This window comes from Candidatus Nitrososphaera evergladensis SR1 (genome assembly GCF_000730285.1).
Taxonomy (GTDB): domain Archaea; phylum Thermoproteota; class Nitrososphaeria; order Nitrososphaerales; family Nitrososphaeraceae; genus Nitrososphaera; species Nitrososphaera evergladensis.
Genome location: NZ_CP007174.1, coordinates 2025140 through 2078878 on the forward strand (window position 1 = coordinate 2025140; position 53739 = coordinate 2078878).

The 53739-nt window shown below is 51.3% G+C and carries 68 protein-coding genes and 2 tRNA genes (2 of these 70 only partly in view); 31 read left to right on the plus strand and 39 right to left on the minus strand.

Translation table 11 applies throughout. The annotated features are described in order from the left end of the window. The 4 genes from NTE_RS11050 to NTE_RS11065 form a co-directional block, all read right to left on the minus strand. Positions 1-434, minus strand: the 5' end (the start) of a protein-coding gene (locus NTE_RS11050; protein ID WP_148701071.1) for a hypothetical protein. It extends 1318 nt beyond the left edge of the window; 434 of the gene's 1752 nt are visible here — the first part of the coding sequence; it begins with the start codon at positions 432-434; its stop codon lies beyond the left edge, outside the window. Between the two features lie 146 nt (positions 435-580). Beyond that, positions 581-658, minus strand: a tRNA-Val gene (locus NTE_RS11055). 51 nt (positions 659-709) lie between these two features. Further along, positions 710-1981, minus strand: coding sequence for an adenosylhomocysteinase (locus tag NTE_RS11060; RefSeq protein WP_148702138.1), 1272 nt, complete (start codon positions 1979-1981; stop codon positions 710-712). A gap of 38 nt (positions 1982-2019) precedes the next feature. After that, positions 2020-2661 carry a phosphoribosyltransferase gene (locus NTE_RS11065; protein WP_158385464.1) on the minus strand — a complete coding sequence of 214 codons (642 nt, stop codon included), beginning with the start codon at positions 2659-2661 and terminating at the stop codon, positions 2020-2022. 100 nt (positions 2662-2761) lie between these two features. Between NTE_RS11065 and NTE_RS11070 the strand changes: the two genes are divergently transcribed. Further along, positions 2762-3310: a TIGR00725 family protein gene (locus NTE_RS11070; protein ID WP_148701073.1), complete on the plus strand. Its 549-nt coding sequence runs from the start codon at positions 2762-2764 to the stop codon at positions 3308-3310. Positions 3311-3533: 223 nt separating this feature from the next. On the opposite strand, the gene NTE_RS11075 is transcribed toward NTE_RS11070, so the two are convergent. Continuing rightward, the gene (locus tag NTE_RS11075; protein ID WP_148701074.1) at positions 3534-4682 is read right to left on the minus strand and encodes a 3-hydroxyacyl-CoA dehydrogenase family protein; all 1149 of its coding nucleotides are present in this window, start codon (positions 4680-4682) and stop codon (positions 3534-3536) included. Positions 4683-4770: 88 nt separating this feature from the next. Here NTE_RS11075 and NTE_RS11080 point away from each other — a divergent pair, with 88 nt between their 5' ends. From NTE_RS11080 to NTE_RS16665, 3 genes are read left to right on the plus strand one after another with little or no spacing between them, the layout of a single operon-like run. Further along, positions 4771-4929 carry a 50S ribosomal protein L39e gene (locus NTE_RS11080; protein WP_075054354.1) on the plus strand — a complete coding sequence of 53 codons (159 nt, stop codon included), beginning with the start codon at positions 4771-4773 and terminating at the stop codon, positions 4927-4929. A gap of 14 nt (positions 4930-4943) precedes the next feature. Continuing rightward, complete coding sequence (locus NTE_RS11085; protein WP_148701075.1) at positions 4944-5324, plus strand: 50S ribosomal protein L31e; 381 nt, start codon at positions 4944-4946, stop codon at positions 5322-5324. Positions 5325-5329: 5 nt separating this feature from the next. Then, positions 5330-5473: a hypothetical protein gene (locus tag NTE_RS16665; protein ID WP_158385466.1), complete on the plus strand. Its 144-nt coding sequence runs from the start codon at positions 5330-5332 to the stop codon at positions 5471-5473. On the opposite strand, the gene NTE_RS11090 is transcribed toward NTE_RS16665, so the two are convergent. The 5 genes from NTE_RS11090 to NTE_RS11110 all read right to left on the minus strand — a co-directional run bounded on the left by NTE_RS11090 (position 5460) and on the right by NTE_RS11110 (position 9094). Next, positions 5460-5651: a hypothetical protein gene (locus NTE_RS11090; protein WP_226986970.1), complete on the minus strand. Its 192-nt coding sequence runs from the start codon at positions 5649-5651 to the stop codon at positions 5460-5462. The two genes, NTE_RS16665 and NTE_RS11090, sit on opposite strands and share 14 nt — an antisense overlap. Before the next feature lie 32 nt (positions 5652-5683). Then, on the minus strand, positions 5684-6655 hold the full coding sequence (locus NTE_RS11095) for an FtsZ/tubulin family protein (protein WP_148701076.1): 972 nt from the start codon (positions 6653-6655) through the stop codon (positions 5684-5686). A 95-nt stretch (positions 6656-6750) separates the two neighbouring features. Beyond that, positions 6751-8127 carry a tRNA (N(6)-L-threonylcarbamoyladenosine(37)-C(2))-methylthiotransferase gene (locus NTE_RS11100; RefSeq protein WP_148701077.1) on the minus strand — a complete coding sequence of 459 codons (1377 nt, stop codon included), beginning with the start codon at positions 8125-8127 and terminating at the stop codon, positions 6751-6753. 183 nt (positions 8128-8310) lie between these two features. Beyond that, positions 8311-8673 (minus strand): hypothetical protein, encoded by a 363-nt coding sequence (locus NTE_RS11105; RefSeq protein ID WP_148701078.1) that lies wholly within the window; start codon positions 8671-8673, stop codon positions 8311-8313. 31 nt (positions 8674-8704) lie between these two features. Continuing rightward, a complete protein-coding gene (locus tag NTE_RS11110; protein ID WP_148701079.1) occupies positions 8705-9094 on the minus strand; it encodes a hypothetical protein in 390 nt (129 codons plus the stop codon). Positions 9095-9368: 274 nt separating this feature from the next. Here NTE_RS11110 and NTE_RS16670 point away from each other — a divergent pair, with 274 nt between their 5' ends. After that, on the plus strand, positions 9369-9521 hold the full coding sequence (locus NTE_RS16670; RefSeq protein ID WP_158385468.1) for a hypothetical protein: 153 nt from the start codon (positions 9369-9371) through the stop codon (positions 9519-9521). A 63-nt stretch (positions 9522-9584) separates the two neighbouring features. On the opposite strand, the gene NTE_RS11115 is transcribed toward NTE_RS16670, so the two are convergent. Then, positions 9585-9881: a hypothetical protein gene (locus NTE_RS11115; protein ID WP_148701080.1), complete on the minus strand. Its 297-nt coding sequence runs from the start codon at positions 9879-9881 to the stop codon at positions 9585-9587. Positions 9882-9964: 83 nt separating this feature from the next. Between NTE_RS11115 and NTE_RS11120 the strand changes: the two genes are divergently transcribed. Next, a complete protein-coding gene (locus tag NTE_RS11120; protein ID WP_148701081.1) occupies positions 9965-10513 on the plus strand; it encodes a thioredoxin family protein in 549 nt (182 codons plus the stop codon). On the opposite strand, the gene NTE_RS11125 is transcribed toward NTE_RS11120, so the two are convergent. The 4 genes from NTE_RS11125 to NTE_RS11140 form a co-directional block, all read right to left on the minus strand. Beyond that, entirely contained in the window at positions 10510-12381 is a 1872-nt protein-coding gene (locus NTE_RS11125; RefSeq protein WP_148701082.1) for an electron transfer flavoprotein, read from the minus strand. The genes NTE_RS11120 and NTE_RS11125 overlap by 4 nt on opposite strands. A gap of 4 nt (positions 12382-12385) precedes the next feature. Further along, on the minus strand, positions 12386-13564 hold the full coding sequence (locus NTE_RS11130) for an electron transfer flavoprotein subunit alpha/FixB family protein (protein ID WP_148701083.1): 1179 nt from the start codon (positions 13562-13564) through the stop codon (positions 12386-12388). Next, on the minus strand, positions 13561-14439 hold the full coding sequence (locus NTE_RS11135; RefSeq protein ID WP_148701084.1) for an electron transfer flavoprotein subunit beta/FixA family protein: 879 nt from the start codon (positions 14437-14439) through the stop codon (positions 13561-13563). Before NTE_RS11135 ends, NTE_RS11130 begins: the two co-directional genes overlap by 4 nt. 62 nt (positions 14440-14501) lie before the next feature. Continuing rightward, positions 14502-15200 carry an HD domain-containing protein gene (locus NTE_RS11140; protein ID WP_148701085.1) on the minus strand — a complete coding sequence of 233 codons (699 nt, stop codon included), beginning with the start codon at positions 15198-15200 and terminating at the stop codon, positions 14502-14504. Positions 15201-15411: 211 nt separating this feature from the next. Here NTE_RS11140 and NTE_RS11145 point away from each other — a divergent pair, with 211 nt between their 5' ends. Further along, positions 15412-15774, plus strand: a complete 363-nt coding sequence (locus NTE_RS11145) for a phosphomannose isomerase type II C-terminal cupin domain (protein WP_226986971.1) — start codon at positions 15412-15414, stop codon at positions 15772-15774. A gap of 27 nt (positions 15775-15801) precedes the next feature. On the opposite strand, the gene NTE_RS11150 is transcribed toward NTE_RS11145, so the two are convergent. Beyond that, positions 15802-16116, minus strand: a complete 315-nt coding sequence (locus NTE_RS11150) for a hypothetical protein (RefSeq protein ID WP_148701086.1) — start codon at positions 16114-16116, stop codon at positions 15802-15804. A 106-nt stretch (positions 16117-16222) separates the two neighbouring features. On the opposite strand from NTE_RS11150, the gene NTE_RS11155 reads away from it, so the two are divergent. Further along, positions 16223-16780 carry an ArsR/SmtB family transcription factor gene (locus tag NTE_RS11155; RefSeq protein ID WP_148701087.1) on the plus strand — a complete coding sequence of 186 codons (558 nt, stop codon included), beginning with the start codon at positions 16223-16225 and terminating at the stop codon, positions 16778-16780. A 140-nt stretch (positions 16781-16920) separates the two neighbouring features. Here the strand turns inward: NTE_RS11155 and asnB are convergent, their stop codons facing one another. Together asnB and NTE_RS17165 are read right to left on the minus strand one after the other, a co-directional pair. Continuing rightward, on the minus strand, positions 16921-18561 hold the full coding sequence (gene asnB / locus NTE_RS11160; protein WP_148701088.1) for an asparagine synthase (glutamine-hydrolyzing): 1641 nt from the start codon (positions 18559-18561) through the stop codon (positions 16921-16923). Between the two features lie 117 nt (positions 18562-18678). Beyond that, positions 18679-18855, minus strand: a complete 177-nt coding sequence (locus tag NTE_RS17165; RefSeq protein ID WP_226986972.1) for a hypothetical protein — start codon at positions 18853-18855, stop codon at positions 18679-18681. 49 nt (positions 18856-18904) lie between these two features. Here NTE_RS17165 and uvrB point away from each other — a divergent pair, with 49 nt between their 5' ends. The 3 genes from uvrB to uvrC are packed head-to-tail and all read left to right on the plus strand — an operon-like array spanning position 18905 to position 25363. Next, entirely contained in the window at positions 18905-20887 is a 1983-nt protein-coding gene (gene uvrB / locus NTE_RS11165; protein ID WP_226986973.1) for an excinuclease ABC subunit UvrB, read from the plus strand. Positions 20888-20895: 8 nt separating this feature from the next. After that, the gene (uvrA, locus tag NTE_RS11170; protein ID WP_148701090.1) at positions 20896-23757 is read left to right on the plus strand and encodes an excinuclease ABC subunit UvrA; all 2862 of its coding nucleotides are present in this window, start codon (positions 20896-20898) and stop codon (positions 23755-23757) included. Between the two features lies 1 nt (position 23758). Beyond that, complete coding sequence (uvrC, locus tag NTE_RS11175; protein ID WP_148701091.1) at positions 23759-25363, plus strand: excinuclease ABC subunit UvrC; 1605 nt, start codon at positions 23759-23761, stop codon at positions 25361-25363. Here uvrC and NTE_RS11180 read toward each other — a convergent pair. Next, the gene (locus NTE_RS11180; RefSeq protein WP_148701092.1) at positions 25350-25574 is read right to left on the minus strand and encodes a hypothetical protein; all 225 of its coding nucleotides are present in this window, start codon (positions 25572-25574) and stop codon (positions 25350-25352) included. The two genes, uvrC and NTE_RS11180, sit on opposite strands and share 14 nt — an antisense overlap. Positions 25575-25856: 282 nt before the next feature. Here NTE_RS11180 and NTE_RS11185 point away from each other — a divergent pair, with 282 nt between their 5' ends. Together NTE_RS11185 and NTE_RS11190 are read left to right on the plus strand one after the other, a co-directional pair. Next, entirely contained in the window at positions 25857-26156 is a 300-nt protein-coding gene (locus tag NTE_RS11185) for a hypothetical protein (RefSeq protein WP_148701093.1), read from the plus strand. Between the two features lie 51 nt (positions 26157-26207). Beyond that, a complete protein-coding gene (locus NTE_RS11190; protein WP_226987276.1) occupies positions 26208-27407 on the plus strand; it encodes an NAD(P)-dependent oxidoreductase in 1200 nt (399 codons plus the stop codon). 160 nt (positions 27408-27567) lie between these two features. Here the strand turns inward: NTE_RS11190 and NTE_RS11195 are convergent, their stop codons facing one another. Then, positions 27568-28059: a cupredoxin domain-containing protein gene (locus NTE_RS11195; protein ID WP_148701095.1), complete on the minus strand. Its 492-nt coding sequence runs from the start codon at positions 28057-28059 to the stop codon at positions 27568-27570. A gap of 136 nt (positions 28060-28195) precedes the next feature. On the opposite strand from NTE_RS11195, the gene NTE_RS11200 reads away from it, so the two are divergent. Beyond that, positions 28196-28942 carry a hypothetical protein gene (locus NTE_RS11200; protein ID WP_148701096.1) on the plus strand — a complete coding sequence of 249 codons (747 nt, stop codon included), beginning with the start codon at positions 28196-28198 and terminating at the stop codon, positions 28940-28942. A gap of 436 nt (positions 28943-29378) precedes the next feature. On the opposite strand, the gene NTE_RS11205 is transcribed toward NTE_RS11200, so the two are convergent. Continuing rightward, positions 29379-29819 carry a cupredoxin domain-containing protein gene (locus NTE_RS11205; protein ID WP_148701097.1) on the minus strand — a complete coding sequence of 147 codons (441 nt, stop codon included), beginning with the start codon at positions 29817-29819 and terminating at the stop codon, positions 29379-29381. Between the two features lie 235 nt (positions 29820-30054). Here NTE_RS11205 and NTE_RS11210 point away from each other — a divergent pair, with 235 nt between their 5' ends. Further along, on the plus strand, positions 30055-30312 hold the full coding sequence (locus NTE_RS11210) for a hypothetical protein (protein ID WP_420835296.1): 258 nt from the start codon (positions 30055-30057) through the stop codon (positions 30310-30312). Positions 30313-30378: 66 nt separating this feature from the next. After that, positions 30379-30756 carry a hypothetical protein gene (locus NTE_RS11215; RefSeq protein ID WP_148701099.1) on the plus strand — a complete coding sequence of 126 codons (378 nt, stop codon included), beginning with the start codon at positions 30379-30381 and terminating at the stop codon, positions 30754-30756. 195 nt (positions 30757-30951) lie between these two features. Here the strand turns inward: NTE_RS11215 and NTE_RS11220 are convergent, their stop codons facing one another. Next, entirely contained in the window at positions 30952-31338 is a 387-nt protein-coding gene (locus tag NTE_RS11220; RefSeq protein ID WP_226986974.1) for a hypothetical protein, read from the minus strand. Between the two features lie 159 nt (positions 31339-31497). On the opposite strand from NTE_RS11220, the gene NTE_RS11225 reads away from it, so the two are divergent. Further along, on the plus strand, positions 31498-31818 hold the full coding sequence (locus tag NTE_RS11225; protein ID WP_226986975.1) for a hypothetical protein: 321 nt from the start codon (positions 31498-31500) through the stop codon (positions 31816-31818). 221 nt (positions 31819-32039) lie between these two features. Next, positions 32040-32384 carry a hypothetical protein gene (locus NTE_RS11230; protein ID WP_148701100.1) on the plus strand — a complete coding sequence of 115 codons (345 nt, stop codon included), beginning with the start codon at positions 32040-32042 and terminating at the stop codon, positions 32382-32384. A 36-nt stretch (positions 32385-32420) separates the two neighbouring features. On the opposite strand, the gene NTE_RS11235 is transcribed toward NTE_RS11230, so the two are convergent. Together NTE_RS11235 and NTE_RS11240 are read right to left on the minus strand one after the other, a co-directional pair. Further along, a complete protein-coding gene (locus NTE_RS11235; RefSeq protein ID WP_148701101.1) occupies positions 32421-32612 on the minus strand; it encodes a hypothetical protein in 192 nt (63 codons plus the stop codon). A 747-nt stretch (positions 32613-33359) separates the two neighbouring features. Beyond that, a complete protein-coding gene (locus NTE_RS11240) occupies positions 33360-33539 on the minus strand; it encodes a hypothetical protein (RefSeq protein ID WP_148701102.1) in 180 nt (59 codons plus the stop codon). 271 nt (positions 33540-33810) lie between these two features. Here NTE_RS11240 and NTE_RS11245 point away from each other — a divergent pair, with 271 nt between their 5' ends. Next, the gene (locus NTE_RS11245; RefSeq protein ID WP_148701103.1) at positions 33811-34164 is read left to right on the plus strand and encodes a hypothetical protein; all 354 of its coding nucleotides are present in this window, start codon (positions 33811-33813) and stop codon (positions 34162-34164) included. A 1441-nt stretch (positions 34165-35605) separates the two neighbouring features. Here NTE_RS11245 and NTE_RS11250 read toward each other — a convergent pair. Beyond that, a tRNA-Trp gene (locus NTE_RS11250) sits at positions 35606-35743 on the minus strand. Between the two features lie 198 nt (positions 35744-35941). On the opposite strand from NTE_RS11250, the gene NTE_RS11255 reads away from it, so the two are divergent. Beyond that, positions 35942-36247, plus strand: coding sequence for a hypothetical protein (locus tag NTE_RS11255; RefSeq protein WP_148701104.1), 306 nt, complete (start codon positions 35942-35944; stop codon positions 36245-36247). Positions 36248-36365: 118 nt separating this feature from the next. Here the strand turns inward: NTE_RS11255 and cofH are convergent, their stop codons facing one another. The 8 genes from cofH to NTE_RS11295 all read right to left on the minus strand — a co-directional run bounded on the left by cofH (position 36366) and on the right by NTE_RS11295 (position 43280). Further along, on the minus strand, positions 36366-37631 hold the full coding sequence (gene cofH / locus NTE_RS11260; RefSeq protein ID WP_148701105.1) for a 5-amino-6-(D-ribitylamino)uracil--L-tyrosine 4-hydroxyphenyl transferase CofH: 1266 nt from the start codon (positions 37629-37631) through the stop codon (positions 36366-36368). Further along, positions 37621-38796: a 7,8-didemethyl-8-hydroxy-5-deazariboflavin synthase CofG gene (cofG, locus tag NTE_RS11265; protein WP_226986976.1), complete on the minus strand. Its 1176-nt coding sequence runs from the start codon at positions 38794-38796 to the stop codon at positions 37621-37623. The genes cofH and cofG overlap by 11 nt, the downstream gene beginning before the upstream one ends. Before the next feature lie 72 nt (positions 38797-38868). Then, positions 38869-40086, minus strand: a complete 1218-nt coding sequence (locus NTE_RS11270; protein ID WP_148701107.1) for a S1C family serine protease — start codon at positions 40084-40086, stop codon at positions 38869-38871. A gap of 45 nt (positions 40087-40131) precedes the next feature. After that, on the minus strand, positions 40132-40440 hold the full coding sequence (locus tag NTE_RS11275; RefSeq protein WP_148701108.1) for an Sso10a family chromatin protein: 309 nt from the start codon (positions 40438-40440) through the stop codon (positions 40132-40134). A gap of 85 nt (positions 40441-40525) precedes the next feature. After that, a complete protein-coding gene (locus NTE_RS11280; protein WP_148701109.1) occupies positions 40526-41794 on the minus strand; it encodes a glycosyltransferase in 1269 nt (422 codons plus the stop codon). Between the two features lie 38 nt (positions 41795-41832). Beyond that, positions 41833-42252 (minus strand): type II toxin-antitoxin system RatA family toxin, encoded by a 420-nt coding sequence (locus tag NTE_RS11285; protein WP_148701110.1) that lies wholly within the window; start codon positions 42250-42252, stop codon positions 41833-41835. Between the two features lie 43 nt (positions 42253-42295). After that, the gene (locus tag NTE_RS11290; RefSeq protein ID WP_148701111.1) at positions 42296-43027 is read right to left on the minus strand and encodes a CbtA family protein; all 732 of its coding nucleotides are present in this window, start codon (positions 43025-43027) and stop codon (positions 42296-42298) included. Positions 43028-43046: 19 nt separating this feature from the next. Further along, positions 43047-43280 (minus strand): CbtB domain-containing protein, encoded by a 234-nt coding sequence (locus NTE_RS11295; protein ID WP_148701112.1) that lies wholly within the window; start codon positions 43278-43280, stop codon positions 43047-43049. A 91-nt stretch (positions 43281-43371) separates the two neighbouring features. On the opposite strand from NTE_RS11295, the gene NTE_RS11300 reads away from it, so the two are divergent. Together NTE_RS11300 and NTE_RS11305 are read left to right on the plus strand one after the other, a co-directional pair. After that, on the plus strand, positions 43372-44043 hold the full coding sequence (locus tag NTE_RS11300; RefSeq protein WP_226986977.1) for a DUF4443 domain-containing protein: 672 nt from the start codon (positions 43372-43374) through the stop codon (positions 44041-44043). Between the two features lie 189 nt (positions 44044-44232). Then, positions 44233-44415: a hypothetical protein gene (locus NTE_RS11305; protein WP_148701113.1), complete on the plus strand. Its 183-nt coding sequence runs from the start codon at positions 44233-44235 to the stop codon at positions 44413-44415. A gap of 58 nt (positions 44416-44473) precedes the next feature. Here NTE_RS11305 and NTE_RS11310 read toward each other — a convergent pair whose 3' ends face one another. Continuing rightward, a complete protein-coding gene (locus NTE_RS11310; RefSeq protein ID WP_158385476.1) occupies positions 44474-45055 on the minus strand; it encodes a hypothetical protein in 582 nt (193 codons plus the stop codon). 106 nt (positions 45056-45161) lie between these two features. On the opposite strand from NTE_RS11310, the gene NTE_RS11315 reads away from it, so the two are divergent. From NTE_RS11315 to NTE_RS11330, 4 genes are all read left to right on the plus strand, one after another. Next, a complete protein-coding gene (locus NTE_RS11315; RefSeq protein ID WP_158385478.1) occupies positions 45162-45866 on the plus strand; it encodes an adenylate/guanylate cyclase domain-containing protein in 705 nt (234 codons plus the stop codon). A 56-nt stretch (positions 45867-45922) separates the two neighbouring features. Continuing rightward, positions 45923-46360, plus strand: coding sequence for a CBS domain-containing protein (locus NTE_RS11320; RefSeq protein WP_148701116.1), 438 nt, complete (start codon positions 45923-45925; stop codon positions 46358-46360). 126 nt (positions 46361-46486) lie between these two features. After that, positions 46487-46942 carry a universal stress protein gene (locus NTE_RS11325; protein WP_158385480.1) on the plus strand — a complete coding sequence of 152 codons (456 nt, stop codon included), beginning with the start codon at positions 46487-46489 and terminating at the stop codon, positions 46940-46942. 158 nt (positions 46943-47100) lie between these two features. Continuing rightward, on the plus strand, positions 47101-47607 hold the full coding sequence (locus NTE_RS11330) for an RDD family protein (protein ID WP_148701118.1): 507 nt from the start codon (positions 47101-47103) through the stop codon (positions 47605-47607). Positions 47608-47684: 77 nt separating this feature from the next. Here the strand turns inward: NTE_RS11330 and NTE_RS11335 are convergent, their stop codons facing one another. Continuing rightward, positions 47685-48095, minus strand: a complete 411-nt coding sequence (locus NTE_RS11335; protein WP_148701119.1) for a helix-turn-helix domain-containing protein — start codon at positions 48093-48095, stop codon at positions 47685-47687. Between the two features lie 31 nt (positions 48096-48126). After that, positions 48127-48285, minus strand: coding sequence for a hypothetical protein (locus NTE_RS16675; RefSeq protein ID WP_158385482.1), 159 nt, complete (start codon positions 48283-48285; stop codon positions 48127-48129). 112 nt (positions 48286-48397) lie between these two features. Between NTE_RS16675 and NTE_RS17370 the strand changes: the two genes are divergently transcribed. From NTE_RS17370 to NTE_RS16680, 5 genes are all read left to right on the plus strand, one after another. Further along, positions 48398-48529: a hypothetical protein gene (locus NTE_RS17370; RefSeq protein ID WP_264357909.1), complete on the plus strand. Its 132-nt coding sequence runs from the start codon at positions 48398-48400 to the stop codon at positions 48527-48529. A 53-nt stretch (positions 48530-48582) separates the two neighbouring features. After that, entirely contained in the window at positions 48583-48825 is a 243-nt protein-coding gene (locus tag NTE_RS11340) for a hypothetical protein (protein ID WP_148701120.1), read from the plus strand. A 93-nt stretch (positions 48826-48918) separates the two neighbouring features. Further along, a complete protein-coding gene (locus tag NTE_RS11345) occupies positions 48919-50298 on the plus strand; it encodes an Nramp family divalent metal transporter (protein WP_226986978.1) in 1380 nt (459 codons plus the stop codon). A gap of 276 nt (positions 50299-50574) precedes the next feature. Next, complete coding sequence (locus tag NTE_RS11350; protein WP_148701121.1) at positions 50575-50886, plus strand: hypothetical protein; 312 nt, start codon at positions 50575-50577, stop codon at positions 50884-50886. Positions 50887-51130: 244 nt separating this feature from the next. Continuing rightward, positions 51131-51304: a hypothetical protein gene (locus NTE_RS16680; RefSeq protein ID WP_158385484.1), complete on the plus strand. Its 174-nt coding sequence runs from the start codon at positions 51131-51133 to the stop codon at positions 51302-51304. 218 nt (positions 51305-51522) lie between these two features. Here NTE_RS16680 and NTE_RS17170 read toward each other — a convergent pair whose 3' ends face one another. The 3 genes from NTE_RS17170 to NTE_RS11360 form a co-directional block, all read right to left on the minus strand. Further along, positions 51523-51702: a hypothetical protein gene (locus tag NTE_RS17170; protein ID WP_226986979.1), complete on the minus strand. Its 180-nt coding sequence runs from the start codon at positions 51700-51702 to the stop codon at positions 51523-51525. Between the two features lie 754 nt (positions 51703-52456). Further along, positions 52457-52903 (minus strand): hypothetical protein, encoded by a 447-nt coding sequence (locus NTE_RS11355; RefSeq protein WP_148701122.1) that lies wholly within the window; start codon positions 52901-52903, stop codon positions 52457-52459. 30 nt (positions 52904-52933) lie between these two features. Then, positions 52934-53739 carry the 3' portion of a hypothetical protein gene (locus NTE_RS11360; protein WP_148701123.1) on the minus strand. Its footprint extends 64 nt past the window's final position, so only the last 806 of its 870 coding nucleotides appear in the window; the start codon falls outside the window, past its right edge — the gene reads right to left on this strand; it ends in the stop codon at positions 52934-52936.

The window sequence follows — 53739 nt, forward strand, 5'->3', positions numbered from 1 at the left end:
TCTGAATTCTCCTTGAGGAAATTCAAGACGAGCTGAGCCTTGCTTTTGCTGCCCCTGTTGCCACGCTTGTCCGAGTATTCGGAGCTGAATTGAACAAATCTGTGGCCGTCTATGACGAAAGGCGTATCTTCTGTGCGTGCCCTTTCTCCTTCCACTTCCCCTTGCCCTCTTTGACCGTTGATAACATACAAGTGAAACATTCTCGTATTGCTCCTGAATCCAGCTCGACCTTTGAACTGCTTGTTGTATTCAAACAGTGGTTTGTCTGTCCTTAAAATGAGGCGCTTCCTCCACATGTTTGACAGCAGATGGAATGTTGTCTTTTCGTCAATGCCTGTAGTGGTAACGACGTCTCTGGCTGATTTTGGCCTGCCGTCTGCCAAAGCTGTCAGTACGGCTTTTACACAATAGTCTTTGCCATGTACAGCCATCACATACTACACTCTCCTGCACATTTAAGGCGAGAAATGGAGTTCGAACGTCTGCATGTATTGTACAGTGCCGCAAAAAACTGGTCTAGGTTATTCTTGCCTATTTGCCAAAACAGAGCAGGAATATTGCTCCTTTGGACAAAGTAAGATGGTGGATGGGGAGAGATTCGAACTCTCGACCACCTGTGTGTGAGACAGGTATCCTAACCAGGCTAGACCACCCATCCACCGTATGCGCGTGTGTTTTTGCTTTCGATTGACCGATAATATATGTCCAGCTACGTTCCTTCCGAAAACCCGTCGAGGTACACTTTCTGCTCTGGTGTGAGCGTGTCAATATCGACGCCCATCGACTGCAGTTTTGCAAGTGCGATTTCCTGGTCCTGCTGCTTGTCGATGTTGTAGACGATTGGCTTCATCGTCCCCTTTGACTGCGCCAGCCTGAGCACCGACAGGAACTGGTTTGCAAAGCTCATGTCCATGACTTCGGACGGATGCCCTTCTGCCGCTGCCAGGTTGACGAGCCTGCCCTCGCCTATCAGATAGACGCGGCTTCCGTTCTTGAGGCTGTACTGCATAGTGTGCTGGTTGATCTCTTTTGTCCCTGTAGACTGTTTTTCAAGGTCTGGAATAGAGATCTCGACGTTAAAGTGGCCGGCGTTGGCAAGTATCGCGCCATCTTTCATCTTGGAAATGTCGTCTGAAACAATGACGTCTTTGCAGCCCGTAGTCGTGATAAACACGTCGCCAACTTCGGCGGCCTTGTTCATCGGCGCCACTGAAAAGCCATCGAGTTTTGCCTTGAGCGCGGCAATCGGGTCGACCTCGGTCACGATCACGTTTGCTCCAAGGCCGGACGCCCGCTTTGCCACTCCCTTGCCCACATGGCCATACCCTGCAACGACTACGTTCTTGCCAGACAGGAGCACGTTTGTGGCTCTTATGATGCCGTCCAGCGCGGACTGCCCTGTGCCGTAGATGTTGTCAAAGTCGTGCTTGGTTTCAGCATCGTTTACCGCGATTACGGGATACAAGAGCCTGCCAGACTTTTGCAGGGCGCGCAGGCGCACCACTCCGGTCGTAGTTTCTTCGGTGCCGCCGTACAGCGGGCCGGCAAGACCGCCGTTTCTCCCTTGTTCAAGTGCCTTGTGCATTTCTACCGTCAGGTCCGCGCCGTCGTCGATTGTTATGTGCGGGTTTAGCCTCATCGAGGCGTGGATGTCGTCATAGTATTCCTTTGTGGAAACGCCCCTGCTTGCAAAAACGGAAACGCCGTCGTGCTTGACCAGAGATGCGGCGACATCATCCTGCGTCGAAAGCGGGTTGCACCCGCACCAGGATAGCTCTGCGCCGGCGGCTTTTAACGTCCTTACCAGCACGCCAGTCTCTTTTGTCACGTGGAGGCAGCCTGCCACCCTTATGCCCTTTAGCGGCTTGGTCTCGCTGTATTTCTTTCTTAGTGCAACAAGAACAGGCATGTGCGCCTCTGCCCAGTCGATGCGCCTCTTGCCTTCTTCGGCAAGCGCAAGGTCTTTAACGCGGTATTCCATGAAAACTGCAAAGGCCGGTGCCATATATTACGTGTTCGCTAAAGCAGCCCTCGCCGGAGCATTATTGCCATGACGTGCTCGTCCGTGACTGGCGCAAAGTCCTCGTAAAACTCGCCCACCGCACCAAAATCAGGAGGCGCGGCAAGCACAACCACCGAGTCTGCCTCGTGCCTTAGCGCCTCGACAGTCTGCGCCGGCGCCACCGGCGCGGCAATTGTAAGCGACGCAGGCTGCTGCTTTTTTATCCATCTTGCCGCGGCAATAGCGGTCGCGCCTGTGGCAACCCCGTCATCTACAAGGACGACTTTTCTTCCACGGATGTCGTAGGGAAGGCCGGCCTTGCGGTATTTGGACTGCCTTCGTTCTATCTCGGCCACCTGCTTTTCCTTTTCCCGCTCTATGTATTCCTGCTTGACTTTAAGCGCTATCACCACGTAACGGTTGATATAGTCAGTGCCGTCGGCCATGACTGCACCTATTGCAAGCTCCTCGTTTCCGGGTGCACCGAGCTTTCTTGGGATCACGATGTCAAAGCCTGCCCCCAGTTTGCCTGCGACAATGTCTGCAAGGACGACTCCACCTCGCGGTATGCCAAGTACTAGTGCGCCTTTCTCCCTCACTGCAGGAGCAAGAATCTCTGCAAGCGCGTTCCCCGCGTCTGCCCGGTTTCGGAATCTCACTGCACTATAGATTTTGCCGGCGCAGTTTTTAAGCATTGGCCAGTCCAGAAAAAAAATAAACTATAATTCTACCTGCCGCCGTCTTCTTTTTTGCACTTACATGCGCAGGGTACAGATAGCAGTCATCGGATATAACAAAGACAGCTGCACAGAAGCAGCAAGAAAGGCAGCATACAAGGTCGGAAGCGAGGTAGCAAAGGCAGGCGCAGTGCTGGTGTGCGGGGGCCTTGGCGGCGTCATGGAAGAGGCGTGCAGGGGCGCCAAGGACAACAGCGGCACGACAGTTGGGATCATACCAGAGAATGACGCTTCCTACGCAAACAAGTACTGTGACATTGTCGTGTGCTCAACTATTGGGTTTGCCCGCGACTTTATCGTGGCCGGGACGGCTGACGGCATCATTGCAGTTGGCGGCGGAGTCGGCACGCGGATAGAGCTGTCGGCAGGATACATGCTGAAAAAGCCGATGGTGGCGATAAAGGGAAGCGGCGGAACGGCTGATGAATATGGCGGAAAATACCTTGATGAGCGCAAGCGCGTAGAGATAATGATGGTGGCAAGCCCAAAAGAGGCGGTCAGAGTTCTACTAGAAAAGATTGGAAAGAACAATAATGCCGGGCTGGGGCACGACAATCCACCGCACACATAGCGCGTGTGATATTGCACACACGCGAGCGTTTCAGCGGTTTCCGCCGTTACTTGCATACACACTTGCCCAAAGGACAGGTGCGTGCGTTCGGGCAGCCACAGACACTTGCGCCAAGAGCCTATACCCTTTGCGTAGTTTTCTGACGGATCGTGCTTTTCCAGTTCGGCATAGTCTATACGCAGAAAAACGATTTAAGACTTTCTGTCACTTTGTGCAGCAAGAGCTAAGCCCGGTAGCTGACAAGATACGGGTCTGGCTGGTAGAACTGCCCGTATTTTGCCGCCAGCTCTTGCAGAGTCTTGACCACGTTTTGCGGGCCAAACTCTTGCATGGTTGCAAACAGCTCCTTCTTCAAGCCCATGCCGAGCTTTAGCGCCTTCTCAAGCTCCGCCCTGTCGCAGACGCCGTTTGTAATCAGCCACGCCGCGTTGTTTGCCGCCACTGCAAGCAGTTTTATCGGGTTGTAGGTTGCGGCCTCTTGCTCTGTCAGGTTGACGCGCTCGTACTTGTCGCCCTTGTACTCGTAAAAGCCCTTGCCGGTCTTTTGGCCGAGATTCTTTTCGTCAAACAGCTGTTTTATTTTTGGATGCGGAAATATCACCTTGGCGTCGCGCATGTGCATCTCGACAGTCGCCTTGTGTATCACGTCAAGGCCTGTGTAATCTGCTAGCTCAAATATGCCCATTGGAAAAGACATCCGAAACTTGACTGCCGAGTCTATCTGCGTCATTGAAGCGTTGTCGCGCTCCATGCAGTACACCGCTTCGTGCACCAGCGGGATAAAGACCCGGTTTACGATAAAGCCGGGCACGTCCTTTTTGCACAGGACCGGCTGCTTGCCCACCTTTTTGCAATAGTCCATAGCCATGTCCACCATGCCGGCGTTGCTCTTGGCGCCCGGTATGACTTCGACCAGCGGCATCAGTTGCGGCGGGTTGAAAAAGTGCAGGCCGATAAAGCGCTCCGGCCTGCTTGTGAGTGCGGCCATGTCGGTTATTGGCAGGGTACTCGTGTTTGATGCGTAGAGCGTCTTGTCCTCTGCAAAGCTGTCCACCTCTGCGTACACTTTTTTCTTTAGGTTCATGTCCTCCGGCACCGCTTCGATGAGCAGGTCTGCGCCCTTGAGCGCTGTTTTCAGGTCGACGACAGGCGTGATCCGCGCAAATATCTTGTCTGCGTCCTGCTGCGACAGCTTTTGCTTTTCGACCAGCTTGTTGAGCGACCACCTTATCTTTTCCATCGCCTTGTCAAGGAACGACTGCTCGATGTCGCGAAGAGTGACATTGTAGCCGGCCATCGCGGAGACCTGCGCTATGCCGTGGCCCATCACGCCGGAGCCAAGGACGGTTATCTTGTTTATTGAGACGGACATGTACAGCTATGCACATACTACACGGTGATTTTTAATGTTGCTATCACGAACACTTAAAAGACGGAGAAAAAGAATCGAACAGACGTATATGGCTGCGCGTAAGAACACGTCGCGCAAAAAGCGACTGATGAAAAAGACCAGGCAGAACCAGCCGGTTCCAGCATGGGTAATCATCAGGACCAGCAGGAAGGTCAGGACCAACCCCAAGCGCAGGCTTTGGCGCAGGTCCGATGTCAGAGTTGGATAAGAAGTGAAATAAAAATGTCAGAAGAAAACGTTACCCGCGTTTACACTATCAACCTTGGAAGGGCGTGGCTCACACCGGAGCACAAGAGGACCGACCGGGTTGTCAACATGATCAGGGAATTTGCAGAAAAGCACATGAAGTCCGGCGATGTCAAGCTGGACCAGGACCTCAACAGGCAGATCTGGTCCCGCGGCAAGACCAACCCGCCAAGGAAGGTCAGGGTCAAGATGGTCAAGGACGAGGACGACGTCGTGACGGTTTCGCTGTACGAAGAGCCGACCGAGTCTGCGCCAACCCCGGCACCAGCGGCAACGGAAGCGCCGGCAGCTGCGACAGCAGAAGCCAAGCCAGCGACAGAAGAGACGAAGGCAGAAGAACAACCAAAGACACAATAAAGTAAATGATAGACGTCTGCCCCGTCTGCTACAAATTTTTACAGACAATCTACGACAAGAAAAAGATGAAAGAAGTCAGGCTTGCGCCCGACAAGGAATGCAAGAGTATGTACCACAAGAAACTGACAGACTCGTTCAAGACTTTTTAGCGTAGCTACAGGTCTCGCACTTTTCAAATACTGTGCCGTCAAGGTGGTCAAAGTGGGCGCCGCAGTCCTTGCAGGTATGGTGGATGTCAAGGTATCCGTCAGTCGCAGTAAAGCTCCTGCCCTCAAGTTTCTGTCCTTTGCAGACTATACACCGGCAACCGCAGTGGATTGTTTCCAACGTCCACAGAAAGGGCGTTTTTCTATAATAACCTATTCGAGGAGCGGGATTGCAAGTTCCAGGTCGGGTGCCGAGTCAGGCTCATCCCAGTCAAGGTGGCTGTCTGCAGAAAAGATCTCGCCCAGCGGATCGTATGCGTCAAAACGGGTTTTTTGCGGCGCCGAAGCTACGACATGCACGCGCACGCCGCCATCAGCAACAGCAAGCGAGGACATTGCAACCTCCGTCGCCCCTTCCTCCTTGAATATGCCCTGCGCGTAACCTATCAGCTGGTTCAATTGAGAGATCGGAAGCTTTTCACCCCCCATGACGTACACAACGGTACGCCTGATGGCGTCGGCGTCAGTGATATCCTGGTACAGCATTGAGACAGAGTCGCGAAGGGACGCTTGCGAATCGGCTGATGCCTTACTGGTAGACAGTATGTTCATGTCCGGCCTGACGCTCCGAGACGCGATGGACGACGCCACCTCAACGATGGCGCTGTTGGTGAGGGAATAGCACTCTTCCTTTGAGAGATCGGGATTGTTGTCGAGAAACGCGTCGTTGTCCATCACGACTGTCGAGTGTGATGCCTCTCGCATCCGCCTCAGAGAAACGCCAGCAGAAAATACGCGGTCCTTCTCAAACCCAAAAGGCATTATGGCAAAAGAGATTACGGTGCTAGTCTTGCCAGCGATGCCGCAGACAAGTGGTGCCATCGCCGCTCCTGCTCTGCCTGCAAGGTTTGCGATTACTAGTACAGTGCCAAAGCCCTCAAGCTTGGCGCGGATCTGCTCTTGCTTTGCAGATGCAAAAGACCTCAACTTGTAGGCCGAAGGATTGACCCACTTGCCAGAATTAACGAGAATGGAATTGTTGCTGTCAGCAAGATCGCGCTTGTCATTGCTCATCAAGAGGCATTCGCAATCAATTGCCTCGCTGACTTTTTTTGCGAGCCTGCTTCCGGCGCCGCCAATACCAACAACAAGTAACGGATTTTTGATCAAAATATCTTCGGACACGATCCCCCGCTCTCCCTCTGCAACAGTAGCTCGCGAAAGTTAAAAAGCTTTGGAGATTAACAGCCGGCCGCGCGTGGTGTAACAAGTTTGAGCTGTTACAGGATCGCGCGGGCTTTCAAAGAAAAGCTGGAAAAATCGTAAACCTCGACACGTATTTTTTCACCCAGCTTGAAATTGTCCGGCTTGTCGGCAAGCACTACGGATTTGTACGCATAGTTTCTGCCCTGAGCAACCTTGCCGAGCTCGTCAATGACGATTTCTCCCTGCCAGCCCTTCCATGAGGCGTTGCGCTTTTTTGCGATGTCGCGCACAAGTTTGGTAAGCCGCGCCGACCTTTCCTTTGCCACCTGCGAGCTCACCCTGTTCTTCATCCTGGCAGATTCCGTTCCCGGCCGCGCGCTGTACCGCGATATGTTGACAACGTCAGGCTGCGTTTCATTGAGGAGATCAAGCGTCCTTTGAAAGTCTTCCTCAGTCTCGTTAGGAAAGCCGACGATGATGTCAGTCGAGATCGTAAAGTCTGGCATTTTTGCCCTCAATGTTTTTACCGCTTCTGAAAACACCTGCGCGGTGTGGCCGCGCTTCATCTTTCTCAATATCCTTTCACTGCCGCTCTGCACAGGCATGTGGATGAACCTGAACAACCTGTCGTTTCTGGCATAGACGTCTGCAATCTCGCCTATCATGTCGGGCATGTACTGCGGGTTCAACATTCCGACGCGGATCTTGAAATCGCCGTCAATCCCGGCGCAGGCCCTCAATAGCTCTGCCAGGTTTGTCCCCATGTCGCGGCCGTAGCAGCCGCTGTCCGTCGAGGTGAGCCACACCTCCTTGCATCCTGCACTGACATCGTCTCTTACCTGCCTCGCAATGTCGCCTATCCTGTAGCTGTAAAGCCACCCCTTGGCAAGCTTTGTCTGGCAGAATGTGCACTCGCTCATGCACCCGCTTGCAATCTCGACAATGCTCACAACAGGGTTTATCCTGACCCGCGGGATGTTGACCTTGGCGACCCTGGAATCCTCAAGTGCAAGCAGGCGGTTGCCGGAAAACGCAGAACCGACGACGTCGGCAGACCTGTCAATAGAGTGCGGCCCCATGAGGCTTGCCATCGGGCTGAGCGACTCTACCATCGCCCTGTCAGCCTTTGGGAGGCAGCCTGCAATGACGAGCGGCTTGCCGGTCTTGCTCAGCTGCTTTATGCGGTGGACCATCTTGTGCTCGGTCGTGTCTTTTACAGAGCACGTGACGATGAGGTTGAGCGACCCTTCCTTTCTGCTTGAAGCAATTTCGTAGCCAGCATTCTTTAAGAGCCCGGTTATCATCTCCGAGTCTGCCATGCTGGCAGAGCAGCCGTATGCCTCGATCCACACCTTCTCCTTGCCCTTTGCAGGCTCCTCCTCTTCTTTTTCTTGCCTCTTGATTAGGTGTATCGACTCTATGAGCTTGGGCTTGAGTGACCGGACGTACATGTAATGTCTATCGGCATTTGGTAGCGCGCATTGGTTTAAAAATCCTGTCTTTTTGAGATAGCGAGTCTTTTGCCAGGACGGGATAGTTAGATTGATTCTGTTGCGGAATGCCATTACACAGTTCTGACCTGCCTGGCAAACGAGAGAGATCTCACTTTGCCAGCTTGAACAGAACCATTTCTCTCACGCTTGCTTGTTCTGCGACCAGATTTCTGACAGGATGGCAACGTAGGTTGTGACAAGCGCTCCGGACTCCGTCGCGTCGCGGTGGTTTTCCATGTCGTTTCCAAACGCCATGGTGAGTGCCTTTGGCATTTTCAGGTATTCATTCATGAATATCAAGAGCGAGTAGTACATCAGCTTCATCACTTCTTCAGGGCTGTCTGCCTTTACCTTCATGCTGTCAGTCACGTTGGAGGCTACAAGCGAGAACTGCGGCGACAAGAGCGCCCTGTCGCCGTCAAGCCTTATTGCGCCCATGTAGAGCAGGTCCTCGATTGCCGAGGCTGCCTCCTCAACGCGCTTGTCATCCTCTCCTCCGGACAATGCGATCAGCTATTATATCCTCTTCTTCGCATTATTTTAGATTACCCGCAATGCCCTTGTAGTTTGCAACAAACTCGGGGTCCACTATTCCTTGCACGACGTACGGCTGTCCGGTAGAAAGCACGATGTCCATGGCTACTGCGCTGTACGGGATGTCAAACATCTCGACCTTGGCAGGGTCATCCACTTCATAGAGCTTGTCGCATTTGCCTCCCTCGCAAGCAAAGCCGTACACCTTGCCTATCTTTCGGTGACCCGAACCTGCCGCGCGGCCCCCTGCAGACCCGCGCGACTCTTCAATCATCAGGACAAAAATTTCATTTTTGGCAGGCTTGTTTAGGTGCACCTCACTCTGTGCCACTACAAGTTTTCGCTGGGGCAGCTGCAAGATCGCGTCCAGAGATTCAGAAGAAGCAGACATACGCGCGATATTGCCAGGCTGCGCTATAATATTATACTAGCGTGCAGATTCACGACATTTTTCATTACACGTGCAGCTGCGGTTTTGCGATCAGGTTATCATACTGTACGGCTTTTCTTGACACAGACAGTATGATAAGTTTCACAAAAGGAAAAACTAATGTTATAAATTCCTATTGGTAAAGAAACTGATGTATATATTTAAAATAATATTCCAAACTAATGTAAATTTAATACTTAAATATGGCAAAGTGGACAGTGTACCAGGAGCAAAAATGGCATTTGAGATACACGCTAGCTATCTGGCATTTGGCATAAGTCTGCCACTGGTAGTGTGGTTTGTCGCAACCCACAGAAAAGAACTTGCCGGCAAAGAGACAATAGTCACGCGCAGGCATTATACTGCCACAGATACTGCGGCGGCATAGTGCAGGATTTTGCTCGCCGGGGCAATCACCTAGTTTGCGATCTCTTTACTTTTATTAGACTTGTTATTGCTTTCCAATTGCCAAAGCGATCCCCTTTTTCAGGTCGTCAATAGTCATCGCAGGATGCAGTTCAACCTTGGCCCCGAGCATGAACAGGGGCTCCGCCACTGCGGGTATCATGTCGACGCTTGGCAGGTCAAGCACAAATACAGCAGTCCTGTCGCCATTTAGTTCAAGAAAGTACGCGGCCTCGGCCTTGTTGGCCTTGATGTAGTTTTCCATGTTGGAAATAAAGTTCGGGTCCTTGACCATCTTGTTGCCTGTCTCGGTAGGTATGATTGCTCTTATGACAAATCTCATGCTTTGCAATGAGAACCGATTGATTTAAGCGTCGCGAGAGAATCATCGCAATAGATATAATATCTGAAACACGATCTTGAAGCATGGCACGAACACTTTCATCCCCTCAGGTCCTAAAAACGGGCGCAAGCGCACCCAGTTTCCAGTTAAAGGGCGTTGACGGCAAGACACATTCGCTATCAGAGTACAAGAGCAAGGCGACGCTCGTTGTTTTCATCTGCAACCACTGCCCCTTTGTCAAGGCAAGGATAGGCGACATTGTCGCGCTCCAGTCTAAATTCAAGCCTTCTGAACTGCAGGTCATCGGGATCAACAGCAACGACCCGAGCTACCAAGACGAGGGCTTTGACAACATGGTCAAGTTTTCCAAAGAATACGGACTGAACTTCCCATACCTCATCGACGAGAGTCAGGATGTCGCACGGGCATATGGCGCGGTGTGCACGCCCGACCCGTTCCTCTTTGTCGATGGCAAGCTGGCATTTCACGGCAGGATAAACGACGCAATGGAGCCGGAGGCCAAGCCGACCGTGCCGGTGATGGAAAACAACATCCGCGCGCTCTTTACTGGCAAGAAGCTGGAAAAGGATTTCGATCCGTCTATCGGCTGCTCGATCAAGTGGAAAAATTAGCCGTACTGGTAGACGATCCCTTTTTCCCCCCTTGGGTGGCGCCACTCAGTTTCTTTGGCGCATGTCCCGCACTCTATGCAGGCCTCATGTTGCAGTACAACCTTGCCGTCTTCAAGGCTGTAGCATTTCGTGGGGCAAAGCGTGACCATTTTCTTCATAAACTCTGACTCGGGTTTTGTGACTTTGATGTGCGACTGCCTGTCGTCGTCGTACTTTAGGCTGGCGACCCGCTCTGCGACGCTTGGTATTGTTGGCGTATAAGACGCAGTGACCTGCTTGCCTAACCTTTCTGCGATTTCTATTGGAACCTGCACGTACGTTTCTTCAGACTCGACCAATGGCAGTAGTTTGTCGTAGCCAAGCATGTTGGCAAGTCCCACTGCAAGGCCCCTGAACGCGCTTGAGGATATTAGCCGGAATATCATGCCGTAGCGCTGGCCGACGATGTCCTTTGGTACGTCTTTTGTCGCATCAAGGAATGTTTTCAGGTAATCCTTGTCGATTTCGCGCATGTCCCGCGTGTACGGGCTTGCCTCTACTTGCTGTGAATAGTACTCGCCCATGTACTCGGGCGCAAAGTTGTTGCGGTCGATTGCACGCACTATGGATTCGGCTGCCCTTACCGCATCGTCGATCCCGACGTTGAGCCCTTCGATCCGAGGGCCAATGAACACGCCCCTTCCGGCGGCGTCTCCCACAAACAGGATGTTTTTGTGGTATGGCTTTTTCATCATGCATCGCTTGCCGTCCGGGACAAGCTTGGCTGAATATTCCAGCTCTACATAGTCGGTTTCAAATTTTGCCCCGTACTTGGACTGCAGGTCGTTCTTTATCGATTCAAGCCGCGACCTTATCTCGTCGTCAGATTTGTACTTGCCCGATTCAACGAGTTTTTTGCGCGCAGAGGGCGAGTAATACGCGTCGCGCAGCTCGTTCCACGTCTTTACCAGCTTGCTGACTGCAAACCTCACGCGAAGCTGCTCTTCCTTTGGAAGGTTGCGGTCAATCTCTTGCTTGACTGCCACCTCGTCTCTGACAAACTCGGACACCAGCGGGTTTCGCAGGAGGGCATCGACAAGCGCGCTAGGCTCTGCAGGCTTGTCCATCAGCGAGTCAAAATGGTATACGGCGCCGATTGATAGCGTGTCGCGGTTCGTATAGGCAAAGCCGCCTCCGATGTGCCCAAGCGTGACGTCTCCTGCAAAAAGGTGGGCGGCCCCTTCGTCAGGGCCCATGCCAAATCGCTCCTCCAATACCTGCTCTGGCAGTTTTGCAATCACCTTGACGCCCTGGTACAGCTGCGCCGGCGAAAACTTGGGCCTAGCTCCTGTCATCACGGCTATCTCCGAGTTGACGCCGTCTGCGGCAATTACCGCCTTTACCTCGAACGGTTCAAGCTCGTCCGTCTCTATTACTGCGCGGCCTTCATCGCCCCAGCCAATCGAACGGACGTGCACGCCAGACACTATTCCTCCGCCGGCTTTTTCGGCAGCCTCTGCGGCCTGCTTTGCAAACCAGGCGTTCAGCCTGCCAAGGAGCACCGAATACCCGAAATTTGCCTGGTACTCGTGCGCGGCAGTCAGGTCGATTGCAAAGTCCTTGTCCTTTGATACAGCGTGCAGGATGTATTTCGTTATTTTGCGCTCTACAGGTGCCTCTGAAAAGTTGCCATAGACGTCTTCAACGTTATGCACTTTGCCGTGCCTTGGCTTTTTTGAGTACAGGATGCCTCCAGAGACGTTCTTTGTTCCTACCTGCCTGCCGGCTTCAATTAGGACAGCCTGCCTGCCAAGGTCGGCCAGTTTTTTCAGTGCGGCAAGTCCTGCAGAGCCTCCGCCAATGACTGCAACATCATAGCGCTCTGTCATTTTGTCATCTCCTTGCCTCCAGTGCGGGCCGGATGGCGCGCAGCTCTTCGATGAGCACAGGTATCACGTCTTCCATCCTGCCCTTGATGAACATATCGCACTCGTCCTTTATCGGCGACTCGACGTCAGGGTTTATTGCGATAACAAAGCCGGATTCTTTCATGCCGGCGATGTGCTGCATGGCGCCGCTGATGCCGGCGGCAATGTAGAGAAGCGGCATTACCTTTCTGCCGCTCGTGCCTATCACCCTGTCAGGTATCATGTAGGACGAACTGATGCCCTCGCTTACAGGATACGGCTTTTTTGATATGGGAAGCGAGACTCCGACTTCGGCGTCAAGCTCTTTTGCAAGGTCTACCATTAGCTTGATGTTTTGCTCTGGCGCATCCTTTATTCCCCGGCCAAAGCTGACCACCGCCTTTTTGCTGTCATAGTCGACCGCGCTTTTGACAGGCGTTCTGCTAAGCACCTTCACCTTCAGGTCGTCTGGGTCAAACGTCGGCGAATAATCCACTATGACGCCTTTTCTTGAAGTGTCGCGCTCTATTGGCTCAAAGACTCCAGGGATTATGCTGCAGGCCTGCGGATGGTAGTCCCTTGCGATTGCAGGGTTGCGGTTGTCAAGGCACAGGATTGTTGTCCACAAAAAGCCGGAAAAGTCTGGTCTGTACATTTCAAGCGTCCTTTCGTAGACCATCTGCTGGCCCTTGGTCTTGTGCTCGTGCCTTATCTCAAGGTCGGCAATGACCAGCTTGTTAATGTCAGACGCAAGGCCAGAATCAAGCTGCGCCATGACAGTCGAGGACAGCTGCCTGCCGATGCTGTCTGCGGCAAAGAACATGTAGCGTGGCCGGACAAAATCAGGCGATGAATCTGCAAATTTTGCGACGAGGGACTTGTCAAGCGCTATCTGCGAGATGACCTTGGTGTCGACTAGGTTGCGCGAGTATTTCAGCTCCGGGCTATCGGCGTATATCACGGCGTCTGCGCCATATTGCACAAGCTCGTCACAGATTGCGCGCACGCCGCTTCCAAGGACTATTGCGACTACTTTTTCATTAGCAGAATATTTCTTGTTGTAGCCGTCCATCAGGCGCCTTGCCTCGCCGAGCATCTCGAGGCTGACGGGCACCGGCTCGCCCTCTTCGTGCTCTATTACCACGTACAGGTGCTCATACTTCATTTTATGACCATGCCTCCAAGCACTTCGTGGATCTTGGCCGCGACCCTGTGTAGTTGCTCGCGGTTTGTCCCGTCTATCACTTCGGCCTTTCTGCTTGCCTTGGCCTTTGGTATCTTTTCCACCTTGTACACAATTGTGGGCGAGCCGGGGAGGCCCACCATCTTGGGGTCGACTTGTAGCTGCTGCGCGTTGAACGTCTTTAGGTGGCGCTTGTAGTCGGCAGACCTTTCTTTTGCCTCTTTTTGGTATTTTTCAAGGGCAAGCCTCTGTGAGACGGTGTCAAACGACGGCTTGTACGACGGGTCTATTGCGATAAACACTGGAAGCGGAGCCTCCACCTCCTCTATCACGTCGTAAACTCCCTGGAGCGATATCAGGCGCCTTGCCCTCACCACCCGCCTTTCAAGGTCAATGTCGTAACTTACGACATGCCCAAGGAATGTGAACCCAAGCTTCCAGGCAGTCTGAGGTCCGGTCTGGCCGGTCTCGCCGTCGGACGCGCGGTGGCCGGAAAAGACAATGTCCATCTTGCCATCCATCTTGGCAATGCCGGCCCGCAGAGTCTCGGCGGTGGCAAGCGTGTCGGCGCCTGCAAATGTCCTGTCGCTGTACAGGTGCAGCTCTTCTGCGTCGCATATGAGCTGCGCCTGCGCAAGGGCGGCGTCCGCGTTTGGCGGGCCCATCGTGCCCACCGACACCTTGGCGCCAAACTTTACCCGGGCGTAAAACGCGGCCTGGCAGGCAATGGCGCTGTGAGGCCCAAGGATGCTCTTGGTCTCGGCCCTGTTGAGGGTGCCATCGGCATTGTAACTCACGTTTCCTTCAGAAAAATCAGGCTCTAGTTTGATAATTACGGCAACGTTAAGGTTTGGCATGCTGCTTTATGCTCCCTTTCCCTTTATTTCCATTGTTTTCCTTTAAATGGGTTTTCTATGTATTATACGGTGGTGGCAGCCACTTGTTTCTGTGACGACCGCAGGGCCTCGTACATCTTGCGCAGCCTTGCATAAAACTGGGGCATGCTGGGCGCAATCATTGCATAAGCAAGGTAAAAGTCCTCCGCCTCGCGCATGTACCGTTTTTGTTTTTCGTGCCCCGGCAGGCTGTAATATACAAAAGCCATGTTGTTGAGCCGGTCTGCAAGTTTTATCACCTTGACGTCATAGTCTGCCTTTGCAAGGATGCCGCAGTAATCCCAAAAGCGCGCGGCCTTGCGCTCATCGTCTGTCTGTCCGGGAAACATTTCAATGGGCTTTATCTTCAGGTCGCTTGCTATTCTCTGCACCTTTGATCCAAAGCGGTAAGCAAGGTACGCTTCAAACCCGTACGACTTGGACTCGTACAGGTTGAGGATGCGCTCGTCGTCTTCCATCACGTCGTGCAGTATGGCAGACGCGACTTCGACTCCGGTTATGTTTCTGTTGTTTGCTCGATAGTGTGCCACCACGTCCATTGCGACCGGCCACGTGTGGGTTTCAAGAAAGAGCGACTTGCCGTCCTCTCTGACAAGCCCGGCGTGCACCTCTTCGGCAACCTCTATTGCGCCTTCTATCAAGCTGTCGGGCCTGATCCGGCCCTCGTTTTCAAGGAACGATAGGAATTCGCTTTTGCTTGCCCTAGTGGTTGTCTGGGCCATTATGGCATAGTTTAACGCACAAGTATAAGAAAAGATTTGCTAAGGCCAGTACGCACATAGATGATTCATTCATAACTCTTTAAAATCATTATTTTGTTCTGATAGTCCAGCGACCGGCGCTTGCCGCACCGTTGTTGAGGCTCGGGTGGTGGTGTCCTTGACGCAGGCAAGCGTTGGCGCTCTACTTTAAAAAAAGTGAGGTAACAGCATCATGATGAAGACAAACAAAGAGCAAAGACCGTGGGGATGGTTTGAGCAGTTTAACGAAAACGAGCCGTGCACGGTAAAACTCATCCATGTCAAGGCGGGAAGCAGGCTTTCTCTCCAGTACCACGAAAAGCGCCGGGAATTCTGGAAGGTAGTCAAGGGACCGGCAATAGTGCAGATAAACGGCAAGACGTTCACAGGCAAGACCGGCGACGAGTTTGAGATACCCACCCGCGCAAGGCACAGGCTTGCCGCAAAGAGCTCTGACGCTTTAATTCTAGAGATATCGTACGGTCATTTCGACGAGGGCGACATTGTCAGAATAGAGGACGACTTTGGGAGGACAAAAGATGTCCTCTACGCCTAGTCGCACAGATAGTTATACCTAGGTTAGTCAATCAGAGGAGTCTTTTCCAGTTATTGCGTTTGCCAGATGCTGGAAGAATATTGCCCTTCGAAGCTTGCCAAACTTGTTGCTTGTAGCATACAGCTTGACAGGAGTGTCACAGTGAGTGCACACCTTTTTCTTTTTAAGAATTACAAGGTCGGTCAGTGGATGCGTGCCCGAACAGGTTGAGCACCAGTAGTACATCAGACCCCGCGTTTGGTGCAGTGTGAGCGACTCAAAATCAAGGCCCTCTTTTGAGCATACCTCCCGCGCGATTTCTACCAGCGCAGGGTCGCAATTGCTTGGAATCTGTTGTGCCATGCTTATTAATAGGTCACAGCGGTTAGATAAGTCTAATGGTCGCATGTTAGCTAACATCGTTCAAGCATTAAGGTTATATCCTGAATAGAAATAACCCACGCGGTCCATGAAAGCGGTATATGTGGTCAGAGATCCGGAAGTTGCAAGAGTCCTTGTAGATCCCATGCGCAGGGCAATACTGAGCTTTTTGCGCGAAAAGCCAATGACCCAGGCGCAACTCGCTGACGAGCTTGGACTTTCTGACGCGTCTCTCAATTACCACATGAAGATACTAAAAGAAAACGGCCTTGTCACGCTGACCAAAAAGGTTGCCGAGGAACACGGCATAATCCAAAAGTTCTTTTCGCCGGCGGCCTGCCTTTTCGTGTACGACATTGACGCGCTTCCAAAGGATATCGCGCGCTACTTTTACCCACAGAGCCTAGAGCGCGCAAGGTCTGTCATCTCCATGCACAACCTTGGCATAGAAGCCCACGATGCGCATTCCGTCAACGCAATCTCTGACAACCTGTCGCGCCTTTTGGTGAGCACCGCCAAGGCGTACGTGAAAAAGGAAGTCTCGTACGGAAACGACGAGCTCATCCACGAGATCTATGGTAAGGCCATATCCGCCTTGGGCAAGAGCACAACCAATAACAGCACGCCCCAAAGACGCAAGCAGTAGCGATAGAGACTTTTTCTTTTACGCAAGCACCATAATGACGATTGACGAAGATACGAGCGCGCACGCGATTATGATTGCCACGCGGAGTTTTTTATTAGACAGCACTAATCGTTTTGGAATAGCTGAGCATTAATTTTAGGCTATGCCTCCTTTTTGTGCACAATGCTGTCAAGGTACATCTGCACGTGCGGCTCTGCAACCCACATTTTGCTTTCTTTTTCAAACAGGTATCCGTACCTTTGCGAGCTTCCCATCTTTTCCTTCAGCTGCAGTTCACTAAGGTAGCGCGCCGTTATCGCCTCTTCGTCAAAGCCATTCTTCCTTGCCACGGCTTCAAGCATGTCGTGCATTCCAGAGCCGTGCTGGGCAGCCTCTTTGATCCTAAAGGCGACGTCGTGCGGTATGCCGAGCTTTTCTGCGAGCTTTCTGTGGATGCGCTTGCCAAACCTGTCGCCGGGCCTGACATTTAGGCGCAGGTCTATTTCCATCGATGCCTTGATAACGTACAGGTCAAGATACGGCTCGCGCAGCTCTATGCTGTGCGCCATCGTTATCTTGTCCTCGCGCTCTAGCGTCTCTTTGTACAGGAGCGAGAGGTCTTGCGCCATGCGCTTGCGCAGCTTGCGGTAGCCTTCGCGCTCTGCCACGCACGAGTACCAGTTATAGCCGGCGAAAAGTTCGTCGGCGCCCTGCCCCGTCAGCATTATCCTTATCCCGTCCTGCTTGGCAAGCTCTACTGCTCCGTATACTGGCAGCGCTACTTCTATCTGGCCTGCGTTGCTTTCCTCAATGACTCGGATCAGCTCCGGCGCCAGTTGTTCCACCCTGTCCTGCGAAAGCTCGTTTACGCGGAGCTTTAGCCCAAGCGTGTCTGCAATCTGGCGGGCAAACTCTAGGTCGCTTGACCCTTCTACACCGCAGGTGTAGCAGATAACTTCAGGCACCATCTTGCTTGCAAGGTATGCCACGAGCACGCTGTCGATGCCGCCGGAAAATATTATTCCTATGCGCTGTACGTCCTGCGTGCGCTTTTTCATTGCCGCGACAAGTGCATCTTCATACGCGGCCACCGCGGAGGCCACTGTCCTGTGAAGGACCTTTGCCTTTAGCAGGCCCGCCACCTGTACCTGTGGCTTTGTACGGGCGTTTTCAATGACAAGCGCGTGGCCTGGAAGCACGCGCAGGGTCGGCTCCTTTAGGCCCACCGCCCACAGCGCCTTGCGCTCTGACGCAAATGCGACCATCCGCTCGTTCTCTGCATAATACATCGGCCTGACTCCAAGCCTATCCCTTGCAAGCACGGTAGTGTCCGTCGCTTCGTCCCGTATTGCAAGAGCATAGACGCCGTCAAGCTCTGCCACCGTCCTTCTGACTGCTCCAAGGAGATCGCGACACGAGTTGTAGTGCTCTTCAAGGAGGTGCACTATAACTTCGCTGTCGGTTTCTGTCGAGAAGGCATGACGCCCTTCAAGGCGCGCCCTCAGCTCCTTGTAGTTGTATATCTCTCCGTTGTGTTCCAGCGTAAGCCTGCCGTCGCAGCTTCTAAAGGGCTGGGTTCCGCATGTCCCGCCTACGATGGCAAGTCTTGAATGGCCGATCACGCTCTGCGCGCGCATCGCACCAAGGTCAAGATCTGCCACGGATTGTGAACGTATCACTTGGCCTTCAAAGGAGACGCCGGCACCGTCCGGCCCGCGGCTTGCCATGCTAAAAAGCATCGAGCCAACAAGCGGCGCCACGTTCTCTCCGCGTTTACTCAACACACCTGCAATTCCACACATTTTTCTTTAACCAAAACCCGACACGCAGTCAGGTATACAGCAAAAAATACCCGTACATGATTTAAAAGAGTTTGCAGGAAATGTTATGCAGGTTTTTTGTAGATGGAGGTCCTGTGATCACGAGGAGTACTGATCTTCTCCGCCAAGCGATTCAAGGTATGCCGCGTGGCAGTCCTTGCACTGGTTTCCAACAAAATTGCTTTCCTCCACTTCTTGCTTGCAGCTGACGCATCTTTTGTTTGTCATAACGGCTGACAGGTGGAAATCTGCCGGCGGATAAGTGTTTGCGTGCATGTACACGCATCACTACCCATATATGCGTGAATTGAAAATTTACTGCCCCTTGCTCTCAGCTACAGGAAAATTCCGCCTTGCAGACGTATTTGCCCCCAGCGGCGACCAGCCGGAGGCCATTGAAAAGCTGGCGAAGAACGCGCAAAAGGGCGGAAGGCAGACGCTCCTTGGAGTGACGGGGAGCGGCAAGACGTTTACCATTGCAAACGTCATCGCAAAAACAAACAAGAACACGCTTGTCATATCGCACAACAAGACTTTGGCGGCGCAGCTGTACGCCGAGTTCAAAGAGTTCTTTCCCGAAAACAACGTCGGCTATTTTGTCAGTTTCTACGATTACTACCAGCCTGAAAGCTATATCCCGCAGACAGACACCTACATCGAAAAGGACACAGAGGTCAACGAAAAGATTGAAAAGATGCGCCTCGAGGCGACTGCGATGCTCATGTCCGGCGAGCCTACAATCATAGTCGCGACCGTTTCGTGCATATACTCGCTTGGCTCTCCAAAGGAATGGGAGAGCAGCTCTGTCGCCCTTGCCAGGGGGGACATCATTGACAGAAAGGCGATAATAAAGAGCCTTGTCGACGCGCGCTATGAGCGAAACGACCTTGCACTCGTACCGGGAACGTTTCGCGCAAAGGGCGACACGATTGACATCATCCCGGGTTACTCTGACGACGTAATCAGGGTATCCATGTTTGGCGACGAGATAGAAAAGATAAGCATACACGACTATGTCAGCATGAAAAAGCTGCGCGACGCAGGCGCGGTGAGGATATTTCCAGCCAAGCACTACATCACTGCAGAGGACGCCCGCCAGCACGCAGTCAGGTCGATAAAGAGCGAACTGCAAGAGTGGCTGCCGCAGCTGCCTTCAGAACTGGAAAAGCAGCGCCTTGCCTCAAGGACGAAATACGACCTAGAGATGATAGAGGAGCTTGGCTACTGTTCAGGGATTGAAAATTATTCCCGCCACTTTGACGGAAGGAAGGCCGGCGAGCCGCCGTTCTGCCTCCTTGACTTTTTTGGAGACGACTTTCTTCTTGTTATAGACGAGTCGCACGTAACTCTTCCGCAGCTGCACGGGATGCACAACGGCGACCACACGCGCAAAAAGTCGCTTGTGGACTTTGGATTCCGCCTGCCAAGCGCGTACGACAACCGCCCCCTGAAATTTGAAGAGTTTGAAAAATACCTGAGAAACACGGTCTTTGTCTCTGCCACGCCGGGCCCGTACGAGCTAAAGACAAGCAGGCAGGTCGTTGAACAGTTAGTAAGGCCGACGGGACTTGTCGACCCCAAGGTCGAAGTCCGGCCGACAAAGAACCAGATGGAAGACCTTATCCGCGAAATAAAAGCCAGGGCAAAGCGCGACCAGCGCACGCTTGTTACAACCCTGACAAAGAGGATGGCTGAAGACCTTGCAGAATTTCTTGCCAAAAATGAAGTGCGCGTGCGCTACCTCCACTCCGAGATAGAGGGGCTGGAACGCACAGAATTGATAAGGCAGTTGCGCCTTGGCGAGTTTGACGTCATCGTGGGCATCAACCTGTTAAGAGAAGGCCTCGACATTCCAGAGGTCTCGCTTGTGGCGATACTTGACGCAGACAAGGAGGGCTTTTTGCGCAACACGACAAGTTTGATACAGACCTTTGGCAGGGCGGCCAGGAACCTTGACGGCAAGGTGATACTTTATTCTGACAGGATGACAGAATCAATGAAGGAGGCGATGGAAGAAACAGAGCGCAGGCGCAAGCGCCAGCTTGAATACAACAAGCGCCACAAGATAACGCCAAGGACAATCGTCAAGCCGGTGCCTGAAAGCACTGCGCCCGGCGAAGTTGCCGAGGCGGCAGAGACAAAGTCCATGACGCGGCGCGACCTGCAAAAACTTGCGATAGAGACAGAGGCGACGATGAAGAAATATGCAGAAGAGCTGGAATTTGAAAAAGCTATAATGTTCCGGGAAAAGCTGGCAAAGATAAAGAAGGCGCTTGGCGACGTAACGCCTGTCACGGAGGTGTCCTGATAATAAATATGGCTCACGACAAGATAATCATCAAGGGCGCAAGGCAGCACAACCTGAAAAACATCAACGTCGAGATCCCAAAGAACAAGCTCGTCGTAATTACAGGGCTGTCAGGTTCAGGCAAGTCGACGCTTGCATTTGACACGATATACGCCGAAGGCCAGCGCCGGTACGTCGAGTCGCTGTCGGCGTACGCAAGGCAGTTTCTGGAGCTCATGGACAAGCCCGACGTCGATTCTATAGACGGGCTTTCGCCGGCAATATCCATACAGCAAAAGACCACCAGCAAGAACCCGCGCTCTACCGTCGGCACCGTGACAGAGATCTATGACTATTTGCGCCTGCTTTTTGCAAGGATAGGAATCCCTCACTGCCCAAGGTGCGGCAGGCGCATCGCAAGCCAGTCCGTAGATTCCATAACAGAGTCGGTGCTCAAGACGGCAGAAGGCAAGAGCGTGATGGTTCTTGGGCCGGTGGTGCAGGCAAAAAAGGGCACGTACGAAAAGCTGTTTGACGAGCTAAAGCAGGAAGGCTACTCCAGAATAAGGCTTGACGGCGAGGTTACAAACCTGGAAGATGAAGAAGATGAAAAACCCAAGGTGCCGAGGCTTGACAAGCAGAAAAAGCACACAATAGAAGTCATCGTCGACAGGCTAAAGCCGTCGGCTGAGGAAAAGAGCAGGCTCTTTGAGTCCATCCAGTCTGCCCTAAAGGTGGGCGCCGGCACCGCCGTAGTGTCGGTGGACGGCAAGGACACTATGTACTCGCAGAAAAACGCGTGCCCCCACTGCGAGATAAGCATAGGCGACATTGAGCCCCGCACGTTTTCGTTCAACTCGCCCTTTGGCGCCTGCCAGGGCTGCAATGGCCTTGGCATAAAAATCGAGTTTGACCCCGACCTGATAATACCGGACAAGCAAAAGAGCATCTTGGATGGCGCGATAAAGCCGTGGATGGGGCACTTTGCCACATTCCGTGCATCAATGCTAAAGGACGTGGGCAGAAAATACGGCTTTGACCTTGCCATGCCGGTTTCCAAGATGACGCAGAGGCAGCTCAACGTCATCCTGTACGGCACCGACGAGAACATCCACTTCAAGTACGAGTCAAAGTACTCCGACAGCCGGTGGGAATACAATGGTACTTTTGAAGGCGTGATTCCAAACCTGGAGCGCACGTACAGGCAGACCGAGTCGGAAAGCAAGCGCGAAGACCTCATGCAGTTTATGCGCGAGCGCCCCTGCGAGCGCTGCGGAGGCAGACGCCTGCGGGAAGAGGCGCTTGCAGTCAGGATAGGGGACAAGTCGATAATGCAGGTCTGCGACCTGTCGATTGACGCCTGCTACAACTTTTTCCAAGAGATAGAGCTGTCAGAGACAGAGCGCTACATCGCCCGGACGATACTAAAAGAGATAATGTCGAGGCTAGAGTTTTTGCGAAATGTCGGCCTCAACTACCTTACGCTCAATAGGATGAGCGCGACACTTTCTGGAGGCGAGTCGCAGAGGATAAGGCTTGCGACGCAGATAGGCTCAAACCTCACCGGCGTCCTGTACGTCCTTGACGAGCCGACAATCGGCCTGCACCAGCGCGACAACTCGCGCCTTATCGACACGCTAAAGAAACTCCGGGACCTCGACAACACGCTTGTAGTGGTCGAGCACGACGAGGAAGTGATACGCAGCTCTGACTGGATAATAGACATCGGCCCGGGAGCCGGAATTCACGGCGGCCAGATAGTCTCTTCAGGCACTCTTGAAGACATTATCGCCAGCGGCGATTCAATCACCGGCGCGTTCCTGCGTGGCGAGCAGACTGCGGCTCACATGCACGAGCGCAAAAAGCCAGGCAGGTGGATTGCCGTGCACGGCGCGCAGGAAAACAACCTGAAAAACATCGACGTCAGGTTCCCGCTTGGCTGCATGTCGGTAGTCACGGGCGTCTCGGGCTCTGGCAAGTCGACGCTTGTAAACGACATACTGTTCAAGGCCCTTGCAGGCCACTTTTTTGGCGCAAAGGACAGGCCCGGCAAGCACGACCGGATTTCGGGGCTGGAAAACGCAGACAAGGTAATCGGCATTGATCAATCGCCCATCGGCAGGACTCCAAGGTCCAATGCCGCGACGTACGTCAACGCATTTACGCCAATCCGGGAGCTGTTTGCCAAGACGCCGCACGCCCGCGAGATGGGCTACACCGCTGGCAGGTTCTCGTTCAACGTGTCAGAGGGCAGGTGTGAGGCGTGCGAGGGTGGAGGCGTCAAAAAGATAGAGATGCAGTTTCTGCCCGACGTCTATGTCACATGCGACGAGTGCAAGGGCAGGCGCTACAATTCAGAAACGCTTTTGGTAAAATACAAGGGCAAGACGATTTCCGACGTGCTTGACATGACTATAGAAGAAGCCCTGTCATTCTTTTCAAACATACCGGCCATAACCAAGAAACTGCAGACGCTAAACGACGTGGGCCTTGGTTATTTGCGTCTTGGCCAGCCGGCAACGACAATGTCGGGAGGAGAGGCGCAGAGGATCAAGCTTGCCGCAGAACTGTCAAGGCGCGACACGGGCAAGACAGTCTACATCCTTGACGAGCCTACGACTGGCCTCCACTTTGCCGACGTCAGCAAGCTGCTGCACGTGCTAAAGAGGCTGGTAGAGCTTGGCAACACGGCCATCATAATCGAGCACAACCTCGATGTCATTGCCTCGGCAGACTGGATAGTCGACCTCGGACCGGAGGGAGGCGAAGGCGGTGGCACGGTCGTGGCCGAGGGCACTCCAGAGCAGATAAGCGAAAACACCGCAAGCTACACCGGCCAGTACCTGAAGCAGAAACTTGCAATGGATCAAAAGCTGGTGCGGCACAAGTAAGATGATGATAACCACGGCCGTCCTTCGAGAAAAGCGGATACCAAAGAACCCGGGCGTCTACCTCATGAAGGACACAAAAGGCCAGATAATCTATATCGGCAAGGCCAAGGACCTGAACAAGCGCGTCACTTCTTACTTTACAAAGCATGACCACGATGCCAAGACCGCAAGGCTGGTGGAGGAGATAGCGGACATTGAGTTCATGGTCACAGACAATGAAACTGAAGCGTTCCTGCTAGAGTCGAACCTGATAAAGCGCTACCGGCCCGTGTTCAACATAGCGCTCAAGGACAACAGCCACTATTCGTACCTAAAGATAACCGACGAGCCTTTTCCCCGGCTCCTTGTCGCGCGCCGGAACAGAAACGGCGAGTTTTCAGACCCAAGGGGGAGGATCTACGGACCGTTTGTGCGCGGCAGTTCAAAATACCTGACGGTAGGGCTCTTGCGCAAGCTGTTCAAGGTCAGGGTGTGCACCCGCCTGCCAAAGGTGCCTTGTTTGCAATATTTCATCAAAAACTGCGACGCGCCCTGCATCGCAAACGTGACGCGGGAAAAGTACATGGAAGGAATTGACGCGCTGCGCGACATCCTTGAAGGCAAGAGCAGCGTCGAGCGCTTTGCGCAGGAAATGGAGGCAGAAATGAAGCGCGCATCCGACGTTGGTGACTATGAGCGCGCCAAGGAGATCCGCGACACGCTCTACCGCCTAAGCGACCTGCGAATAAGGCAAAAGATGGAGAAGGCAAACAAGAGGCCCCACGAAGAGTACGTCGGGATAATGCGCGACGAGAAAAAAGGCGTGGCGCACGTCATGGCGCTCAAGCGCACCCACGGCGTCATAAGCGACAGGAGGAAATTCGAGTTCGAGATGGTGGCAGATAACTCGTTCTCGTCGTTTCTTTTGCAGTACTATTCGTCGGCTCCGGCAATCCCGCAAATAATATGCACAAGCGAAGAGCCGGAGGAAAAAGATGTGCTTTTGATGTCGCTTGAAAAGCTTGCAGGGCACACAGTAAAGATAGTGACTGCCGGCAGTTCAGGCGAGAGGCGCCAGCTTGTCAACCTGATAATGAAGAACCTGGCGATGTACGTCGAGCGCGGCTACGCGCCGGCGGTCGTGGAGTTAAAGCAAGTCCTTGCGCTTTCAGTCATGCCAGAGACCATCGACTGCTTTGACGTCTCTAACCTCGGCACAGACATTGCGGTGGGCTCAAGCGTGCGCTTTGTAAACGGCAAGCCGTACAAAAGCGGCTACCGCAAATTCAGGATAGAGACTGTCCCTGGCCAGAACGACTTTGCAATGATTGCCGAGCTTGTGAGGCGCCGGTACAAGGAGCCAAGGGACCTGCCTGACCTTGTGGTAATAGACGGTGGCAGAGGCCAGCTTGGAGCGGCTACCTCTGCGCTTGCCTCAGCAGGGCTCATTATATCATGCATCGGCCTTGCCAAGGAAAACGAGGAAATCTATGTGCAGGGACAAAAAGAGCCGATAGCCCTGCCAAGGAGGAATCTTGCACTGAGAATGCTGCAGCACGCGCGTGACGAGGCCCACAGGTTTGGGCTTGCATACAACAAGAGCCTGCGAAGGCTCACTCGACCTTGACGCTTTCCTTGCGCTGGGCCTTCTGCATCTCCTGCTCTGCAAGCTCGATGTACTTGCCAAGGGCAGTGTCTGCAGACTGGGCCGCTATCTGGACTATTCTCGCAAACGAAACTGACGCCATTATGGCCATCTCAGTTGCCATCTTGCCGGCCACAAGAGGCCAGACGTACAAGTCGGGACCGGGAATGTTACTGCCGCTCTTTTCGACCATGCAGCAGATATGTGTGCCTGCTGCGTCTTAAACTTTATACCAAGACAGCCAAGGGTCGAGAGAATGCAAGCAAAGCATATACACACCCTCCTCGAACGACAACACCGTCGACCATACAATATGCCTCCATTTTGCACCATAATGGTGAAAAATACCAAAACGGCGGGGCGGTCGCGTGCTTGCAGCGCACCAAAATCCCGGCCGATATGAGGCATGAGGCAATGCGCGATATGCAAAATTAAAATGCATGGTAGGTACATATACCTGTGGTGGAGGAGAGGCGTGTCAGCTTTTGACGATAACCCATACTCGGTGCATTTTGCACACTTTGCAAGCAAACTAGAGCAATACCTGAGAAAGAACGGGATCTCGTGCGACGACGCGGACATGATAATCGAGGAAAGCTCGGCCATCTACTTTGAAAAACTGGGCTCTTCGACAAACAGGCTCTTAAAAGCCTTCAAGAAGCAAGACCCTGCAGACGTGTTTGTCGACTCGGCCCACAAGGCCATCGAAAGGCACATCCCGGAGGCAAAGGACACCTTTGGATCAACGGCCGAGATATCCAAGCTCATACGCTAGGGAAAAATAATAATAGGAAATTTTGGCTATAGCCTCTCTGCATACATATTGATGACAATAGGCGTCCCAAAGGAGATAAAAGATCATGAAAACAGGGTCGCGCTCACCCCGCGCTCTGTTGCGTCGCTCGTTTCGTCAGGAATCAAGGTGGCAGTCGAACGCAATGCCGGCGCCAAGAGCGGCTTTTCGGATGCAGATTACGCTTCTGCGGGCGCGCAGGTTGCAAGCGATGCGGCAGAGCTGTATTCAAAAGCAGACCTTGTAGTCAAGGTAAAAGAGATCCAGGTCGGCAAGGGCGAGCACGCGCACATCCTGCAAAAGCACATAATTTTTGGCTACAACCACTTTGAGTCAAGCCGCGAGTTGACAAGCGCTGCGATACGCTCTGGGGCGACGTTCATCTCGTTTGAGAAGGTAACAGACGGAAACGGCCAGACGCCTCTTTTGATGCCCATGAGCAGGATTGCCGGGACCCTTGCCGGCATCTGGGCAGGATTTTTCCACAACTATGCATTTCGGCACGACAAGTCGCTTCGCATGAAGGCAGGGGCAGACCAGGTCAAGGCAAGGTTCATCGAGGATTTTGAGCGCATCATAGACGGCAAGCTTGACGCGGCGACGGCAAACAGCCTTTCGCTTCATGACAAGCAGGTCGTGATATTTGGAGGCGGGACTGCAGGCGAGATGGCCTCGCGGACGTGCCATGCCCTTGGAGCCAAGCTTACGATAGTGGAGAAGAGGGACAGCCGCAGAAAATACCTGCAGGGGCTTGGCCTGGGCAGGTGCTCGGTCGTGGCAAGTGCCGACTATGACGCAATAAAGGGGGCAAGCGCGGTAATCGGCGCGACGTACGACAAGGAAAAGGCCGATAGAATGATTGATGAAATGACGCTAAAGAACGCATCAGAGGTGCGCAAGAAGGTGATAATCGACATTTCCATTGACCAGGGAGGAAACTTTCCCTTCGTCGATTCAACAGGCAAGTACGCGCCTGAAAGCATGGGCACCATAATGTCGCCGGCGCAAATGGACTATTTTGGAAACGTCTTTGTGCGCGTTCCAAACATGCCGTCCATCGTTCCCCGCTATGCGTCAATGGCGCTGTCAAACGCGATAACCGACCATGTCAAGGCCATTGCCACAAACCAGACCAGACCTGAGCTTGTGCGGGCAACCAGCATTGCAGGAGGCAAGGTGCTTGACGAGGCGGTCGCAAGGGCGCACAGCTTGCCTTATGCAAAGACCTTTTAGCCAAGGATTTTGCTGAGAAAGAGGGCATACACAAGTTGGAAGCAAAAGAAGACTCGCACATGCTCTGCCCTACGTGCCAGCACGAATACGGCTACCATGACAAGGAAGGCCATTGCCACAAGGGTTGTTGCGGCTGTGGCTCTGGCCATTGCTCAACAACCTAGGAAAAGTTTGGCACGACATGGACCACGCCCTGCATGAAAGGATGCGGGACGCAATGGTAGTGGTAGTCACCCTCTTTTGTGAACGTGAACGACCATGAGCCGCCCTCTGCAATAAAGCCGTTAGTAGTTTCATCAAGGTGAGCTTGCGAATCGAACTTGCCGCTTATGGCGTCAACGTAGTTTTCGCTGTCATCAGTAGTCACAGTATGAAATGTAGAATCCTGATTGGTCCAAGTCACTTTGTTTGACAGCCCAAGAACTGCGCGCACATCCATCGGGTCATAATGCTTTGGGTTTGACTCCAAGCCTGCATCCTTTACAATAGTTACATGAGTGGTTTGCTCAGGGTTTCGTATTTCTGGCGGCACATAGGGCGTCCTGTTGGCTTCTGGCACGTACACGTACTGGTAGTAGGCCAGGCTGACGGCCACGGCAGCTATGAATGCAGTCAGCGCTATGCCGCCAGCGTGGTTTTTTGCTACTTGCATGTGCCGCAAGTGCAGTACGGGCAATGTTGTATTTGGAAATTAGTCCAAACGTTTGGATAAAATCCTATATAGTTAAAACTACTATCTATGTTCCGGGACGGCAAACAAAATGCTTCCTAAAATCATAGCACTGCCTTTGGCAGGAGCAGGCATTATTGCACTTGTAACAGCGGCCTTTGTTCCATTTTCAGCATGGAGCATTACCACCGCCACCACTGGAATTGAAAATAATACGCCTGTGGCGGCTGCCGCAGAATCAAAGCGTGAGACAAAAGCGCCAGAAAGTGTAGACGACTTGTATCCGGTTATCAAGCAGAGATGGAGCGGATCTAACTTCACCGCCATAACCAATGAATCGGAAGCGTCCTCGTTGGCAGGCTTTGATGTAAAGTTTCCAACACGGATGCCATCAAGCGATTATAAACTTCAGCTAGGAATTGTTAATCGTGAAACTGGCGATAACAACAAGTACGTTTTTCTCTACTGCTCGGAGAAGCCAGTAACGGATGACATGACATTCAACCAATTCTGGGAGCAGGGTGGAATCTCTGTTACTTACCACAAGAACGCTACATCATATGTAAATGAGTATGACGGCAATACCTATACTTCGTATTCCAATATTACGGCTATGTATGAAATAGTTGTCCATGAATATGGATTTGATGCCCACCTGACCAATGTTAACGGGCATCAAGCAATCGCAATAGCGGACGTGCACAGGGAATTTGTACCTGAACCGTACAATGAACTGGAATTTGCTGTGCATGACCCGGCTCAGGTAGACTTTGTTGCGGGCAACACGTACGTCACGCTGCAAGGGTACAAGGATGCTGATGAGCTAGTACGAATCGCAGAATCAATACCCTTTGATGCTGAATGAAAAAAGAACTCAAGTATTTTTGCCGATGATGGCAGGGCAAGCATCAGGAAGTTGCAATAGGTGCAGTTGCAGAGCGAACATGGGACCCATTAGCACTATTTTTGGCTCCGCAACGCCTAAGGTTATCCATAACTATTTTGCCTAATTCGTCAAGTATCGCTGCTTAGATTTTGGGTAAAAGACGTGTGGCCGCCGGTCGGTACGGTTGGCGCGGCTTGCGGCCAAAGCGACGCCAAAAGCTAGCCGAAAATTACTTCTTTTTCGGTTTCGCCTTGGACTTCTTTGCCTTTTTAGCTGCCATTGTTCTAGTAGAGTGACAGCTTATTGATATTATTTTGGGTCTCCGGAATTTTTTGTACTCTAGCAACAACAAAAAAAATGCTGTCTGCGATTTTGCAGCATTACTTTGATGCCGCTGCGTCAAGGTTCTTCTTCATCATCCCCCTGATGGAGCTACTACCACCACCGTTCCTACCATGTTAGGATGGATGGCACAAAAGTACGGATATTCTCCTTCCTTGTCAAATGTATGGCTGAATACCTCGCCCCTTTTCAGCGGATTAGAGTCAAAGGCGCCGTCGCGCGAGGTCGCCGTGTGCGTGGCAGAATCGTCGTTTACCCAGGTAACCGTGTCTCCGGCCTTGACCCTGACTGGATTTGGACTGTACGAGTTGCTTTTTGAATTGTCAACTATGCTCACCTTTGTTCCATTTATGGCAGCAGGAGGTAAGCCTTGTTGTCGCGAATCTTTTGCTTGCTGCTGACCTATGCCATCTGGGATGTTGTTTCCAAGAACCTGTGCCGCCACGATGGCACCGGCTATGATGAATGACGCGATCACTATGGCTATTGAGAGTATCACGATTTTCCAAACCATGACATCAATAGCCAGATTTTTTGTTTTAACGCTTGTTTACCTGTCCTACGTAACTGAGTTACCTGAATGCTTATTTGGTTCGCCAATAGGTAAATGACCGGTGGCTGGAAAAAGAGAATGGCGACGATGCCCGCTGCTCTTGCTCCGGCCCCAGACAGCAAGACGCGTCTGTGGCAATTGAGTCAAATTGGTACATGCACATCGAGAGAGGATTTACATAAGGAAGGACATCATCTTGAAGCTAAGTGATTATGGGGAGCTCAACCAGAGCCAGCTGATGAGCTACTGCGGGCTCAACAACGTCAAGCACAAGCCGATTGTTGACGAACTGGTGGAAAAGGGCCTGATAATCAGGTTTGAAGAACCCTGGGGCGAGCAGAACAGGATAATCAAGTACAGAGTTTCAGAGAAGGGCAGAGAGATTGTCAAGGCAGTGCTAGAGCCGTACGAGCTATTGTTTCCAAGAGGGGAGGACAAGGAGAAGCAGAAATGATAAAGTCGCATGGTGCAGGTAACAGAGTTACTGCCTTCTTTATAATGCAGAGGAGGGAATCGCCTAGTGAGTGACTTGAAAGATCATAGCAGTGAAAAGAAAGGGACTGCGCACGAGAACCTGCTAGAGATACTGGACAACGTCATCAGGCAGCTGGATTTTACAAAAAAGATGATAATCATAATGGTGATCTCGTTTATCACCGTCGTGCCAGTTTCTGCCGTCGTAATCAATGCAGTGACTGGAGGCAACAACCTGGGAGTTGCAATCCCCATCATCGCAGTCACGGTTTTTTTCATATGGCTTGGGGTGGGCATCAGGCAGTGGATAGTGTTTTCGAGGTGGACGCGCAAATACCGCCTGTACAGGCAGCTGCAGAAGGACCTTGAAAAGAGGCTGGATTTTGAAAAGAACAATGAAGAAAAAAGTCAGGAAAAGAAGTGAGGACAGTGTGAAATCGCCTACGGCTGCTGTGTTATCCAAAGTAGTTTTTTTCGCCCGAAAAAAGAAGCGAGGACACATCCCCAGCCCCTGCTTTCTGTTTTTGCAGCTACATCTTCTTGCCCCATGTTTCGGCTGCACAAAGCCACTGCCGCAATTCCTCCTATGCGACGACAATCCTCCCAATTTTTAGACGCATCATGATTGTACGCTTTTTGAGTAGAGGAAGCGTCTAACGGGCAGCAGCAATCCCAGAAGCGACAGGACAATGAAAACAACTTGATGAACATGATCATTGCCCGGCGGCAATCCAAGTGCCAAATGCAGTAACCAGAAGACAGGATAATACCAAAGGGCAAGCCACGCCCATTTTTCTCCTCTTCTATAAGCCGTCAGGGTAATCATGACACCAAATATCCCCATTCCAGTTGTTGCGACGCCAATCGTTCGTAGTAGCAGTTCCTCTTCTTTAATGCCAGAGTAATCAGAGGAAATTTGCGGATATGCAGAAGTTATCAGTCCAAAACCAAGGATCCCGATCCCGGTGGCTAAAAGCAGCATCCAGCCGATTCTTAATGATTGCATGTTCAGAGCTCCATGATACACAAAAATATTTTAGGCGATTGTCCGGGCTCCGGACTATGCCATTGATGCCCTTTTGCTTACTTGCCATCTAGCATCGCCGTTCTCGCCAAATGCCTAAACTATTTTTGCTACATCAACATAACTTTGTAGTAGAGGGATTTGAAAACGAGAGCGGAGGAGCTAACGAACCCGGCAGTACAAGCGGTAGTAGCCGCGATGCGTGACGGCAATAGAGAGGCATTCTTTGCCGCGTTTGCCCCGTCGGCAGAGCTTACCGACGACGGTCACCCGCAGCCGCTGGAACAGTGGGCAGACAGGGAGATCTTTCAGGCACACGGCCATCTAGACGTGGAGCGAGAAGACAATAACGGGTTGGAGTTGGTCGGACCATTCCATTCGGATCAGTGGGACATGAAGACAATGTGGCGGTTCAGAGTCATAAATGGACGTGTACAGCGTCTCGATGTATCTGCCCTTTGAAGTTTCTATTGTATAGCATACAGAAGCTAGCATTTGTCGCTAGTAACCCATGATTTAGGCTCGACCTTGAAAATCCGGCGCGGCCGCTAGAAAACCTGCATAACCTTGCCCACACCTCCTTTCCCTTCATTACCATTCCAAAAGGAACGTCTCTTCAAAAGCATAGAATTGAACCATATCATTTACTAGCTGCTGAAATACCAATATTTTTAAATTCTCTAATGTATTTTACCATATTTGGGGATAGACTTATGTCACAAACAAATATCAGTATTATAGCTGATGCAATGCTGCAAAATCTTAGAGAAAGTTTAGGTGCAGAAGCATACGATATAGTAATGTCAAGAATAGTTAAGGACTACTTTGGTGAGAAGATAGACATACACACGGCAATAATTCAAAGACCTGAAGTATTTGAAAGTGCATTTGTAGATTTGCTAGGACAAATGGGCAGGATTCTTCTTACAAAGTTGTTAGACGACATTTGCCCTGAAAGTATTATAGATCTGCATTATTCAAAAGCTGGCGACTTTGCGAAATATGTCGTCGCAATCCAGAATGGCTAAGATTGAGAAAGACGCAAACTAGCAACCAGGCTTATCTCATGCATACCCGTCTTGCTTTTTCACTATGAGGTAGAGCAAAGATTTCAGCAACTCTCTTGCTTGCTCGTCATTCATAAATTTCAAAAATTCTGTGTTTACTCCAAGTTCGGTCAGTTTGCGCCGGTCATATGAAAAGTCATCCTCTACTGTTGTTGTTGTCAGAAACTCTGCTGAGTTGGCCGTACTCATTTTACCTTGAAAAAAGGTTTATTGCTAATATTCATTATACAAGCGGCATTCAAAAATATTTTAAATCGATTTCTTATGATACATTTCTACCTATATTCTACAAGAAAGCATCTTATCTGAAAAGTAGGCGCAGTTGATCAGAAAAAGAAAGCAGTTATGGATTGAAGCTCGATGCAGGTACTCAAGGTAGGCCAAGGAGGCTAGGCTGCCACGATATCAGGAAGGCGATTGATTATAGCATTCTTTCTCTTCTTTGTCAGACTCAAACACTAGAACTCAAGAACAAAATTACTTTCACCAAAACAGCAAATCAGAGCTGGCAAGATAGAATTGGAGAATCGCAATCCTGAATAAATATTAGGCTAGGCTAACAGTCTACGTCAATTCTTTTGGTCTAGGAGGATTGACGTCTACAGACAAGTCATCAGACATATCCCTACCCGGTTTCGGCAGCAACCGGGTAGGTCTAACCATTCTGATATCGTTTATGACACCAAGGCAGCAAATCAGTTTCTGAATGGAACAGGGGTTATTCTTTAGACTCAATCTCTGACACAGCATATCGGATAATCTTTAACGTTTCCAACTTCAAAGCCTCAGTCAGTGCGTCCAATGGCTCCCTACCAGATACCTCGTACGCTTTAGCATAGCGAGACACATCAGCTAGTATTTTTCCTCACTGGTTTGCTTGTCCATAATGGGAACTCGGCTTGGCAACATAAAGGAAAGGAGATCTTGGGGAGAGTGCTATCTCTCCCATCTTGGCTGCTTTCTAGAGTTTACAAGTTTCTCCAGCCGGTCTGTCAAGTCCGACAGCTCGTCATAACTCAGGTCACACTTCTCAACCGCAGAGACATTTACGCCAAGAGACCTAAGGCGCTCGTAAAGATCTTTTTTGCGTCTTGAGTCTATGGTTGCCGATGTCATGTAGAATTTTGAATTTTATAAAATAAATGATTCATGATATCTAGCACGATTAACAGAAAAATTCTTGCAGACTATCAATTATTGGGTAATACAGTAGCTAGCTATCTTGTTACTCCATCAAGCTTCAGAAAGACACAGAACTAATGAATGCCACGGCAAGTATGACAGTATGATAGTGTAGAAATGACAATTCATCGTACCTTCTTTAGCAATTAGTACCCAAAAATGGTTAAATAAGATGTTTGTCTCTCTATACAGTGACACACCGCCCATGGAATCCAAGCCTCATCGAGGGCAGCGACGGCAGCAGCAAGCAATAGCAGATGCAATTCTGGCCAACATCAAAGAGATCTTTGGCTGGAATGTATACGACATGATGACAAGGAAAATAATGGAGAATTACTTGAATAACAAGATTGACATTAGGACAGCGATAGTTGAGCACCCTGCAGTTTTTGAGCGCGCCTTTATCGGGTTGATTGGGCCGCTGGGCGAAAAGTTTCTCGCAGACGTCTGTGAAAAGGTGCAATCAGAGCTTGACCTTGATCAATCTACACGCTATTCAAAAGCTGGTGACCTTGCAAAATACATCAGAACGGCTAGCAATAGTAGTAGTGCTGCTTAGGAGTGTTGTGTCCTGTCATGACTGTTACACCTGTGAGGTGCGGTGTTTGTGGAAAGGCGATGGCGTCAAAGGCAGAGCGGGCCAGACACTTGGACCAAATGCATAGGATCAGAGCGGAAAAGCTTTCGCCGAGTCCTAGCGGGGAAGACGATTTATAGCGACACGCTCAAGGGCGATCTACTGACGCAATTCTCATAGACTAGACAGTGCTAGGTAAGACCGGGTGCACGGGAATGTCAGGAATTAATGAGGAAAAGCTGTAGCCAAAGATCCAAGAAGCCATAAACACACTATGCAAATATTGTGGGAAGTCGATGCGAGAATCAGCAGCAATCGCTAGTGCTTCTGGAAAGGAGTGGGCATATACGCACTGTGAAGAGGATGGACGCCAGCATAGTTTTATCGGCGGGAAAGGACTTGACTTTGGAAGGCCGAAGAGTGAATAGGAGATCAAGGACTAGGGGAGGGCAAGCCGATACCAAAGAATTTTTTGGTGGCTCTGTTCTTTGTGTCGACCTATTCATGGATACAAGCATGCACCAATACTAAAGAAGTAAAATATTGTACCGAGCACTGTAACTGCAGCTGCCAGTCCAACAAACAACGAAAATACCCAATTCTCATAATTCTCACAAAACCTATGTCTTCTCTTTAAAGCATAGACGATACTTGCTATTCCAACAATAACGAATGATGTCGATAAGGAATAGCAGAAAAAGAGTGTAAGAATATCAGCCATATACTTTGACTATGCCGATACTGCACAGTTTATGATTAATCAAAGTGATGGTGGTGCGCTACTTTAGCTGCATCTAGAAAGAGCGGAAGATGGTTGTCGGTAGTGGGCGGAGGAGGGCAGCTAATCAGCATCCATCTGGTGTTCTAGAGATTTGTGCGTCCTAAGCTCCGCCTCTGGAAGATACAAAGCCCCAGAACAGTATGGACAATCCTCCAACGCATTCTGAACAAGCGACTTGATTGACTTAACGGACCTTTCTTGCTTTCTGGGTAATTCAGAGGTGCAATGGTCAGAAAGGGCAGATGCGTCAGTTGCAACCTTTTGCATGTATAAAAGAAAAGCCCACCACAAGCCGAGCATTAAAGACGCTTGTGTTGTTCTTGGATCTATTGGTTCAGTGCATGGCACAATATGCTCGACATGTATTCTAACTGAAACAGGAGAACCATATCTGGTACAATCCGGATTATCGCAAGCAAACCGATTGCCTCCTTTCGGATCGTGAGCTAATAGATGAAGCCTGCCTTTCTTGCAATAACGGCAAACAAGGTCGTTGCAACTGCCACCATCATTCTCAGTGTGCATGCAATTATGGTAGAAAAATACGTGAATAGCCTACTTAAACAGGGTTGCGAATTGGAAGTTGAAAGACGATGGACTAGGAAGGGCAAGTGTGATCTATGTCGTTATCTTAAAAAAGAGTGGGGCCGAAGGGATTTGTCCTGACGCGGGGTTAACCGCAGCCATTTGAACCCTTGACCCACGGGTTTCTTTCTCTAACTAGCCCTTTATTGTGTTAGATCTGGAGCCCGTTGCGATGCCTGGCTTCGCTACGACCCCACCAAGTGTGGCACCGTGTGTTTTTGATAGCAGAAAGATGTCTGTATAAGTCTTATCATCCTGCTATCGCAAACGCCTTGTCAATTGAACCTCATATTAAACAATTTATTAAATAGAAAAAATGCACCTAATTTTTCGCTGGCAAGAGTTACTGCGAATCCTCGTAACTTCTTAATATTATAAATCCCGAAGTAATCTATGTCCAGCGAAGACAGAAGTTATGAGGAAGGTGCCGCGGGAACCGAGAAGAAAAGGAAAGGCGATCCGCTAAAAGAATATGAAGAAAAAGAGCCGATGACTCCTGCCAAGATAAAAGAGCACGAGCCAACTGCTGTCAAGCGTGACTCTTCTGACCAAAAGATTGTTGAAAGGGGACAGGAAGGTACGGACCCAGAGCGTGCAAAAGAGATTGCAAGAAGCAAGGGCATGGCAAAGGGAACGGCAGGCGCGTGGAAGTCGGGCGACGAATACGAGCAGGGTGCTGCAGGAACAAGTACACAGTAGACATACTTTTTGACTGATGTGTACACAGATGCGTGGCTACCGGTGACTAGGCCGGTGCCTCTCTACTTTTTATGATTATTAGCCTGCAGGCTTTTTTCTCAAACCGTGCGTGTGCACCTTACTGCTGTTGTTGCTGTTTCTTGGCGTCTTTGTAGCGGAACTTGTCCAGCTTTACCAGCTGATGGTACGAGCCAAACTGCGACGAATTGACATTATCAAGTGCCGACTCGGTTTCGTCGCTTTCATTGCGAAAAGTCTTTAGCAGCTTGTAGGTGGTTGAGCGCTGCGCCGGGATTCTGCCTGATGAGCGTATCAGCTGCCTTATCTCCCGTGGCCTCATAAGCTGGCCGTGCTGTGCGCCTGCCGCAGTCGAGATGCTCTCGTTTATCAGCGTGCCTCCAAAGTCGTTTGCGCCGGCGGCAAGCAAGAGCTGCGACATCCTTGCGCCTTCCTTGACCCACGACACCTGGATGTTTGGTATGTGGTTGTTCAGCATTATCCTTGCCACCGCGTGCATCTTGACCACTTCATTGCCGTCAGCGCCGGCGCGTATTCCCGGGACGGTGTGGTGGCTGTACATAGGCGCTTCCGTGTGGACAAAACTGAGCGGGACAAACTCGGTAAAGCCGTGCGTTTCTTTCTGGATCTCGCGCAAAAGCGCGATGTGCTCTGCCTTGTGGCGCGACGTCTCGATGTGGCCGTACATTATGGTCGAAGTAGTTGCGATGCCAAGCGAGTGCGCCTGCTTGATTATCGACACCCAGTCGTCGACCTTTATCCTGCCCGGCGATATCACGTCGCGAAGCGACTGGTCGAGTATTTCAGCGGCAGTGCCGGGCAGACTGCCGACCCCGGCCTCCTTGAGCATTTTCAGATAGTCAAGGGTCTGCGTGCCGGACCTCACTGCGCCGTACAGCACCTCTTCGGGCGAAAAGGCGTGTATGTGCATGTCTGGCAGGTCCTTTTTCACGGCCTTGCAGATGTCGACGTAAAGGTGGCCGTCCATCTTGGGCGGGAGCCCTGCCTGTATGCACACCTCCGTTGCGCCAAGCGACGCCGCCTCCTTGGCGCGCCTCACTATCTCTTCGTTTGGGAGAAAATAGCCTTCTTCTTCGCGAAAGTCGCGTGAAAAGGCGCAAAAGCCGCACTGCTTGATGCAGACGTTTGTAAAGTTGACGTTCCGGTTGACCACGTACGTGACGATGTCGCCCACGGTCCGGCGCCGAAGCTCGTCTGCCACCGTCACGAGCAGGTTCATCTCAAGGCCCGTGCAGTCGAAAAGCGCGATTGCCTCGTCGACAGTTATGTCCTTGCCGGAAAGGGCGCGGTCAAGCGCAGAAGCCACTATGGGGTCGGCGTTTTTTAGCACGGATTCAAGCGCCATTAATTACATATTCCTCCTTTACAAGGCCCGAGCTGTCAGAAAGCAAGCGCACATACTCTTCAAGACGTTCTGATATAAATCCTCCATCCTTTTTGAGGAGGTATTCCGGGTAAACTGGCAGGCGGGCGCGCAGGCGCTTGCCCTTTTCCTCCGTGACCTGCTTTACAGAGTCGATTGTAGGCCAAGGAAACTCGGGGTTGACGTGGTCGATTGTGACAGGGGATATTCCGCCCCAGTCGTTGATGCCTGCGTCGACGTAGCGGCCATAGATTGCAGGGTTCAGGTTTGGAGGAACCTGTATGTTCATAAAAGGCATCACGAGGCGGCAAACCGCGACTGCGCGCAGGAAATACTCTTTTTCAGTCGACGCAAAGTTTGCCATCCCCGTGCCCGGCTTGGGCTCAAAGTTTTGCAGTATCACTTCCTGGATGTGGCCGTGCTTTTCATGCAGCTCCTTTATCACAAACAGCGAGTCGACAAGCTCCTCTGGCGTCTCGCCGATGCCAACCAATATCCCGGTCGTCATCGGTATCCTTAGCTCGCCGGCGCTTGTGAGCGTCTTTATCCTCACCCTTGGGTTCTTGCTTGGCGCGCCTTCGTGGGCCATCCCCTTGCTCATCAGCCGCTCGCTTGACGTTTCAAGCATGACTCCCATGCTGACGTTGGTGTCGCGCAATTGCGCCATCTCTTTTTTCGTCAGGCTGCCGGCGTTGGTGTGTGGCAGCAGGCCTGTTTTTGCAAGCACAAGCTCGCTCATTTCCCTGATGTAATCGACCGTAGACGAATGGCCCATTGACGACAGCCACGACCTTGCCTCGCCGTATTTTTGCTCGGGGCGCTCGCCGGTGACAAACAGCGCCTCCGTGCACCGGGCGCGCCTGCCTGCCTCTGCTATCGCAAGCACCTGCTCAGGGTTGAGCATCGAAAGCATCGGGTCGCCCGGCTCTTTTTTGTAAGTGCAGTACGAGCACGTGTCGCGGCAGAGGTTGACAAGATTGATGAATACTTTGCGGGAATACGTTATGATGCCGCCGGGCCTAGTCAGGTCGCGGACTCGGCCCGCTGCTGTTACGAGCTCCTCGGTGGAGCACTCGGCCATCAGCCGGGCCGCGTCGGGGCGGGTCAGGGCGCCGGGCCTTTCAACCAATCCTAAAAGAGTTTCCAAGTCAGCCAGCATCTCTGCGTGTTCAGTATGTTTTATCGCCGGGTCGTCTAATAAACACAGTGTCTATTGCTACTACGGCGATTCCTGAGTCGACGGACGTGGGTCAAGGTGCACCTGAATATGCTGCAGCTGGCCGCCGCGAAGGACGGTCACGTCCATGTTGTCTCCCACCGACTTTTCCCTCTGCAGGTATACGAGTATGTCGTCGACCTTTCTCACCTGGTGGCCGTCAAGCTCCAGCACAATGTCGCCTCCAAGCGGCACTGTCCGGCCGTCCACCTTTGTAGGAGTGTCGCCAGCCTTGATGCCGGCCTTTTCTGCCGGGCTTCCGCCAATAACTTCAACCACAAGGACGCCGCGGGGCTCCGTGAGCTTGAGCGCGTTTGCGAGGCCGGGCGTCATGTCGGCTCCAGAGATCCCGACCCAGGGGTGCTGGAACTTGCCTGTCTTTATCAACGACGGCACTATCTTGGATATGGTGTTTGACGGGACTGCAAAGCCAATGCCCGCAAACTCGCCGGTGGTCGAGCGGATGGCCGAATTGATTCCGATTACCTGGCCACGCATGTCAAGGAGCGGACCTCCCGAGTTGCCGGGGTTTATCGGCGCATCCGTCTGTATGATGTCAGGAATGAAAAACGGCAGGGGACCGGAATCCTGCGATGGGATGAGGCGCCCTACTCCGCTCACGATGCCGGCAGTCATCGAGCTTGAAAGCCCAAACGGGTTCCCTATTGCCGCAACCTGCTCGCCCACGCGGATCTTTGTCGAGTCGGCAAGCGGCAGGGGCACGAGTTTGTCCTTTGGAGCGTCTTTGATGTAGAGCACGGCAAGGTCGGTGAACGGGTCAGAGCCAAGAAGCGTCGCGCGGTATATGGTCCCGTCCTCGAACGTGACATCAAGCTGGTTAGAGCCCGACGCGACGTGCAGATTGGTGACAATGTGGCCGTTGTCGTCGTACACGAACCCAGAGCCAAGCTTGCCCTGCTCAGAGGCGTCGTTGCCTGCAGATACCTGCACCACAGACGGCCCGGCCTTGTCAAAAAGGTCGGGAAGCGTCATTTCAGAGTCCGCCGCTTCAACTGTGCTGACACGCCCCACTTCAAAGGCGCTGTTCTGCAGGCCCTGGCGCGGATTGTCAGAAGTATTATCGGTATTGTCAGTTATCAGCTTTGAAATGTCAGGCAGCTGCGTTCTTGGCGTCCAGTCTAGGGAACTGAACTGCGAATAAGCGAAAAAGATAGCAACTGCAGCGGCAACTACTGCCGCTGCAAGTAATCCTCTGTGCAACCTGAAGGAAAAAGACCCTTTAACGCTAATAATCTTTTTCCCCGGTTACTTGCTCAGATATGGCATTTCAAGGCCAGCCTGCTGCGGGATCTCGAGAAAGTCCACTATCTTGTTGTAAAAGTAGAGGAACTCCCTCCCGCGCTCTGTAGTCCTGTACACCACTCCCTCGTCGGTCGCGTGTTGTACCAGCAGCCCGCGCTCGATGAGCTCTGACAGGTACATGTGCACCTGCTCGTAGCTCAGGTTAGCCCGGTACATGATATGGGTCTTGCGTATTCCGGACGTCGCAAGTCCGAGCACGTCGCCCATGATCTGTATCCTTCCCCTGTTGTTCTTGCGTTCTGGTATCGACATTTTTGTTCTGCCGTAATGTATCATCTGGTCGATAAATTAGGGGAAGGGCGGAATTTGCTGCTGAAACGGCCGTTTCAGGCCCGTTTCAGTGCAAAAAGTTCTGCTTTTCGCTTACCGTGTACTGCCTGTCGCGCCAGCTAACCGCGCCCTTTTTGCGTGCATCGACTATCGCCGAGGCAAAACCGAGGTAGATGAGAGCGCCGGACAGGGGCGAGCCAAGCGCATAGGCAGGGCTCTGCATGACCCCAAGCTTGCTCTGGACGGCAGTCGTCGCAAGGAGCATCAGGATTGTGGCAACGTGGACGCCAAGCAGGATTGTCGCCGACAGCCCGCCAAGCCCTCCGCTATTAGCCGCAAGGGCAAAGAAGGCTGGAACGGTATAGCCAAGGAACAGGAACGGGGCAAACATTATGAAAAACACCGCTACTGCTATCAGGTGGGCTCCTGTGTGGTCCTGGTGGTACAGCGGAATTACCAGCCGGCGCAGGCCGTGCCACAGCGTCGTAAAGTCTCTTGCCCATATCGCCTCTACGTGTTTTTCGCCCCTCACCATCTTCATGCGAAAGCCGGCCGCCTTGACCTTGTTTCCCAGCGCGCCATCCTCTACAAGCTCTTGCCTGACGCCTTCGTGCGTCCCGACTGCCTCGTACGTCTTTTTTGTGATTACAAAGAAGCTGCCAAAAAAGTAGCCGGTCTTGTGTTTTGGGTCGTTTACGCGCAGGGGCGAAAACCGGGTGTGCAAAAACGTGGAAAGCGCCGGAAGCGTCACCTTGGTCCAAAAGTCGTTGCAGAGAAGCCTAGGTATTGCAGTCAATGCGTCGAGGCCCTCTGACAGCATGCGGCCCACGGCAAGCGACATAACGTCCGGCGCGTGCTCGGTGTCGGCGTCCGTGAAAAACAGGTACTCGCCTGACGCCTTTTTGTAACCTTGGTGGCAGGCCCAGTTCTTGCCGGCCCACCCTTCCGGCTTGGCAGGCGTGCTCACGTACACTATGCGCCTGTCCCTGACCGCGTAGGACTGGATTATCTCGCCCGTCCTGTCAGTCGAGTTGTCGTTTATCGCTATTACCTCAAAGTTTGGATAATCCTGCGCAAGGAGAGTGTCAAGGCAGCGTGCAATGTATTTTTCCTCGTTCCTTGCAGGCAGTATCACGCTCACCTTGGGCTTGCTATCGCTGCCGCCGTTTGCAGGCGCAAGAGGATAGTAGTGATAGTCATCCATCCTCGGCGCAAGGCGGAATGACTTTGTCATGTATGTCAAAAAGTATACCCAGACGCCAAGTATCCCGGCAAATATAGCGGCCAGCGTGAAATTGACGGCCGCTATTGCCACGTCAAGGGCAGCAGGCTCCATATGTGTATACGCAGTTGTTGTAAAAAGAGAGACGTTATTTATTCGGCTGCCTTTGCTATTCTCTCTAGTGCTTGCTCTGTTCCTTCGGCAATGTGCTTTTTCACCATGCCGCCAAACACGGACAGCAGACCTGCGAGCTTGAAGTCCCACGTCACATCGACTTTTGTCTTGTCGCCTCCTCCCACAGAATTCAAAGTCACGATCCTGCTTCCGGTTATCGGCCCTTCCGTTATCCTTGTATCGATTGAAGTCATGGGGTTCAGGGTGACTGTCTGCATTGTCTTGGCGTCCTTGAATGCGATCACCACTTCGCGCTGGATGACGTTGTCGTTTTTGCTGATGTTGCGGACCGACTTGGTGCCGTGCCAGTACTGCGCCTCGTTGTCGACGTCAGAGATGATGCTCCATACCCTGTCAAGCGGCGCTCCAATTTCACGGCTGACGTTGATTGTGGGCATATGTTTTGCTAATTGGTATCAGGTTGCCGGGGTATATTTTTGCTTATGGCGCGTTCTTTACCGTGGCAGTCTCGTGCGGTTTAGTCTTGTCCCACAGCACGCCAAGGACCGCCCCAAGGACCAGCCAGAACATCGCCATCGTGGAGGCGCTTGCGATCCTAAAGCCGTTGACAAGGTCCATGGGTGCAGTAACAGGATCGGGGTTTGCCGGTAGCGCAAAAACCGCCGCAATCACTACTGCAACATACACGGCAGGGACGACTGCCTTTCTTGCGCTTTTTTGCGGCCCCATCTTTTTGTAAAGGAACGCAGAGCCGATTGCTGCGGCGCCGGAAATCGCCAGCATGGCAACGTAGAGGGTCATGCGCAGGTAGATGGTGTCAGGGTTGCCCACTGCAGGCGGGTTTGCAGGATATTTTACTGCGACTGCAAGGTATATCACTATCCACATTATCCCTGCAAGCAGGACGGCCTTTGCAATGTTGTTTTTACCGGGCAGGCTCTTTCTTGCGTAGGCAAAAACCACGCCCAGGAGGGCGCCGTACGAAAGCCCAAGGAGGGCGCCGGCGGCTACGCTTCCTTCCTTCTGCCACAGCCTGTACGCGTCCATGGCAGTTGGATCGATCATCTCGCCCTGCGCCACGGCATTCTGGTTTTCAATGGCTATTGCCCTTTCGATAAAAGGCAGGACGACACTTTGGTTAACAAGTGCTAAAATGGTTCCAGCAATAATTCCAGACAAAAGAGAAATGGCAATAAAAGTGAGGGTCTTCATCTAGTGTTTCAGACCTTACTTAGTGACATGCGAATCCTGCGGCGTGCCTCATGTCATGCGTGAATTCGTGCATCAACAAGTTTTCGTACGCAGGGTTTGCCGGGTCGGCCGGATTGCCCTGCGCCAGCGCAAACAGCTGGCCTTGGTCAAAGCCCACTACAAAGATGCCGAATACGAGGATGCCAAGCAGAATGCCAACGGCGATCTTGGGAACTCCTTCTGTTGCTCGTGCGATCTGGTTAGTAAATGACATTCTATTTCGCTTGCAATCTGGTGTTATATAAAGAATGAGATAGTTTGTCCAACTGGATGGTTTATCCAACTCTTGCGCGGCACGTAAATACTTGTTCAGGCAACCAAAGATAGTGCACACTTTTGTAAGGGCGCTTGAAAAGGTGGCAAGCAGGTATGCCCCAAGCAGGCTCTTGTCCTTTGGCGAGGTGCACGTCTTTGTTGCGCTGCAGCTGATGAGCAGGCGCGGCCACGTGAGCAGGAACGCACTTTCCAAAGAGCTTGCCCTTGGCGGAGGCGCGGTAAAGACGCTTGTCAAGCACATGAAGATGAACGGCCTGATAGAGACATCAAACGGCGGCACAAAAATGACTGCAAAAGGCAAGGACATCTTTGAAGGTCTTGCATCGGCAATCCCGGCGGAAATGGACCTTCCAAGGTCGCAGGTTGCGCTTGCCAAATACAATTATGCAGTTCTGCTGCGCGAGTTTGGCTTTGCAGTCAGGTCGGGGATCGAGCAGCGTGATGCCGCAATAAAGATGGGCGCCACTGGCGCGACCACCCTTCTGTACCATGACGGCAGGTTTGCCATGCCAGACGACGGCAGGCAGGATCCGCTGAAAAAAGAGCAGGCGCTCAAAAAGGAGCTTGCCGAGATGCTAAAGCCACAGGAAGGAGACGTGGTGATAATCGGCAGTGCGGAAAGGGGCATGAAGGCGGCCGAGCTTGCCGCAAAAAGCGCGGCCCTTACCACCATAATGGCACATGAAAAGCACGCCAGCTAGCTGACTTTGGCCCTCATGCCGTCCTTGTATGCATGTTTTCTTCTCACCAAAATCGTGTCACATACACACGCTTTTTCACATCCGGTCAGCCAGATAAACTAAGTAGCAATTTATGACTCACTTACCGGATGTCCTAGAACTAACTTCGGTCAGTTTAATATAGTAGAATGTTCGCAAAACGGCGGGCATATGGGGTTACTCAAAAAGCTAAAGAACGTTGCAGAGCAGGGCGTTGAAAAGGGCGCCGAGCTTGGCAAGAAAGGAATCGAAAAAGGCGCAGAAGTAAGTACAAAAGCGTACGACGGCGCCAAAGAAGCAGCGCAAAAAGGCTACGAAAAGGCGCGGGAAGACAAGAAAAAAGAAGAAAAGTAAAAGAGGAAATCAGTCAGCCGGTCAGCATCGGTACACATACACATATTTCTTTTATTTTTTATTGTCCCAGCATCCGCACCATACTGACCAGACCATAGAGAGGAGTCTCGCCAAAGTGGTTTAGCACGCTTGTGTCAAGTGTTATCACGATAACTTGCTTTTGCAGGATCTTGACGGTGACTGGCACCTGCGCCGGCCCGTCTCTGGTGGTTATCATGGCTGTGCCGTCAATGGTGATCGAGGAATCGTCTGAGGACCATTTGCTCATCTTAAAATCGCTTATCGTGTGCCTGTGCATCGCATTGCCGTCAGTCATTACCATCCTCACCGACGCGTTGAACGTGACGTTGGGGTTTTGGCCTTCTTCGCCGTTTGGCTGAGCGACTACCATCATCCTCCACGGCCCGTAGACAAGCCAGTGCGCGCCGTCTGCCCCGGTCTGCATGGTTGAAAGCACGCCGGTTGCAACCATCCGCTTGTTGTCCTTCATTGCCGCCGTGATGCGGTCAGACATGTTCATGTTGTCGCTCTGGGCCTGCGCAACGTTGCCGTACAGAAGGGCTGAAAATGCCACCCCTGTCACGAGAATTGCGCTCAGGCCAAGTATTGCCGCCTGTTTGGCAGTTGTCGTTGTTGCCATGAGGACACGCGCTAGTTCACCTTTAGATATGTTTTATGTAAAAGGAATACATTTTCGGTTTGGGCAAATCTTTTTACCCGCGAAAGGGAACGTAGGATCAGGCGCCTTGCTCTCACCCACCATCGACCTCAAGCAGATACAGGCAAGGGCAGAGCGCACCATAGAAAAGGGCGTCCAGATAGACCTGTCGACGGCTCTGTGCAAGCGCTATTTGCGCCGGCACGCAAACCAGAAGACAAGCGTGGTTGTGCTTTACGTAGACATTGACGGCTCGACTAAACTGACGCAGAGCGTGCCTTCAACGCAGCTTGCGCTCATACTCCAGCTGTTCTCGCAGGAGATGAGCCTCCTCGTGTCAAACTATGGCGGATACGTGCTAAAGTACGTGGGCGACGCAGTCATTGCGCTTTTTCCGGCAGAGCACGATGTAGAACGCGCGTGCAAGAACGCGCTTGAATGCGGGTGGACGATGCTTGAGGCCATCGGCGGAGGCATCAATCCCGCCCTAAAGTCGCACGGCCTCCCAGAGCTTGGGATAAAGGTGTCGATGGACTATGGCGAGGTTCTGGTGGTGCTGTACGGAAAAAGCCTTGAAAACTCGCACATTGACATCATTGGCTCAAACATCAGCATGGCTGCAAAGATGCTTGCGTTTGCCCCGTCAGGAAGCATAATAATGGGCATGAGGGCGCGTGACAACCTCGGCAAGGCAGGAGGAAAAGACATTCAGGAAATCCACGATCCGGACTGGTCGTACACCGACGAAAAGACGGGCGGGCGATACAGGCTTTACCGTTCTTCCCGTTTCTAGCTTCACACCTCTATGTTATTAGGAATGCCGTGCAAGTAGTAACGACCGTCATACATATGAGCGCAGTAAGCGAGATAATGTCAAAGGGCGTCGTCGCCATCGATCTTGGAGCCGGCACTTCCGCGCTGGATATCGCCTCTGCGATGGTCAAGGGCAAGACAGGCGCGGTAATTGTTCTCAGGGACGGCAGGCCGGCGGGCATAATCACCGAGCGGGACCTGCTCAAAAAAGTCGTGGCAAAAAACGTCAAGCCGAATCAGGCAAGGGCGGAGGACATCATGTCGTCGCCTCTTGTAACCGTCAAGGCTTATGACTCTGTCGACACCGCGGCCGGCCTGATGACCAAGAACAGGATAAAGAGGCTGCCGGTGCTCGAAGACGACGGATCGCTTGCAGGCATGCTTTCTGCCACGGACATTGCAAAAAGGCTGGCCAAGATACTGGCTGACGACCAGAGCAGATACCGCTCTTTAAATGCGGCGGCTGAACTGTAGCAAAAAATTTTATCATCATTATCATCATTGTATGCGCATCGACCTTGAGGCGGCAAAAGCTGGACATGCAGTTTTTGCAGCATCATGGCCATGTCACGTAAATATCGCAGAGTGAATTGTCATCTCGTGGTTTCAAGGATTCTGGTGCCCCACGACGGGACAGAGATGTCTGACAGGGCACTTGAAAAAGCGACAGAGTTTGCCAGGGCGCTCAAGGCAGATATCATTATTGCACACATTGTTGACAGCAGGTTCGTGCCACCGAGCGCAACTCTCAGTTACATAAGCGACAGGACGTCGCTTGAAGGAGCCAAAACAGAGCTTGTCGAAATCCTAAAGTCTGGCGCAGAGCAGATGCTCAAAGAAAAGATGGCAAAGATAAAAGCAGAAGGCATAGGCGTCGACTTTATCCTAGGAGTTGGGTCTCCTGCCGACGAGATAGTCAGCATCGCACGCAGCACGGAATCGGACCTTATAGTGATGGGAAGCAGGCAACTGAAAAGCAACATTATTGCGTCGCTTGGTAGCGTGGCAAGAAAGGTGCTGGACACGGCACACTGCCCTGTTATGATAATACGCTAATCCTGACGTGTGCAACCTTTGCACCTAAACCCTGTTTTTGCACTTTTTCACAAGCGACTCTGGTGACTCTCCTTTGTACCGGTCTGCTCGGCCAAGTTGCAGGAGCACAAGCATCTCATAGATGTTATAAGTGTGATCCACGAATACACTATACAACAATGAGCTCAGAGACTCCGGCACCATCAAGCGGCTCCCAGCCAGAGCTGGTCCTTGCAAGGTGGAGTGACCGCTTTTTCGCGTGGTTGATAGACTTTGTCATGGTGCAGGTGGCGCTGTACGCGATATTTGCGGCGGCGGCATTTCCATTCTGGTTTGACGATTTTAGCCGCGCAGATAGGTTCTGGGGAGACGGCCCGGTAAGATACGTTATCACAAGCGTCGTATTCTTTGCGTACTGGACGTTCTTTGAATCCACCAAGGGCCAGTCGTTGGGCAAGATGGTGCTAAAGATAAGGACCGTCGACCTTGCGGGCAGGCCGGTGGACACTAGGAGCGCCGCAATACAGAGCTTTGGCAAGGCGTTCCTTCTTCCCATAGACGTAGTCCTTGGCTGGATATTCACAAACGACAAGAGGCAGCGCCTGTTCAACAGGGCAAGCGACACGATTGTAATCAAGGAAACAGCCGCAAGTACTCAGCCGAGTACAAGCTACAGAAAAGACTGACCAGTAGTAGCAGTAGAAAGTTTATTCTACTTCATACTTCAAGGCCTTGTGCAGCAGTATGCGCAGGTTTACTGCTGCTAAAGTTTTGAAACGAGGTTGCCTGCTTCCATCTCGCCCTTTTTCGTCAGGGAAAACAGTTCCTCGCCGTCGTCGCTTGAACCGTCCTTTTTCACTAGGCCGGCCTTGACCAGCCTGCCGGAAAAGTTGCCCCCTTCAAACCAGCTGCCATAAGCCTTGCCCCAATCGTTGAGTACCTGGCGAATCCGGGCCTTGCTCTGCTTTGGATTTTGCAGCAGCGCGACAAGGATAAGGTCTTGCGTGCCAATGTCATCAACTTTTTCCACGATACGCTGCTCTAGGCCGCGCATGGCTGCCTTTGCACCGCCGTTGTTGCTGCTTCCTCCGCTGCTGCCGTACACTGCCTGCTCAAGGCTTGCCACCCTCTTTTGCAGGTCCAAAACAACCTTTTCAAGATTGGAGCTGTCCAACGGAATATATGTCAAAATGCAGAGGTACTTATTACTTTCTTGGCAGTTCCTTCTGCAGCTTGACAAACAGATCCTTGGCTTTTTTGCGGGCGTCCTCGGTGAGCTCTTCGTTGAAAATGGTGTTGCTCAGCGCGTCAAGTACCACCTGCCACTCGTCGGCCGAAAGCGCAAATGCCTGCTTGTCGCTCATCTAGATCTCTTGCTCAAAGTCATGGCAGGTAGCAAGCCAATATATGCCTTAAAGAATAAGCTTCCTGCAACATCTTTATTGCGGATTGCAGAATCGCAGGCCATAAAGAGACATGTTTGAAGCCTCTCCGTTTGTAGTAATATTCCAGTACGCGTTCATTGCCGCATTCCCGCTGGTTGGCCTTGCGGTGGTTACGAAATGGGTTTTTGACGACTGGAAAAAATCAAGGCGCACTCAAGGCTAGATTTTCTCCAGAAAAGTTATGTTGCTGCAAGTGGCAATATTGCAGAAGCAAAAGTGTCGAGTAGCCCGGGAATAGAAGGAGAAAGAGAAGCAGAAGAACCGTGCCAGTACTGCGGCCACCCTTTTTCCATGCATTTCAGCGACGATGTCAGGGGCCTTGGAAGCAAGGATGCATCCAGCGTCCACAAAGGGTGCAGCTACCAGTCGCCAAGCGACGGCTCCATTTGCCAATGCCCAGGATTCAGGTCGGTCCCAGGTACGACGACGACAACAAAAAACTCGGCTGGCGTGCTGTAGAGAAATATGCATTTTTGCAATATTTTATAGCATTATGCAAATTAATTTCATAACTAATTTGAATCATGGACGGGAATTAACTGACGTAGCCATTTGGTTGATTCTGCTGCTGACAAAAAGGACGCGGTCCCAAGGCCCAACGATTCGTCGTCGCCGCAAGATGCAAACCGACGACCACATAAAACAAAAAAGATGCAATCATCTTTTGCCAAGATAATCGGGCCGGGCGTGATAACGGGGGCTTCCGATGACGACCCGTCGGGGATAGCGACCTATTCACAGGCAGGTGCCAAGTTTGGCGCAGGGCTTCTCTGGATGGCACTGTTCCAGTATCCGCTAATGTCTGCAATCCAAGAGATGTGCGCCAGAATAGGCCTCGTCACGGGAAACGGCCTTGCAGCAGTCATGGCCAGCAAGTACTCCCGCAAAATAGTCCTGCCAATTTCGGTCCTGCTTCTTGCGGCAAACACCATCAACATTGGCGCCGACATCTCGGCCATGGCGGCGTCTACGCGCCTGATATTTCCCCAGGTCCCGTTCATTGCGGCAAGCGTCGCCTTTGCCGCCCTGATGACTGCGGCATTGATAGCAGTCCCGTACAGGAGGTACGTCAGAGTGCTAAAGTATCTGACGCTGTTTTTGTTTGCGTACGTCATTACGGCGGCAATTGTGGGCGGCAAGTGGGATGAGATCCTAGTTGCAAGCGTGGTGCCGCACGTGGAATTCAGCGCCGAGTTTGCGATGCTGTTTGTGGCAATTTTCGGCACGACGATATCTCCGTACCTGTTCTTCTGGCAGACTTCAGAAGAAGCAGAAGAGGATGTCGACAAGGGAAAGAAAAAAGAGATAGACAGCCCGGAAAAACCAAGGGTATCCAAAAAAGAAGTCAGGCTGATGAAGGCCGATGTGATGGTTGGCATGGGCTTTTCGCAGCTTATAATGTGGTCCATCATCGTCACCACGGCAGGCAGCCTGCACGCCAACGGAGTGACAGACATCACTACCGTAGAGCAGGCTGCAAAAGCGCTGGAGCCGCTTGTAAACTCGTTTCCGCACGCCGGCACCATTTCAAAGAGCATATTTGCCCTGGGAGTCATCGGGACAGGGCTCTTGTCGGTGCCTGTCCTGGCGGGGGCAAGCGGGTATGCGCTGGCCGACGTTTTTGGATGGAAGCAGGGGCTGAGCAAAAAGTTTGGCCAGGCCAGATCATTTTACCTCGTAATTGCCGCATCCGTGATCGTCGGGCTGTCGCTTAATTTTCTAAACATCGATCCAATTCAGGCGCTGGTATATTCTGCAGTGATAAACGCCGTTGTTTCTGTTCCCATCCTGTTTGTCCTGCTCAGGATTGCCAATGACAAAAAGATACTTGGAAGCAGGGTAAACAGGCGAGTCTCCAATGTCCTTGGGTGGCTCACGTTTGCCATAATGGCCGCCTCTGTCTGCATCATGCTTGCGGCATGGGGAAGATAATAATATTGTAGAAAAGCAAGAAAACGAACTTGCGTATTTCATTTACTTTTTCCCATAGAGCGCTATATTGAAGCACTTTTGTCTAAAAGGCCTGCCAGTAACTAAACAAAGTAGTTGAACAGATTATCGAAACATTTATTATAGACAAAAATCTGTGCTATTGTCATATTTAATTATCAAATAATACAACGATCATACGTTGTAATTTCAAAATAATCACATTATCTATTATTTTTGCTCAAGACTTTAAAGATAGCACTTCCAGTCATTATGATAATGATGTCAAGCCTAACAAGTAACAAGACAGCACTGCTATCCCTGTTGATAGTCGGTGTCGCACTCGCGTCGTATGCCCTGCCTATTGCTGCCTTTGCGCAGAATGGCGGAGAAGACGGGAAACCCAAATGGAACGACAAACACTGGCCGCAGCACAATTGGGATAAGGAGAGCAAATCCTACAAGGATGACTCTGGCAACGAATACAAGTGTGAAACCTTCCACGACGGGTCCTACTACTACTTCTACAAAGGCGAGTTCTACAAGTGCGACGACTACAAGCCATCAAGCCCCTCTGAAACACCCTATTAAAAATTCAACTGTACTGCAGGAACGATAACTTCAACACACAGTTATCGTTCCTTCTCTTCTTTTTCTGTTTTCCAAACAGAATGAATATGCCTGTTTCGTTTGAGAGTCGTTGAATTAGGTTTGTAGTTAATAGTACAGTCGCTTTGAGAAGCGGCAGCTTTATGATGAGGCCGATTCCACAATTTGACAAAAGCGAGACAGGAATCGTGCTTAATAGTGCGTAATGACATATTGATAGCAGGGAATGGCTGCTACAGACCTAAAGCGCGCCCCTTCAGAAAAGAAAGAGGTAGTGAAAAATCTGTATGTTTCTGGAATTCCTGAAGAGTTTATTGCGATGCAACTTGACATAGAAATCCCGGTTGTTATTGCCATCCTTAAAGAACAAGGAATCTATAGACACGCAAACGAACCATAGATTTGGTTCTTGTACGCGTCAAAAGTGCTAGTGCAGTGCTACTCCATATCACAGTTAGCTTGGCAATGTCTACTTGGGTTTTATCTTGTGTATTGTTAAAGAATCTGACACCTCTCAAAAAGAAGATATCGTCTCTGCCTAGACGTATGCTAGTTCTTGGAGGTTTTTCCGCTCATGGGATAGAATTAAGCGATGACATCCGTCAAACCCTTGATTCTTTAGCTGGACGCTTGTAGCAGCAACATCTCTGCTGGCCTTGATTCATTGATTCGAAGTATTTCGAGATAGCATTCTTGGCAAAACAGCTTGCCGTTGTACTGGAACGCCCTCTTTCCGCCTTCCTCGTATTCAATCAAGCTCGTAGCAGTCTTGCACGTGCATTTTTCACAGGTGGACATTCTTGAATCGCCGCAATTTGGCGCTACATGATTCATAACTTTGCACTTCTTGTAGTAGCAATTTAATGACCTAAATACTCATTTAATTCGCTAAAGATGTTCTATTCTCTGATATAGTACGAAGCTTCTAGTATCGGTAACAACGGGGTCAGGCTAAGCAAGGTCGTCTGATAATGGGGTGAAAATCCCCGAGGAATGGACAAAATCTGCTTCCCTGATCACCCGAGTAATAAGCCACGACCGAAGTGTCTGTTCATTACATCCCGCGCTCGTGCTGTGCCATTATCGAGCGCGGATGTTTTTCTTCATATTCTGACTTTAAACATCTGAATTGCCCTTATTCGGAATGTTTTGTATTTTTGTGATGGCTATTTCAAAGTTGGCCAGTGACACCCATTTAGACTTCGTAAAATTGCGGTGTTGAGCCCAAGAAAAGAGAGATCCAAAGAGATTCGAATGGATATTGGTATGGAACCAAGCTAGCACACTGACTACAAAGACACATGCATCTGCACAACAGAGACACAATGTCAGACTAGTCATGCATATCCTTGGTGCCAAGGTGGTTCTAGGTGCCGGATCCATTTCCTAGTAATTTTACTAGGAGGAGACAAATATCGCCACAGAAATAATATGGATTTTCGAAGCATGGGCCCTTACAGCTTTTGTTACCAAGCTGACCATGGACGGTGAAAGTACTTCATCCGGTAGAAGATTATTTACCAGACCAAGAAAAAACTATCTATCAGATTCTTCAAGAAAAGCAGCTTTCTTTCTCTAGGTATTCCAGAATGCTGTTCTTATCCTTTGTGAGCTGTATTCCTCCACCATGATCATTGATGCAGGTAAACGCCATTCTTTCAACATTGGCATCATAATCGATGTCGATTAAGAGTGTGACCTGAGGCTCCATTCGCTGGGTGCCATTGTATTGCACGCCTGTAATCTGTGCTTCTGTCTTCTCGTAGATCACCTGACGACCTAAAACGGTTACATTTGGCTCTGCGTACCTGTTATGAAACGCTTTCACCTCTGGCAAATTACCCAGTTTTTCTTTCACAAGTTCTTTGTTGTTGGGCCGAAAGCCTACGGGAACGTCGGTTAGACGCCACCAGTTGTTCAAGGCTCCAACAACAACGATCACAAAGATCGCTACACCGATTATTGGGATTGATATCAAGACCTTCTTGTTCATGTCCATGCTAATCTGGTCCTCAGCAAATAGGATAATTCACTGAGCATTACTAATGTACCTAGTATCATTTGATGCCATTTTAAGATGAAAACTTGTAAACCAGCTTTGAAAATCTACTCTTGCCTTTGCGTCTACTCTACCAATTATTCTCCCTCTTTCTTCCAAAAACCAGTACTTGACCGAATTGATGTCGAGTGGCTGACTATCGCGCTCTTCCGCTTTTGAAGCAATCACGTATGGAGAATAATAGATTGGATTAAGCCCATCATCGGTTCTAAATGATTCTACTGGAATTTCAAATTCTGATGCAATTTCAGCGTACATACGCGGAGCCCATCCTCTGAATTTTTTCACTATGTCAAGCAGGATGGCTCTTTCCCGAGGATGCTGTTCCTTCAGATTCTCTTCAATTTCTTCATCTGTGAGATATTCATTGATAGGGATGGCTTTTCCTCCTGTGATAGCATCTATGAATAAATACATCGAATAGCCGTGTTGTTGCAAGGTCGCCTGCAGCTGCTGGCGGTGTCGTTCCATTTTCTCATCCATTGACGCTTGTATTATCTTCGCTTTTTCTGTGTAAGCGTAGTATACATTTTCAAATATAGCTTTTTTATCGCTAATGCCAGTCATGTGATCAACTATGAATGTCCTATTGAGAGTGGTGTTGTCTAGCTCTATTAGGACAGGATACGAATCATAATGCTGGCACAGGGACAATATCTGGTTTTTAAGCTCCTGCTCCGAGTCGACTTGCAGATCAGAAATCATTTCCTCGCTGATTACCTTTTGGGCGCCATACCAGCGAATTTGCTCCGCCCTGTGTCTGGACATCAGCCGGA

Bases quoted from the DNA above. Each gene is read 5' to 3' on its own strand.
- NTE_RS11060 (WP_148702138.1), bottom strand. From the start codon at position 1,981: ATGGAATACCGCGTTAAAGACCTTGCGCTTGCCGAAGAAGGCAAGAGG.
- NTE_RS11070 (WP_148701073.1), top strand. From the start codon at position 2,762: ATGCGCAGGGTACAGATAGCAGTCATCGGATATAACAAAGACAGCTGC.
- NTE_RS11075 (WP_148701074.1), bottom strand. From the start codon at position 4,682: ATGTCCGTCTCAATAAACAAGATAACCGTCCTTGGCTCCGGCGTGATG.
- NTE_RS11080 (WP_075054354.1), top strand. From the start codon at position 4,771: ATGGCTGCGCGTAAGAACACGTCGCGCAAAAAGCGACTGATGAAAAAG.
- NTE_RS11085 (WP_148701075.1), top strand. From the start codon at position 4,944: ATGTCAGAAGAAAACGTTACCCGCGTTTACACTATCAACCTTGGAAGG.
- NTE_RS16665 (WP_158385466.1), top strand. From the start codon at position 5,330: ATGATAGACGTCTGCCCCGTCTGCTACAAATTTTTACAGACAATCTAC.
- NTE_RS11100 (WP_148701077.1), bottom strand. From the start codon at position 8,127: ATGTACGTCCGGTCACTCAAGCCCAAGCTCATAGAGTCGATACACCTA.
- NTE_RS11110 (WP_148701079.1), bottom strand. From the start codon at position 9,094: ATGTCTGCTTCTTCTGAATCTCTGGACGCGATCTTGCAGCTGCCCCAG.
- NTE_RS16670 (WP_158385468.1), top strand. From the start codon at position 9,369: ATGGCATTTGAGATACACGCTAGCTATCTGGCATTTGGCATAAGTCTG.
- NTE_RS11115 (WP_148701080.1), bottom strand. From the start codon at position 9,881: ATGAGATTTGTCATAAGAGCAATCATACCTACCGAGACAGGCAACAAG.
- NTE_RS11120 (WP_148701081.1), top strand. From the start codon at position 9,965: ATGGCACGAACACTTTCATCCCCTCAGGTCCTAAAAACGGGCGCAAGC.
- NTE_RS11125 (WP_148701082.1), bottom strand. From the start codon at position 12,381: ATGACAGAGCGCTATGATGTTGCAGTCATTGGCGGAGGCTCTGCAGGA.
- NTE_RS11130 (WP_148701083.1), bottom strand. From the start codon at position 13,564: ATGAAGTATGAGCACCTGTACGTGGTAATAGAGCACGAAGAGGGCGAG.
- NTE_RS11135 (WP_148701084.1), bottom strand. From the start codon at position 14,439: ATGCCAAACCTTAACGTTGCCGTAATTATCAAACTAGAGCCTGATTTT.
- NTE_RS11140 (WP_148701085.1), bottom strand. From the start codon at position 15,200: ATGGCCCAGACAACCACTAGGGCAAGCAAAAGCGAATTCCTATCGTTC.
- NTE_RS11145 (WP_226986971.1), top strand. From the start codon at position 15,412: ATGATGAAGACAAACAAAGAGCAAAGACCGTGGGGATGGTTTGAGCAG.
- NTE_RS11150 (WP_148701086.1), bottom strand. From the start codon at position 16,116: ATGGCACAACAGATTCCAAGCAATTGCGACCCTGCGCTGGTAGAAATC.
- NTE_RS11155 (WP_148701087.1), top strand. From the start codon at position 16,223: ATGAAAGCGGTATATGTGGTCAGAGATCCGGAAGTTGCAAGAGTCCTT.
- asnB (WP_148701088.1), bottom strand. From the start codon at position 18,561: ATGTGTGGAATTGCAGGTGTGTTGAGTAAACGCGGAGAGAACGTGGCG.
- NTE_RS17165 (WP_226986972.1), bottom strand. From the start codon at position 18,855: ATGCACGCAAACACTTATCCGCCGGCAGATTTCCACCTGTCAGCCGTT.
- uvrA (WP_148701090.1), top strand. From the start codon at position 20,896: ATGGCTCACGACAAGATAATCATCAAGGGCGCAAGGCAGCACAACCTG.
- uvrC (WP_148701091.1), top strand. From the start codon at position 23,759: ATGATGATAACCACGGCCGTCCTTCGAGAAAAGCGGATACCAAAGAAC.
- NTE_RS11180 (WP_148701092.1), bottom strand. From the start codon at position 25,574: ATGGTCGAAAAGAGCGGCAGTAACATTCCCGGTCCCGACTTGTACGTC.
- NTE_RS11190 (WP_226987276.1), top strand. From the start codon at position 26,208: ATGACAATAGGCGTCCCAAAGGAGATAAAAGATCATGAAAACAGGGTC.
- NTE_RS11195 (WP_148701095.1), bottom strand. From the start codon at position 28,059: ATGCAAGTAGCAAAAAACCACGCTGGCGGCATAGCGCTGACTGCATTC.
- NTE_RS11205 (WP_148701097.1), bottom strand. From the start codon at position 29,819: ATGGTTTGGAAAATCGTGATACTCTCAATAGCCATAGTGATCGCGTCA.
- NTE_RS11220 (WP_226986974.1), bottom strand. From the start codon at position 31,338: ATGCAATCATTAAGAATCGGCTGGATGCTGCTTTTAGCCACCGGGATC.
- NTE_RS11230 (WP_148701100.1), top strand. From the start codon at position 32,040: ATGTATTTTACCATATTTGGGGATAGACTTATGTCACAAACAAATATC.
- NTE_RS11235 (WP_148701101.1), bottom strand. From the start codon at position 32,612: ATGAGTACGGCCAACTCAGCAGAGTTTCTGACAACAACAACAGTAGAG.
- NTE_RS11240 (WP_148701102.1), bottom strand. From the start codon at position 33,539: ATGACATCGGCAACCATAGACTCAAGACGCAAAAAAGATCTTTACGAG.
- NTE_RS11245 (WP_148701103.1), top strand. From the start codon at position 33,811: ATGGAATCCAAGCCTCATCGAGGGCAGCGACGGCAGCAGCAAGCAATA.
- NTE_RS11255 (WP_148701104.1), top strand. From the start codon at position 35,942: ATGTCCAGCGAAGACAGAAGTTATGAGGAAGGTGCCGCGGGAACCGAG.
- cofH (WP_148701105.1), bottom strand. From the start codon at position 37,631: ATGGCGCTTGAATCCGTGCTAAAAAACGCCGACCCCATAGTGGCTTCT.
- NTE_RS11275 (WP_148701108.1), bottom strand. From the start codon at position 40,440: ATGTCGATACCAGAACGCAAGAACAACAGGGGAAGGATACAGATCATG.
- NTE_RS11280 (WP_148701109.1), bottom strand. From the start codon at position 41,794: ATGGAGCCTGCTGCCCTTGACGTGGCAATAGCGGCCGTCAATTTCACG.
- NTE_RS11285 (WP_148701110.1), bottom strand. From the start codon at position 42,252: ATGCCCACAATCAACGTCAGCCGTGAAATTGGAGCGCCGCTTGACAGG.
- NTE_RS11290 (WP_148701111.1), bottom strand. From the start codon at position 43,027: ATGAAGACCCTCACTTTTATTGCCATTTCTCTTTTGTCTGGAATTATT.
- NTE_RS11295 (WP_148701112.1), bottom strand. From the start codon at position 43,280: ATGTCATTTACTAACCAGATCGCACGAGCAACAGAAGGAGTTCCCAAG.
- NTE_RS11305 (WP_148701113.1), top strand. From the start codon at position 44,233: ATGGGGTTACTCAAAAAGCTAAAGAACGTTGCAGAGCAGGGCGTTGAA.
- NTE_RS11310 (WP_158385476.1), bottom strand. From the start codon at position 45,055: ATGGCAACAACGACAACTGCCAAACAGGCGGCAATACTTGGCCTGAGC.
- NTE_RS11320 (WP_148701116.1), top strand. From the start codon at position 45,923: ATGAGCGCAGTAAGCGAGATAATGTCAAAGGGCGTCGTCGCCATCGAT.
- NTE_RS11330 (WP_148701118.1), top strand. From the start codon at position 47,101: ATGAGCTCAGAGACTCCGGCACCATCAAGCGGCTCCCAGCCAGAGCTG.
- NTE_RS16675 (WP_158385482.1), bottom strand. From the start codon at position 48,285: ATGAGCGACAAGCAGGCATTTGCGCTTTCGGCCGACGAGTGGCAGGTG.
- NTE_RS17370 (WP_264357909.1), top strand. From the start codon at position 48,398: ATGTTTGAAGCCTCTCCGTTTGTAGTAATATTCCAGTACGCGTTCATT.
- NTE_RS11350 (WP_148701121.1), top strand. From the start codon at position 50,575: ATGATGTCAAGCCTAACAAGTAACAAGACAGCACTGCTATCCCTGTTG.
- NTE_RS16680 (WP_158385484.1), top strand. From the start codon at position 51,131: ATGGCTGCTACAGACCTAAAGCGCGCCCCTTCAGAAAAGAAAGAGGTA.
- NTE_RS17170 (WP_226986979.1), bottom strand. From the start codon at position 51,702: ATGTCCACCTGTGAAAAATGCACGTGCAAGACTGCTACGAGCTTGATT.
- NTE_RS11355 (WP_148701122.1), bottom strand. From the start codon at position 52,903: ATGGACATGAACAAGAAGGTCTTGATATCAATCCCAATAATCGGTGTA.